General features: G+C 36.4%; 46 protein-coding genes and 1 riboswitch (1 of these 47 running past the window's edge). Of the genes, 35 read left to right on the top strand and 11 right to left on the bottom strand.

The annotated features are described in order from the left end of the window. Nucleotides 1-427 precede the first annotated feature (427 nt). On the top strand, nucleotides 428-1,849 hold the full coding sequence (locus AC2VNP_RS13865; RefSeq protein ID WP_486917898.1) for a hypothetical protein: 1,422 nt from the start codon (nucleotides 428-430) through the stop codon (nucleotides 1,847-1,849). A 392-nt stretch (nucleotides 1,850-2,241) separates the two neighbouring features. On the opposite strand, the gene AC2VNP_RS13860 is transcribed toward AC2VNP_RS13865, so the two are convergent. Beyond that, nucleotides 2,242-3,675 (bottom strand): carbon starvation CstA family protein, encoded by a 1,434-nt coding sequence (locus tag AC2VNP_RS13860; protein WP_486917897.1) that lies wholly within the window; start codon nucleotides 3,673-3,675, stop codon nucleotides 2,242-2,244. Nucleotides 3,676-4,155: 480 nt separating this feature from the next. On the opposite strand from AC2VNP_RS13860, the gene AC2VNP_RS13855 reads away from it, so the two are divergent. Both AC2VNP_RS13855 and AC2VNP_RS13850 read left to right on the top strand, forming a co-directional pair. After that, nucleotides 4,156-6,591, top strand: a complete 2,436-nt coding sequence (locus AC2VNP_RS13855; protein WP_486917896.1) for a S8 family peptidase — start codon at nucleotides 4,156-4,158, stop codon at nucleotides 6,589-6,591. A 90-nt stretch (nucleotides 6,592-6,681) separates the two neighbouring features. Continuing rightward, nucleotides 6,682-7,200: a DUF6933 domain-containing protein gene (locus AC2VNP_RS13850; protein WP_486917895.1), complete on the top strand. Its 519-nt coding sequence runs from the start codon at nucleotides 6,682-6,684 to the stop codon at nucleotides 7,198-7,200. A 59-nt stretch (nucleotides 7,201-7,259) separates the two neighbouring features. Here AC2VNP_RS13850 and AC2VNP_RS13845 read toward each other — a convergent pair whose 3' ends face one another. Continuing rightward, a complete protein-coding gene (locus tag AC2VNP_RS13845; protein ID WP_486917894.1) occupies nucleotides 7,260-7,415 on the bottom strand; it encodes an aspartyl-phosphate phosphatase Spo0E family protein in 156 nt (51 codons plus the stop codon). A 296-nt stretch (nucleotides 7,416-7,711) separates the two neighbouring features. Between AC2VNP_RS13845 and AC2VNP_RS13840 the strand changes: the two genes are divergently transcribed. The 7 genes from AC2VNP_RS13840 to AC2VNP_RS13810 all read left to right on the top strand — a co-directional run bounded on the left by AC2VNP_RS13840 (nucleotide 7,712) and on the right by AC2VNP_RS13810 (nucleotide 13,842). Continuing rightward, nucleotides 7,712-8,227, top strand: coding sequence for a hypothetical protein (locus tag AC2VNP_RS13840; protein ID WP_486917893.1), 516 nt, complete (start codon nucleotides 7,712-7,714; stop codon nucleotides 8,225-8,227). Beyond that, nucleotides 8,220-9,464: a glutathionylspermidine synthase family protein gene (locus tag AC2VNP_RS13835; protein ID WP_486917892.1), complete on the top strand. Its 1,245-nt coding sequence runs from the start codon at nucleotides 8,220-8,222 to the stop codon at nucleotides 9,462-9,464. The genes AC2VNP_RS13840 and AC2VNP_RS13835 overlap by 8 nt, the downstream gene beginning before the upstream one ends. After that, nucleotides 9,461-9,877 (top strand): DUF350 domain-containing protein, encoded by a 417-nt coding sequence (locus tag AC2VNP_RS13830; RefSeq protein ID WP_486917891.1) that lies wholly within the window; start codon nucleotides 9,461-9,463, stop codon nucleotides 9,875-9,877. Before AC2VNP_RS13835 ends, AC2VNP_RS13830 begins: the two co-directional genes overlap by 4 nt. 12 nt (nucleotides 9,878-9,889) lie before the next feature. Then, nucleotides 9,890-11,134 (top strand): glutathionylspermidine synthase family protein, encoded by a 1,245-nt coding sequence (locus tag AC2VNP_RS13825; protein ID WP_486917890.1) that lies wholly within the window; start codon nucleotides 9,890-9,892, stop codon nucleotides 11,132-11,134. Nucleotides 11,135-11,225: 91 nt separating this feature from the next. Then, nucleotides 11,226-12,245 (top strand): potassium channel family protein, encoded by a 1,020-nt coding sequence (locus AC2VNP_RS13820; RefSeq protein ID WP_486917889.1) that lies wholly within the window; start codon nucleotides 11,226-11,228, stop codon nucleotides 12,243-12,245. A gap of 249 nt (nucleotides 12,246-12,494) precedes the next feature. Next, entirely contained in the window at nucleotides 12,495-13,073 is a 579-nt protein-coding gene (locus AC2VNP_RS13815) for an RNA polymerase sigma factor (RefSeq protein ID WP_486917888.1), read from the top strand. Then, entirely contained in the window at nucleotides 13,051-13,842 is a 792-nt protein-coding gene (locus AC2VNP_RS13810) for a DUF4367 domain-containing protein (protein WP_486917887.1), read from the top strand. Before AC2VNP_RS13815 ends, AC2VNP_RS13810 begins: the two co-directional genes overlap by 23 nt. Nucleotides 13,843-13,948: 106 nt before the next feature. Here the strand turns inward: AC2VNP_RS13810 and AC2VNP_RS13805 are convergent, their stop codons facing one another. Beyond that, nucleotides 13,949-14,440, bottom strand: a complete 492-nt coding sequence (locus tag AC2VNP_RS13805) for a hypothetical protein (RefSeq protein WP_486917886.1) — start codon at nucleotides 14,438-14,440, stop codon at nucleotides 13,949-13,951. Between the two features lie 216 nt (nucleotides 14,441-14,656). Here AC2VNP_RS13805 and AC2VNP_RS13800 point away from each other — a divergent pair, with 216 nt between their 5' ends. The 7 genes from AC2VNP_RS13800 to AC2VNP_RS13770 all read left to right on the top strand — a co-directional run bounded on the left by AC2VNP_RS13800 (nucleotide 14,657) and on the right by AC2VNP_RS13770 (nucleotide 21,427). Beyond that, complete coding sequence (locus tag AC2VNP_RS13800; protein WP_486917885.1) at nucleotides 14,657-14,917, top strand: hypothetical protein; 261 nt, start codon at nucleotides 14,657-14,659, stop codon at nucleotides 14,915-14,917. 107 nt (nucleotides 14,918-15,024) lie between these two features. Then, nucleotides 15,025-15,831 carry a TrmB family transcriptional regulator gene (locus tag AC2VNP_RS13795; protein WP_486917884.1) on the top strand — a complete coding sequence of 269 codons (807 nt, stop codon included), beginning with the start codon at nucleotides 15,025-15,027 and terminating at the stop codon, nucleotides 15,829-15,831. 127 nt (nucleotides 15,832-15,958) lie between these two features. Next, nucleotides 15,959-16,729, top strand: a complete 771-nt coding sequence (locus AC2VNP_RS13790; protein ID WP_486917883.1) for a cyclase family protein — start codon at nucleotides 15,959-15,961, stop codon at nucleotides 16,727-16,729. Between the two features lie 15 nt (nucleotides 16,730-16,744). Then, nucleotides 16,745-18,724 carry a sodium:solute symporter family protein gene (locus AC2VNP_RS13785; protein WP_486917882.1) on the top strand — a complete coding sequence of 660 codons (1,980 nt, stop codon included), beginning with the start codon at nucleotides 16,745-16,747 and terminating at the stop codon, nucleotides 18,722-18,724. A gap of 15 nt (nucleotides 18,725-18,739) precedes the next feature. Further along, the gene (locus AC2VNP_RS13780; RefSeq protein ID WP_486917881.1) at nucleotides 18,740-19,648 is read left to right on the top strand and encodes a fumarylacetoacetate hydrolase family protein; all 909 of its coding nucleotides are present in this window, start codon (nucleotides 18,740-18,742) and stop codon (nucleotides 19,646-19,648) included. 124 nt (nucleotides 19,649-19,772) lie between these two features. After that, entirely contained in the window at nucleotides 19,773-20,030 is a 258-nt protein-coding gene (locus AC2VNP_RS13775; protein ID WP_486917880.1) for a hypothetical protein, read from the top strand. A 224-nt stretch (nucleotides 20,031-20,254) separates the two neighbouring features. Continuing rightward, entirely contained in the window at nucleotides 20,255-21,427 is a 1,173-nt protein-coding gene (locus AC2VNP_RS13770) for a cyclic nucleotide-binding domain-containing protein (protein WP_486917879.1), read from the top strand. Nucleotides 21,428-21,481: 54 nt separating this feature from the next. Here AC2VNP_RS13770 and AC2VNP_RS13765 read toward each other — a convergent pair whose 3' ends face one another. From AC2VNP_RS13765 to AC2VNP_RS13745, 5 genes are all read right to left on the bottom strand, one after another. Further along, entirely contained in the window at nucleotides 21,482-22,567 is a 1,086-nt protein-coding gene (locus AC2VNP_RS13765) for a GerAB/ArcD/ProY family transporter (protein ID WP_486917878.1), read from the bottom strand. Between the two features lie 15 nt (nucleotides 22,568-22,582). After that, nucleotides 22,583-23,755, bottom strand: coding sequence for a Ger(x)C family spore germination protein (locus AC2VNP_RS13760; RefSeq protein WP_486917877.1), 1,173 nt, complete (start codon nucleotides 23,753-23,755; stop codon nucleotides 22,583-22,585). Then, nucleotides 23,752-25,308 (bottom strand): spore germination protein, encoded by a 1,557-nt coding sequence (locus AC2VNP_RS13755; protein ID WP_486917876.1) that lies wholly within the window; start codon nucleotides 25,306-25,308, stop codon nucleotides 23,752-23,754. Before AC2VNP_RS13755 ends, AC2VNP_RS13760 begins: the two co-directional genes overlap by 4 nt. A gap of 209 nt (nucleotides 25,309-25,517) precedes the next feature. Beyond that, nucleotides 25,518-25,859 (bottom strand): hypothetical protein, encoded by a 342-nt coding sequence (locus AC2VNP_RS13750; RefSeq protein ID WP_486917875.1) that lies wholly within the window; start codon nucleotides 25,857-25,859, stop codon nucleotides 25,518-25,520. A 155-nt stretch (nucleotides 25,860-26,014) separates the two neighbouring features. Continuing rightward, complete coding sequence (locus AC2VNP_RS13745; RefSeq protein ID WP_486917874.1) at nucleotides 26,015-26,311, bottom strand: hypothetical protein; 297 nt, start codon at nucleotides 26,309-26,311, stop codon at nucleotides 26,015-26,017. 619 nt (nucleotides 26,312-26,930) lie between these two features. Between AC2VNP_RS13745 and AC2VNP_RS13740 the strand changes: the two genes are divergently transcribed. The 9 genes from AC2VNP_RS13740 to AC2VNP_RS13700 all read left to right on the top strand — a co-directional run bounded on the left by AC2VNP_RS13740 (nucleotide 26,931) and on the right by AC2VNP_RS13700 (nucleotide 37,907). Continuing rightward, nucleotides 26,931-29,705: a GTP-binding protein gene (locus AC2VNP_RS13740; protein ID WP_486917873.1), complete on the top strand. Its 2,775-nt coding sequence runs from the start codon at nucleotides 26,931-26,933 to the stop codon at nucleotides 29,703-29,705. Nucleotides 29,706-30,028: 323 nt separating this feature from the next. Continuing rightward, complete coding sequence (gene map, locus AC2VNP_RS13735; protein ID WP_486917872.1) at nucleotides 30,029-30,778, top strand: type I methionyl aminopeptidase; 750 nt, start codon at nucleotides 30,029-30,031, stop codon at nucleotides 30,776-30,778. 68 nt (nucleotides 30,779-30,846) lie between these two features. Further along, a riboswitch (cobalamin riboswitch) is annotated at nucleotides 30,847-31,059 on the top strand. A gap of 368 nt (nucleotides 31,060-31,427) precedes the next feature. After that, nucleotides 31,428-31,826 (top strand): (2Fe-2S) ferredoxin domain-containing protein, encoded by a 399-nt coding sequence (locus AC2VNP_RS13730; protein ID WP_486917871.1) that lies wholly within the window; start codon nucleotides 31,428-31,430, stop codon nucleotides 31,824-31,826. A gap of 115 nt (nucleotides 31,827-31,941) precedes the next feature. Then, complete coding sequence (locus AC2VNP_RS13725) at nucleotides 31,942-33,054, top strand: polysaccharide deacetylase family protein (protein ID WP_486917870.1); 1,113 nt, start codon at nucleotides 31,942-31,944, stop codon at nucleotides 33,052-33,054. Nucleotides 33,055-33,195: 141 nt separating this feature from the next. Next, a complete protein-coding gene (speD, locus tag AC2VNP_RS13720; RefSeq protein WP_486917869.1) occupies nucleotides 33,196-34,026 on the top strand; it encodes an adenosylmethionine decarboxylase in 831 nt (276 codons plus the stop codon). 231 nt (nucleotides 34,027-34,257) lie between these two features. Then, complete coding sequence (locus AC2VNP_RS13715) at nucleotides 34,258-34,503, top strand: hypothetical protein (RefSeq protein WP_486917868.1); 246 nt, start codon at nucleotides 34,258-34,260, stop codon at nucleotides 34,501-34,503. A 187-nt stretch (nucleotides 34,504-34,690) separates the two neighbouring features. Further along, the gene (locus AC2VNP_RS13710; protein WP_486917867.1) at nucleotides 34,691-35,605 is read left to right on the top strand and encodes a CBASS cGAMP-activated phospholipase; all 915 of its coding nucleotides are present in this window, start codon (nucleotides 34,691-34,693) and stop codon (nucleotides 35,603-35,605) included. A 559-nt stretch (nucleotides 35,606-36,164) separates the two neighbouring features. Further along, entirely contained in the window at nucleotides 36,165-37,541 is a 1,377-nt protein-coding gene (locus AC2VNP_RS13705; RefSeq protein WP_486917866.1) for an MFS transporter, read from the top strand. Nucleotides 37,542-37,721: 180 nt separating this feature from the next. Then, on the top strand, nucleotides 37,722-37,907 hold the full coding sequence (locus tag AC2VNP_RS13700; protein WP_486917865.1) for a hypothetical protein: 186 nt from the start codon (nucleotides 37,722-37,724) through the stop codon (nucleotides 37,905-37,907). 104 nt (nucleotides 37,908-38,011) lie between these two features. On the opposite strand, the gene AC2VNP_RS13695 is transcribed toward AC2VNP_RS13700, so the two are convergent. Next, nucleotides 38,012-38,599 carry a TetR/AcrR family transcriptional regulator gene (locus AC2VNP_RS13695; RefSeq protein WP_486917864.1) on the bottom strand — a complete coding sequence of 196 codons (588 nt, stop codon included), beginning with the start codon at nucleotides 38,597-38,599 and terminating at the stop codon, nucleotides 38,012-38,014. A 131-nt stretch (nucleotides 38,600-38,730) separates the two neighbouring features. Here AC2VNP_RS13695 and AC2VNP_RS13690 point away from each other — a divergent pair, with 131 nt between their 5' ends. After that, nucleotides 38,731-39,720, top strand: coding sequence for an NADPH:quinone oxidoreductase family protein (locus tag AC2VNP_RS13690; protein WP_486917863.1), 990 nt, complete (start codon nucleotides 38,731-38,733; stop codon nucleotides 39,718-39,720). Nucleotides 39,721-39,795: 75 nt separating this feature from the next. Here the strand turns inward: AC2VNP_RS13690 and AC2VNP_RS13685 are convergent, their stop codons facing one another. Continuing rightward, nucleotides 39,796-40,656, bottom strand: a complete 861-nt coding sequence (locus AC2VNP_RS13685; RefSeq protein ID WP_486917862.1) for a hypothetical protein — start codon at nucleotides 40,654-40,656, stop codon at nucleotides 39,796-39,798. Between the two features lie 147 nt (nucleotides 40,657-40,803). Here AC2VNP_RS13685 and AC2VNP_RS13680 point away from each other — a divergent pair, with 147 nt between their 5' ends. The 4 genes from AC2VNP_RS13680 to AC2VNP_RS13665 all read left to right on the top strand — a co-directional run bounded on the left by AC2VNP_RS13680 (nucleotide 40,804) and on the right by AC2VNP_RS13665 (nucleotide 46,295). Next, complete coding sequence (locus AC2VNP_RS13680) at nucleotides 40,804-41,721, top strand: DMT family transporter (protein ID WP_486917861.1); 918 nt, start codon at nucleotides 40,804-40,806, stop codon at nucleotides 41,719-41,721. A gap of 345 nt (nucleotides 41,722-42,066) precedes the next feature. Then, nucleotides 42,067-43,125, top strand: coding sequence for an SDR family oxidoreductase (locus AC2VNP_RS13675; protein ID WP_486917860.1), 1,059 nt, complete (start codon nucleotides 42,067-42,069; stop codon nucleotides 43,123-43,125). Between the two features lie 639 nt (nucleotides 43,126-43,764). Continuing rightward, the gene (locus AC2VNP_RS13670; protein WP_486917859.1) at nucleotides 43,765-45,399 is read left to right on the top strand and encodes a long-chain-fatty-acid--CoA ligase; all 1,635 of its coding nucleotides are present in this window, start codon (nucleotides 43,765-43,767) and stop codon (nucleotides 45,397-45,399) included. A gap of 116 nt (nucleotides 45,400-45,515) precedes the next feature. After that, nucleotides 45,516-46,295, top strand: coding sequence for an SDR family oxidoreductase (locus AC2VNP_RS13665; protein ID WP_486917858.1), 780 nt, complete (start codon nucleotides 45,516-45,518; stop codon nucleotides 46,293-46,295). A gap of 52 nt (nucleotides 46,296-46,347) precedes the next feature. On the opposite strand, the gene AC2VNP_RS13660 is transcribed toward AC2VNP_RS13665, so the two are convergent. Beyond that, nucleotides 46,348-47,154 (bottom strand): alpha/beta fold hydrolase, encoded by an 807-nt coding sequence (locus AC2VNP_RS13660; RefSeq protein WP_486917857.1) that lies wholly within the window; start codon nucleotides 47,152-47,154, stop codon nucleotides 46,348-46,350. Between the two features lie 368 nt (nucleotides 47,155-47,522). On the opposite strand from AC2VNP_RS13660, the gene AC2VNP_RS13655 reads away from it, so the two are divergent. The 4 genes in view from AC2VNP_RS13655 to AC2VNP_RS13640 are tightly spaced (at most 52 nt apart) and all read left to right on the top strand, a layout consistent with a single transcriptional unit that may run on beyond the window. Further along, on the top strand, nucleotides 47,523-47,957 hold the full coding sequence (locus AC2VNP_RS13655; protein ID WP_486917856.1) for a hypothetical protein: 435 nt from the start codon (nucleotides 47,523-47,525) through the stop codon (nucleotides 47,955-47,957). A 52-nt stretch (nucleotides 47,958-48,009) separates the two neighbouring features. After that, nucleotides 48,010-48,609 (top strand): hypothetical protein, encoded by a 600-nt coding sequence (locus tag AC2VNP_RS13650; RefSeq protein WP_486917855.1) that lies wholly within the window; start codon nucleotides 48,010-48,012, stop codon nucleotides 48,607-48,609. 30 nt (nucleotides 48,610-48,639) lie between these two features. After that, the gene (locus AC2VNP_RS13645) at nucleotides 48,640-49,218 is read left to right on the top strand and encodes a polyhydroxyalkanoate biosynthesis repressor PhaR (RefSeq protein ID WP_486917854.1); all 579 of its coding nucleotides are present in this window, start codon (nucleotides 48,640-48,642) and stop codon (nucleotides 49,216-49,218) included. Between the two features lie 22 nt (nucleotides 49,219-49,240). Continuing rightward, nucleotides 49,241-49,462, top strand: partial view of an alpha/beta fold hydrolase gene (locus AC2VNP_RS13640; protein WP_486917853.1) — the start only. It continues 870 nt past the right edge of the window; the window shows 222 of its 1,092 coding nt (coding positions 1-222); it begins with the start codon at nucleotides 49,241-49,243; its stop codon lies beyond the right edge, outside the window.

Genomic DNA, 49,462 nt, shown 5'->3' with positions numbered 1-49,462 from the left:
GAGCGCTAGAGGGAAAAACTAGGAGAAAACGCGAAGCAAAGAGCCGGATGGGTGAGCGATAGAGGAAAGAATTAGGAGAAAGCGTGAAGCAAAGAGCAAGATTGGTGAGCAATAGAGGGAAAAACTAGGAGAAAGCGTGAAGCAAAGAGCCGGATGGGTGCGCAGTAGAGGGGAAAATTAGGAGAAACCGTGAACCAAAGGATAGGATTGATGTGCGCTATATTTCTATCAATCTCTAAAAAAACTACTAATCTAGCAAAATTAGGGTAGCTAATAATGTTTCGTGCAAAAATAAAATAATTTTAATAATACAAACCTCCACGTGTATCCAATAGCGGTGAAATTTCATATATTATTTTAAAAATTAAACATGCATTCTTTATACAAGCAGTTGCAGCTAATACACCTAGAAGGGAGTAAAATGTTTATGGTAGAATTAACAGCTGCTCATTGGATGTACCTTTTTGGCACAACGGTTATTATATTGACGATGTTGTTTAGACAAAACGTAGTTGTTCCTGCGATCGTTGTAACTTTTTTAGTAGGGTGGATCTATACAGGTTCATTCGTTAGTGGGTTACAATCAATCTTCAATGCTAGTTTAACTGCCGCTGGAGAGCTCTTTAATATTTTTCTAATCATCGCGATTATGACGGCACTTCTCCACTCACTCAAGTCTATCGGTGCTGACCAACAAATGATAACCCCTTTTCAGCGCGTTATGAAAAATGGGCATATCTCGTTTTGGATCTTAGTATTCGTGACCTATTCCATTTCCTTATTCTTCTGGCCAACGCCTGCTGTACCGTTAGTTGGGGCCTTACTTATTCCTGTAGCTATTCGAGCAGGATTGCCGCCGATTGGAGCAGCGATCGCGATATCCTTAGCTGGTCAAGGGATGGCTTTATCCTCTGACTATGTTATCCAGATCGCCCCGATGTTAAGTGCAACGGCTGCTGGAGTAGAAGTGAGTGCGGTTGCCGACAAAGCTTTTCTATTATCGATTGTTACAGGGGTTGTTGCGATAACGCTTGCGTATTTATTTTTAAGAAAATCTATCTTAAGTCCATCTGATAAACATTTAATAAGTTGGGAAGCAATTAACTCATCGGTGGAAGATGAGGTAAAAGAAACGATAAAACAGAAGAAAGGGAAATCTAGTGTATTATTTGCAGTGCTCGTTCCTGTTTCGTTTCTCATCATTATCATCTACATGGTTTTGGCAAAATTTTCGAGCATAATTCCTTCCATTGAAGGCGGTTCGGGAGCAGCATTAATTGGTGGTACGGCTGCAGTTCTACTAATAGCCGCTACATTCTTTAAAAATGTGAAGCAAGCACTTGGAAATGTCAGTGACAATATTGTCAAAGGTTTTTTATTTGCCTTTAAAGCGATGGGGCCGGTTATTCCGATTGCAGGCTTTTTCTTTATCGGCAGCGGAGAATTATCAGCAAAAATTCTAGGTGTGGATAGTTCGCCATCATTTTTATTTGACCTTGTGCAAGCTGGGCAGCAACTCATTCCTGAAAGTGCATTTGTTGCAGGGTTCGGTATTCTCATTATAGGAATGATAACAGGTTTAGACGGTTCAGGGTTTTCAGGACTTCCTTTAGTTGGGGCGTTGTCAGGAGCATTAAGTCCGACTGTTGGAGTAGATGCGGCAACTTTAGCTTCGATCGGACAAATGGGGTCGATCTGGGTCGGCGGTGGAACATTAATTGCGTGGTCTTCACTTGTAGCCGTTGCTGGATTTGCTAAAGTTCCAGTGATGGAACTGGTTCGAAAGAGTTTTATACCTGTCGTGATAGGGTTGATCATTTCAACAACTTTAGGGTTAATATTCTTTTAATAATTATTTAAGGAGGTTGGCGTATGCCAGCCTTTATTGATTTGGAAGAAAGACTAAAAATGAGTTCCATGATACTAAGGACTTGTAAAAAGGACTAAGATTTAAAGTATGACCAGACGATCAATTTGGAACGATATGTAATAAATACAAATCGATTGGTGAGGACAATGAATCTAAAGAAATTATTTAGTGAAAATTGGGTGGTTTTTATTATCTTATTCTATGTGGTTTTTGTAGGTGGATTTGTGGGTGCATTAACACTGTTTGATATTTTCTTCCGGTAAAATATATTGGTAAATGGCTTATTGCATACTTAATATATAAAAAACGCTAGGAACTAAATCCTAGCGTTTACTGTATATCTAATCGTGAAGCTTCACCATAAAATCGTTTTAAGCCACATTTGATTTTTGTTCCAGGTTTGCCAGCTTGGTTTTTCTCATTTGTAAAATAAACCAAATAGCAACGATGGTTGTAACAACTAGACCAATGCCGACAGATACAGGATAAGGAAGACTAAATCCTTCTGGTGCGTAGAAGATGTACGTCCCAACAACACCTGTCATAAATAACGCAGGAATAGAGCAAATCCAGTGGAATTTCCCTTTTTGTAAGAGGTAAATAGCAGCTGTCCATAACATGACTGTAGCTACGACCTGGTTCGTCCAACCTACATATCTCCATAAGAAGGAGTAATCAATTTGTGTTAAATAAAAAGTAGGGATAATCACTGGGATAGCCAACAGTGATTGTTTCCACTTTGCGTCAAGCTTCCAGAAATTACGAAGTAAATCAACGAGCATCATTCGTGAAGATCGCAGTGCAGTATCACCAGTTGTAACAGGAAGAATAATTACCCCAATAATCGCAAGAATTCCCCCTAACGTTCCAAGCATCGACTTAGAGATGTGATCGACAACTCCGGCCGGACCACCTTCTGCAAGCATTGCTTGCAATCCACCTGTATTTCCAAAAAAGGTCATAGCTGCGGCAGCCCAAATCATCGCGATAATGGCTTCAACAATCATTGCCCCATAAAAAACTTTTCGCCCATCACTTTCTTTTTTCATCGTTCTAGCGATAATCGGACTTTGCGTCGAGTGGAAACCAGAAATCGCTCCACACGAAATCGTGATCATGATGAGAGGCCAAATCGGCAGCTCCTGTGGATGTAAATTTTCAAAAGTCAGATTAGGTATCGGTTGGTCTTGAAATAAGAGACCGATTCCAATGGCTAATGCCATGAAAATTAAGACCGCACCAAAGATCGGATAAATTCGTCCAATAATTTTATTAATAGGTAGTAAGGCAGCTACTAAAAAATAACCAAAGATTATGAAAATAGCGACCGTAAAACTAAGCGGTGTTACAGAAGATAATAATTGGGCTGGGCCTGCTGTAAAGGCAGCCGCTACTAAAATCATTAATATAATTGAAATGATGTTGATAATTGTTTGTGTAGTTGTCCCTAAATATCGACCAACAATCGAAGGATATTGGTCTCCACCATGTCGAACAGACATCATCCCAGCAAAATAATCGTGAACGGCACCTGCAAAAATAGCACCAACCACAATCCAAATAAAAGCAACTGGTCCATAAAGAGCTCCCATAATAGCCCCAAAGATTGGACCTAAACCTGCAATGTTCAATAGTTGAATTAAACTTCCTTTTGCCCAACTCATTGGCATGAAGTCGAGGCCGTCTTGCTTCGTGTAAGCAGGAGTTTTCCTATTGTCGTCGATCCCAAATACTTTTTCAACCATTTTAGAATAGAAAATGTAACCTAAAATAAGTAGTACGATAGATGCTAAAAACGTGATCATTTGTCTAATCTCCTTATATTACTATGTATGTATAATTTTATTACGTTATTTTACTAAAGTATTTATGGTGTGTAAACAATATTTAGAAAAATTATATTATTATTTATTTATGATGATTTCAGTATCTTGAGAAAGTTCGGTCGAGAAACGTAAAAAAGACAAAGTTCACTCCCTTGATAATCATTACTTATTACCTGGTTATTAAAACTGAAGATTACAAAATGTATGTAATAGTGTGAAAAGTAATATAAAAGTATGTAAGGAAATGAGGATAGTAGTAAATATCTACTCAAATCAAAGGGTGAACTTCGTCGAAACAAGAGGACCTTGGTACGGAAGGAAAACATTATTAGAAAGGAGTATTTACTACACTGTTCGAAATTTTCGAAATAATTAAATTCCTGTGTAGAGAGGAGGTTCGTGGAATAGAGCAAAACACTAGTTGTTTGAAATATAAAAAAGAGAGGATGTTTACAAAAGATGCACAAAAGAATATCTAAATCGGTCTTATGGCTACTGACATTAGCACTCATTTTATCGTCATTTAGTATGAGTGCCTTAGCAAACACAGGTAGTAAGCAGCAAGCAAAGGAACTAAAAATCGCTGAAATATTTGGCGATATTGAAATGGCTACGAATGCTCCTACAACGGTCATCGTTGAACTAAATGAACAGTCGATCGTTGAAGCTAAACATAAAGGTAAAAAACAAACAAAGCAAAAGTTAGCGACCGAAAGAGGAAAAGTCATTTCTGAACTCAAGAATAAGGTTGCTAACGCAGAAGTAAACCGTGAGTATGACCACGTATTTTCAGGATTTTCAGTAGAGCTTCCTGCAAACGAAATTCCACAATTATTAACAACACCAGGTGTTAAGGCAGTGTATCCGAATGTGGAGTACACAGTAGATACAGTTGGCGGCGAAGAAATTTCAGCTGAGGCATTTAGCCCGTTTATGATGGATAGCGCTCCATTTATTGGCTCAGATCTTGCCTGGGAAGCTGGTTACACAGGTGAAGGTGTGACTGTAGCGATTATCGATACAGGTACAGACTATACACATCCTGATTTAGCACATGCATTTGGCGACTATAAGGGATATGACTTCGTTGATAACAACGATGACCCGCAAGAAACACCTCCTGGTGACCCACGTGGGGGATCAACGAACCATGGTACACACGTTGCAGGGACAGTTGCTGCAAATGGATTTATTAAAGGGGTTGCACCAGACGCAACTTTATTAGCTTACCGTGTTCTTGGACCAGGTGGATCAGGAACAACAGAAAATGTTGTTGCTGGTATTGAACGAGCGGTTCAAGATGGTGCAGATATTATGAATCTATCATTAGGTAACACGCTAAACAACCCGGACTGGGCAACTTCGATTGCATTAGACTGGGCGATGGCTGAAGGCGTTGTTGCGGTAACATCAAACGGAAACAGCGGCCCAAACAACTGGACAGTTGGTTCTCCAGGAACTTCTCGTGATGCGATTTCTGTAGGGGCAACTCGTTTACCTTACAATGTATTTACTTCTGAAATATTTACTTCTGAAGGCGTAGAATATCCTTCTGCGAAAGTAATGGGCTTCCCAACTGAGGATGAATTATTGTCTTTAAATGAAGGTAAGTATAAGTTTGTCTATGTAGGTCTTGGATATCCTGCAGATTTTGAAGGCAAAGATCTTGAAGGAAAAATCGCCTTAATTAGTCGCGGGGAGTTTGCATTTGTTGATAAAGCGACGAATGCTAAAAACGCAGGTGCTGTAGGCGCAATTATTTTTAACAATGTTGAAGGAGAGCATCCAGATGTTCCGGGTATGGCAGTACCAACAATTAAAACGACATTAGCTGACGGACAAAAGTTACTTGCTGAACTAGAAGCAGGAAACAAGACGATTTCTTTTGACATTGAGTTTGCTTATGAAATTGATGAAACTGTTGCGGACTTCTCTTCTCGCGGACCTGTTATGGAAACTTGGATGATCAAGCCAGATGTTTCTGCGCCTGGTGTAAACATTACAAGTACAATTCCGACACATAACCCTGACAACCCACACGGTTATGGTGCATTCCAAGGAACATCAATGTCAGCACCACACGTAGCAGGTGCAGCAGCATTAATCTTACAAGCTAACCCGGCTTGGGGTGTTGATAATGTAAAAGCAGCGTTAATGAACACAGCAGAAGACATGATCAACCCAGCGACAGGGAAAGTCTATCCACATAACACACAAGGTGCTGGAAGTATTCGCGTGTTAGATGCAATCAATACTAAGACTCTAGTAGCTCCTGGCAGCCACTCTTTCGGTAAGTTTGTCAAAGACACAGGTAGACAAGTAGAGCGTCAAAGCTTTGAAATTCAAAATCTATCAAATGAAAGAAAATCTGTAAGCTTTGAAGTTGAATTTGCTGGTAACCCGGACGGCATTAAAGTGATGACGAGTAACAATTTAAATGTTCAACCTGGTAAAAGGCAACAAGTGAATTTCAACGTTCAAGTGGATACTTCTAACTTAGAGAAAGGTTATTATGAGGGGACAATTAAAGTAAGTGATGGCGAAAATACTATTAATGTTCCGACTATCCTATTCGTAAAAGAACCTGATTACCCTCGCGTAACCGGTGCTTTCATGGGTAAAGAAGATGATGGAAATTATTATGTTGGCTCCTATCTACCAGGTGGTGCAGAAGAATTGGAGTACGATTTGTATGTATTCAATGCTAATGGTACTATTGGTGCTTTCTTAGGAACAATAGGCGAATTTGCTAACGTTCCAGCCCCAATCCATGAATTTAACTGGGATGGTAACATTGATGGAGAACATCTTCCAAACGGGCAATATGTACTTGCAGTTTACGTTGAGCAAGGTGGAGTTACTGAGTATAGAGCATATCTAGTAACTAAAGACTAATAGAGCTCAAACGATCCTTATAGTTCATCTATAAGGATCGTTTTTTATCCCTGCAAATCTTTGCTATAATGGACACAAATAATAACAGAGGTGATAGATTTGCTCACCATCCAATGTACGAAAAAACTACAAGAGACTCTTAAGGCTCCGATCTCGGATATAATTGATTTGAATAACGAGCCACTATATTCATGGCATGCACATCTGTTTCTTTACAAGAGAAAGAAATGTATGTTAGTGATGAACAACGTTTCTCGTTATAACTTTCTATTGTTTGGCTTAAAAGCTAGTGATTTCAAGCAGCTTGATCAAATCGTTATGGAAGAAATGAAGCGTAATATGGTAGCTGATGGAATTGACGAACTTACGGTACAAAAATACATGAAAAATTGCCAGTCGGTTACTTATACGAAAACGAGTGAGCGAACCATAATTAGTCAAATAAATGAAATGATCAGCGTCGTCAAATACTGGATGGAAATCCGAGAACACGAAGGGAAGGAAATCAACATTGACGAGATTAATCGAAAACTTAATCGTTTTGTTATGCTGAGGCTCCCCAAATCCTATTCTGGAGAAACAATGATGGATGAATTACAATATTTGTAATCTCTCGCCAATTAACAGAAAAGCAACTCCACCTTTTTATAGAGGGGGAGTTGCCTATATTAATGATAATTTTTGCTTTTTTCCAGTGTGTTTAACAGCTGATCGAGTTCTTGACTGCTTTTAATAGTGATCTCAGAGGATAATCCATATTTTTTTCCGTAATTTACTAATTCATTTCGTTTAAGTTCAATCGTTTGCATTAGACTTGTAGGCATTTCTTCGTAGGCCCCCCCATATTCTTTTTCTTTCTCTCTAAAATAAAATTTAGTAAATATTTCGATAAATGGGTACTAAAATCCTATTAGAAATAAAAATATTTTAAAAAAACTTTTCTACATTTTTCCGCATCAAATGACCTATAAAAAATGACTATATCACTAGTTCGATCAGGTTTCTAAAAACTGATTTATTTATAAAACTATTTTTGCTCAAATGTTGGACTACTGATAGAATTTAATAGTTCTGAAACTTTTCTTATAGTGTTTCGTAAGTAGTACGGGAGGTGTAAATCATGAAAAAACCAAAAACGGATAAACTTCTTAAGGGAATTGTTGGAACAAGTGTCGCTCTTTTCGGTTTAGCGGGCTGTTCCACGAGTTCTCAAGAGGAATTATTTTCAGTTCCAGAGGATTCTCATACTCATAATCAGGCTGTAAATCCTGGCCCACCGCCATCTCCAGATGAAGCAGATTGCGATACGTGGACGTGGGATGCTGAAGGCGAAGTCTATCAATGTGTCCAAGAGGGGTCAGAGAATTATGGGCACTATTATTCAGGAGGCAGTTGGTTTCCGACAATAGCGGCATTTATGGCTGGGCAAGCGATCGGAAGAAATAGTTCCAATCAGTCGAATGTAAATAATACACAAAGACGTCAGGAACCAGCTGGGACAACGACGAATCAACAAGGGGTTAATCAAAACAATCAAACGACAACAGGTCAACAAACGAATCGTTCAAGCACAAATTCAGGTCAAGTAACCAATTCAAGATCTGGGATGGGTAGTGGTGGTAGTTTTGGTGGATAAACAATACAGTGAACGTAATGCCTTTTACAAGCAGATTCCGATGTTTTGGGATCGGTTATACGGAACGGAATACGCTTTGTACGATTGTCATTTCATTTCAACAGTTGAAGCGGCTGAAGTAAGAAGGGCGACGAATGATGCTTATTCAATTTATAAAAAACTTAATCTCCTTTTAAAGAATGCACCTGATGAAACTTTATTAGATTTAGGGTTTCCAGAGAGTGCGTTACCTTTTTTACGGATCGCACAAATTCCTTACGAAACAGTGATTGGTCGCTTTGATTTTGTAAAAACAATCGAAGGATTAAAGCTAATTGAATTCAATTCCGATACGCCTACGTTTATTCGTGAATTGTTTGAAGTGAACGGGCTCGTATGCAAACGATTCGGTGTAAGTAATCCCAATGAGAATGAGGAAGCTTATTTAGGAAAATCAATTCGAAATAGTATTTTTCATTGTGCACAATCAATTGGTGTCAAAGGGCATCCGTATGTTGTGTTTACTGCTCATGAAGATGATATTGAAGACCGTGAAACGATGAACTATTTAATGGCTGTTGCCCAAATTAAGGGCACTGTATTTATTCCCCTGCGAGATCTGCAAGTCGTAGAAGGCCAGGGCGTATTTGATCCAAATGGAAAGAAAATTGATATCGTCTATCGTCATACATATCCTTTAGAAGCACTATTAGAAGATAAGACGAGTGATGATTTTCCGATTGGTATTGAATTTATGAAATTAGTCGAGCAGAAAAAAGTCGGGATGTTAAATCCAGTGTCTGCGTTTTTAATGCAAAGTAAAGCCGTCATGGCAGTTATATGGGGAATGTTTGAACAACGTCATCCATTTTTTAGTGAAGAAGATTACGCTATCATTGAAAGATATTTTTTACCTACTTATTTAGATGAAGATCCGTTTTACGATACTGATGAGACTTACGTTTCCAAACCAGCCTTTGGACGTGAAGGCGATACGGTTGAAGTGCGACAAAATAATAATACAATCTATGCTCCAAAGCAAAAAACGTATGATCAATATGTAAAGGTGTTCCAAAAGTATGTTGATCTTCCGGAAACGGTGATCCAACCAGAAGAGGGATCTAAAAGCGCGCACTTATTAATCGGCAGTTTTATCATCAATGAAAAACCGAGTGCGTTTGGTTTTCGAGCAGGCGATAAAATTACAAATAACTTATCATATTTCTTACCTTGTGGTGTGAAAGGAGAAAGTGAATGAATTTAACCTATTATTTACAAACTTTTGATCATTTTTTAATCTACTTAGCAGCGTCATTAGTATTATTTTTGATTGGTACTTATATTTTTAAATTAATTACCCCATACTCTGAACGAGCACTTATTAAAGAAGGGAATATAGCCGTTTCTCTTAAACTATTAGGTAAGATGGCAGGTCTTGTCGTTGTTCTTCAATCGGCGATCCGGAGTTCGATCAATCTAGTGGATTTAGCGATTTGGGCCATTATTGCTATTATTGTGCAAATTGTGCTTCACTTAGTCATTGAGTATGTTCTTACTCGAAATACGAATTTGGCGAAAGAAGTGGAAAAAGGAAATGTTGCTGTTGGTCTTTTATTAGGTGGTGTTTCTATTCTAGTCGGTATGATTGTTGCTGCAGCTATAAGTTATTAAAGGAGGTCCTCAATGCTTCCATACCAATCATTAACAAAGCCGTTTCACCCGGAAACATATTTAAAATCCTGGGAAGCAGTAGAAAAGAAAGTAGCGGAAAAAGGCTTTACATGGGCAAGTTTATATGAAAATTATGAAGACAATCAATATATGAGTGACTCTTTATTACTTGTTCCAGAAAAGATGGTTCGCGAAATTGAAAATGCGTCAAGAGCGGCCCATGATATCTTTACGAAGACGTACGAGCAAATTGTAAAAAATCCACATACGATACATGAGTTAGGTTTGCCAATTATGCTGTGGGACTTATTTCAGAAGCTAGGTAAGACAAAATTTTCTTACTTTACGAGATATGATTTTATTGCGTCAGCTAGCGGTTTAAAAATAATCGAGGCTAATACCGATACACCCGTAGGCATAGTAGAATCAGCTATTGCACAAGAGGTTCTTTGTAATGAACATAAGAGTAATAATCCAAACGGACACATTAACCAAAAAGTGAAAAGTACATGGGAGCAAATCATTCGTGATTATGACATTCGCAGCAGCGACACGCTCTATTTTACGTGTGCGGATTGGCACGATGAAGATAAACAAACCGTGAAATATTTAATGAAATTGTATCCTCAGCAAGCGAAATATGTTCCGCTTGAACAAATTGTAGTAGATAAAGAGGGTGTGAAAACGCCTGATGGTGCTTCGATTGAATTTTTATATCGTCTCTATCCATTAGAATACTTTTTAGAAGAGCAAAGTGGTACGGGTGAACCAATTGGTGAACAATTTTTAGTTCATATTATCAATAATAAATTGAAGGTTATTAATCCGCCTGCTGCACTACTTATGCAATCAAAAGCGATATTAGCACTCATTACAGCCAAAAAAGATGAGTGGTATACGAGAATGGAACAGGCTGCGATCGAAAAATATTTTTTACCAACTTATTTTTCTGCTGATCCGTTAAGGGATACTTATGTTAAAAAACCAGTATTAGGTCGAGAAGGTGGAGGCATCCGTGTTGTTACGAACGGGAGAATTCTCGATGAGGATGTTGACTACTATCAAGATCAACAAGCGGTTTATCAACAATATTTCCCGATGCCCGATCAAACGATTGATACATGGGATGGTCCATATATTGGAAAGTTATTAATTGGTTCTCACGTTATGAACGGTGAACCAAGTGGGTTATTCTTCCGAGTTGGCGGCTTAATAACAGGTAACTTATCGATGTTTGTGCCGTACACAACGGCTTGATGTGAAATTCTAACTCATTCAATGAACGGGAAGAATTAGCTTCCCGTTTTCATTGGTTCATCGATTTTTATAAATGAAAGGGGGGATAGAGTTGCATTTTTTTCTGAAAATAAGTCTTGGCTTAATTAAAATGAGGAATTTAACGTTATTTATTACATCTCTAGTTTTTATTATTTTATGTAGCATTATTATGTACTTGTTGGAACCAAATACATTTGAAAGTGTTTTGAATACGTTTTATTTTGTGATGACGACTTTTTCAACGGTGGGATACGGCGATTATTCTCCTGTCACGATGGCTGGCAAAATGTTTGCGGTCTTTATGTATTTATTTGGTATTGGTTTGCTAGGGGTCGTAATTGGAAAAATCGTAGATGCATTCACGATCTTTAGGAGAAAAAGGGAGGAAGGGAAGTTGAGCTATATCAAAGAAGACCACGTTATTATTATTGGTTGGGGAAAGAAAACGGACTTTGCTGTTAAAGAAATTCTGGACTCTGATCAACAGGTAGAGGTCATTATTATAGACACTCTACAGCAGGCACCGATCGATGTTTCAAATAATCGTATCCATTATATACAAGGAGACCCTACTGAAGAAGAAACGTATGAAAAAGCAAATATTGAAAAGGCCCGTGCTGTTATTGTGTTTGCAGATGATACGATTCAAGATGGCTCATTGAAAGATGCGAAAACGCTATTAGTTGCGATTACTGTTGATCGCTTGGCACCAGATGTACATACTACAGTTGAAGTGTTAACCGAAAAACATATTTCCAACTTCTCTCATGTACGAGTAGATGAGTTTATATTATCGCAAGAAACAATATCTAGCTTAGCGGTTCGATCAGCGATGTATAAAGGGGTAAGTAAAGTTTATTCCCAATTAATCAGCAGGCAGCACGGTGAAGATTTGTACAAAGTGACGAAAAAGGAAAATTGGGTGACGTACAATGATGCGTTTCAGGAGTTACTTTCAAAGGGAGCAACATTGATTGCTGACCGGGATCAACTCAATATAAATAGAAGATTACAAGAGAAAATTCCAGACGAAGCGGTGTTATATATCATTTGTAACAAAGAAACTTACAAGGCGTTGTCAGAAAAGTAATAGCTTTTAAAATTTCGTCTTAGTAGGTCCAATCTAGGCAATTCTATAAAGTGTTCGGATAATTTATCATACAAAGAGTTCTCGAATTTCCTGTTTGGATCGAGAACTTTTTTGGGTGTTCTTCATAGATTTTATAAAGAATTTTTATACTTAACAAAATATGAAATGACATATCAATAAATACATAATTTGCTACAATTGGTATAGTTAGTAGAAAAAAGAGATATTATTTCCAAGATGGGAGAAACTATGAAAAAGTTCATTTTATCTTTTTTTAATAAAAAAGCAAATCATACGTTAGATTTGTCGACTCAAAAAGTCATTTATAATCAATATTATCCTTGTATTTATCGTACGGCTTATCGATATTGTGCCGATGAGAATATCGCTAAAGATATTGTTCAAGAAACATTTATTCGCGCTTTTAAATACATATCTACTTATGAGGAAAAGGAAAATACTAGCTTTGAAGCATGGCTAGTTACGATTGCTAGAAATGAAGCATTAAAATATTTAAAAAGCGTTAGCAAGCGTAACGAAATGCTGAAAGAAGAAATTGAATTAACTGAAGAGCATTCGTCAATTGAAACGGAGATCATGAATCGAATAACGATAGAAGAGTTACAAGAGATCATTTGTGACCTTCCAGAGATCTCAAGGGTCATCTTTTTACTACGGTATGTACATGATCTGTCTTACAAAGAGATTTCGGAGCGTCTTAACCTTCAAGAAAATACAGTCAGGCAACGAGCTTTTCGAGTAAGAAACTTTATTCAAAAAGGTATGAAAAATGAGGGGGATCAAGATGAACAGTCCAAAATGGGATAATGAAATTAAAAATGCAGCAAAAAAAGCATTGAATGATACGAATATTCCTCTACCTGATAAAGAAGAAATATGGGATTGCATTCAGATTAAACTAAAGAAAGAACAACAAGTCCAAATCAAAAAAAATAACATAAAGAAATACAGTGGTTTGTTTGCAGCAAGCATTTTATTAATTTTATTATTAGCAAGCCCAACTGGATCTTCCGCTTTTTCAAGTGTCGTACATGTCGTTAATCAATGGAAAGACAATGTCGTTCAGTTTGTCGTACAAACTGACCAAACGGATGAAGGAGCAGCACTAACTCCAGCCCCAGGTGAAGAGTTTGTATTGAATGAAAACGAACAAGAAGCCATTTTAACAGAGTCACAAATAAAAGAAGTGGACCTAGACACAGGGAAAGCGATGGTTAAATTTGATGCTTTATTTCCCATAGAAGATAAATTACTCGGCTCATACGAACTTGAGAAAGTGAGAGTATGGACGAATTCTCAAGAGACTAGTGCTGAGAAGATAGAATTAGCTTATTCTGATGGGGAATTTTGGTTTTCTATTTTACAAGAAAAAATACCAGAACACTTTAGCAGAAGTATTGAATATAATCTAGATCAGGCTGAAGTGAGTGAAGTGACGATCGGACATCTCCCAGGAACCGTAGTTGTGTCCAATAATATAACTAATCTAGAGTATATCTCAGGTAATAATTATATTACGATTTTTGGAACATTATCTCAAGAAGAAGCTACTAATGTTGCCAACCAATTAAAGTAACAGTGGGTGGATTATATTGAAATAATTAAGGCCCAGCCAATACCGTCAAAACGTCGTGGCTGGGCTTTGTTTTGCTGTTTTCTACTAATTGCAATTAGTTCATCTTTTAAAGTGGAACTAAAATATGTCTACTGTACCGTGTGACTAGTTCGGTGGTCCTGCCGGATCGAACATAGTGTAAAGTACGCGCACGGTAATAATAGCCTTTTGTTACAACATAACTTTGTGAGGCAGAAGTGAAATACCAATTATAATCGATAAAGGGACCTCTTGAACCAATTGTATTCCATTTAGATCCATCCCATCGTTGAATATCAAGAGTAATCCGTAACTCATCTACCGTTCTAGTCGTATACGTATCCCCGGAAATCCGAACCGTATTATTATTTCTGGAAATACTGCTATATGCATTACTAATAAGAGATGATGATGTACTAAAAGTAGCACTTAATTCCTCATTATCTTCATATTCAATTGGCGGTGGGGGAGTTAAAGCACCTGCCTCCAACTGGTCTTCCACCGCTATTGTACTTGTCGTCCAGGTGAAAACAGCAAAAGAAAATAAACAAAACAAAAAGCCCGTTCGAATTAGAAACATGAAATAATTCCTCCTTATTAAGTGATTCAATTTACTAATCTACTAAAACATTAACTTGTTACGAAAAATTTCAGAAATTATATTTGAGTTTAGAAAAAAAACATATGATTTTATTGCCGAACGCCAAAAAGTTTTTAATTTAGTGTAACAAAAGAGAGGCTTTAGCGATTAATTTTAATAGAGTTGATGTTTGTTTAATTAAAGGAGATGGTAGTAATGAAACTTATTATCGGTAATAACTTAAGTGATGCAATCATTGAAGTAGATACAATAATTAAAGGGAAAGTAAAGGGTGACATTCAGGTACTAAGTGGGGCAAAACTATTTTTGTACGCTGAACTGACAGGTGATCTGTACCTAAGAAAACATTCAACAGTCAGTATATATAATTCAATTGATGGTACGGTTTATAATGATGGTGGAATAGTGGAAGGTGAACAACGATTACTAAGAAAGGTCGATATATTAAGTAGTTAAATTAATTATAATAAGAAGCGTATGTTGAGGTTAAAAGAAGATATTTTTTCTAACATATTATTGACATCATACTACCCTAGTAGTAAAATACATTTTAGGTGAATATTATGAAAAATCAGAATATTATTAACTCATTAAAGAACAATGGTTTTACTGAATATGAAGCAAAGGTTTACCTATCCCTGTTAAAAAGTTATCCCGCTAATGGGAATATGATAGCTAAATCTTCTGGGGTACCAGGACCCAAAGTATACGAAACATTAAGGAAAATGCAAGAAAAAGGCTATGTCTTCCTACTAAAAAGTGGAGATAAATCAACAAGTAAGCGTTATTGTCCGTTACCTTATGAAGATTTGTTAGCATCATTTGAAAAAGAGTTTACCGAGAATTTAAATTTACTTCATACATCCTTTGAACAGATTTCGAATAGCAGTGACGAAGAATGGAGCGAATTGTTTCATATGGAAGGATATGAAACTTCGATTGAAGTAATTAAAAATGAAATTGACCAGTCGAGTCAGGAAATCATAATGAGTTGCTGGGCAAAAGAATTTGATGCGCTTTTTTCTCATTTAGCAGCTGCACAGAAACGTGGGGTAAAAGTTGTCACTATGATATTCGATCAAACCACAACCCCAATTCCTTGGTGTCACTTTTTTCATTATCCAAGTACAAAAGTTGATGACCGCCATTTCGGAGAATTAAGTATTGTTCTTGATGACAAAAAAGTAATTGTCTTCGAGGCCAAGTCAGCGAAGTCTAGTGGAGTTGTATCCAGTCATCAGTCAATGGTTAAAACAACACGAAATTATATTAGACATGATATTTATGTGAATAGAATAATGAATGATTTTGATCAGAATTTAAAGAAATTATACGGGGAACAACTAGAAAGGTTAATAGATGACTTTTAGCATTAATCTTAAAGGAGGTGATTAAGTTTAAGTATAGGCAAACCTATCAACTTAATTTCTTCGCAAGAAAAAAATGTAAGCGCTTTCTATCGAACTCTATTCAAAAAATAAACTTTAGGAGGAAAATATGAACAGAAATCAGTTGAAAATTATTGATCTCAGTATACCCTTGGATAGTGAAGCGAAGGAGCCGTTTCCACCGCAAATCTCTTATTCTGAACATAAGGAAGGGGCTGAACAGGCAGCACAACTTCTAGGGCTAAAGGCAGAAGATTTTCCGGACGGAGAGGCATGGGCAGTTGAGACCGTTACATTATCAACACATACGGGAACTCATGTCGATGCGCCTTGGCATTACGCTGCAAAAACAAATGGAGAACGATCAAGGACGATAGACGAATTACCTTTAGAGTGGTTTTACGGTAATGGAGTGTTGTTTGATTTCAGTACGAAGCCAGAAGGTTATGAAATTCAAATTTCAGATTTAGAAGAACAGTTAAATGAAATGAATTATGAATTAAAACCATACGATATCGTGCTTATTCGAACAGATGCAGATAAAAAGTACTATCAAGAAAACTACGCTAGTGTTCACGCAGGAGTGTCAGCGGATGCAACAAAGTGGTTAATGAGTAAAGGTATTAAAGTCATGGGTACAGACGGATGGGGATGGGATATCCCGTTATATTTACAAGCTAAGGATTATCTCCAAAACCCTAGAGAAGGAGTACTTTGGGCAGCTCATTTTGCAGGAAAGGAACAAGAATACTGTCAAATTGAGAAACTAGCTAATTTAGATCAATTGCCACAACGTTTTGGATTTAAGGTGGCTGTCTTTCCAGTAAAAATTAAAGGCGCAAGTGGAGGTTGGGCGAGACCAGTAGCAATTTTTGATTAAGAAGGGAGATAGAATATGAGTTTTAATATGATCTTTCTTTTGTATAGTGTTATTTTCATCATCATTCTGTTGTATGGTGGTTTCATTACGAAAAAATGGATCACAGGTTCGAATGATTATTTTATTGCAGGTCGAGAAGTAAGTTTGTTAATTAATGTTTTCGGGGTTGCTGCGATCGGATTTGCAGGAACGATGATTACGCTTATTCCAGGGCTGGCTCTCACAACTGGATTTTGGGGATCACTTGGGTTTGGACTTGTATATGCCATTGGGGGCTTAGCATTATATGGGATTATTTTTGCTCCCTACATTAGACGTTCAGGAGCTCATACGCTATCCGAATGGCTGGAAATGAGGTATGACGCTAAGACAAGAACCCTAATTACAGTGACAACTATTCTCGGACTGCTTGGTATTATGGCCAATAATGTTGTGTCCATGGCGATGGTTGCAACTGGTTTTACAGGTTGGCCGATTATTTGGACGTTATCGGTTATATTTTTTATGTTCCTCTTATTTACGTATATTGGGGGGTTTTGGGCTGTTACGTTAACAGATTTTATTCAAATGTGTATCGGCTTAATTGCTCTGCCAGTACTATTTATTACAGTCATCACTCAATTTGGAGGCACGAGTTTTATTAGCAGTAACTGGGCGGGTGATTTTAGTTATTGGACTAGTGGATTTGCTAATGCTCAAATGTCGATATTTTCTCTTAAGTATCCTAGTATTCTAACTTTTATTGTATTATTTGCATGCTTTTTAGTATGGGGAAATAACTACTATTGGTTGCGTGTTTCTTCAACTAGAAGTGAAAGAACGGCAAAACTTTCTTTTGTATATGGGGCATTACTGTTATTTATTCCAACTCTCATTTTAGCTTTTATCGGACTGTTTGCAGGCAGTATGTTTGCAGATCAATTTGCACCAAATGGAACCGCTAATCCAATGTCAGCGTTTGGTGTTGTCTTAACAGTCATTCCAGTAGGTATTGCAGCCCTCGCATTAACAGGAGCCTTAGCAGCTTCAATTTCCACATCAACCACAGCATTAATCGGAGCATCTAGTACAGCTGTTCGAGATTTCTATCAGCGGTACTTTAAACCTAATGCCACTTCAAAACAACTAACGACCCCATCTAAAATAATTACTCTGATTTTAGGTTTACTCGTGTGGTTACTCTGTTTTTATCCAGGAGGACCACTATACTTATTTGCATTCTCCACTGCTTGGCTTGGACCACCTTCAATATTAGTATTTTTAGGTATCTGGTGGAAGCGTACATCCATTCAAGGGGCTTTTTGGGGAGCAATTTTAGGAATATTTGTATTGATTTTATTTACTGTATTAGATTTGGCAGGTATCTTTAACATTGCTCAATATACTCATATTGGCGTAGTAGGGTTAGTAGTTACATTAACCGCCACTATATTAATTAGTTTAGTGACAAAACCTAATTATTATGGTGCAAAGGATTGGAAGGAAAAAAGTGTAATGGACCCTATTGAAGTAAATGAAGATGAAAGATCAGTCTTAAAACTCATCCACTTTGGTTACAATACGATGGCTGAAGTGAGTGATATGCTTGGAGTTGATTCTTCTGTTAGTAATAAGATCGTTGAGAGTCTAGATCAAAAAAGATTGATTACTAGACAAAAATATACAGGCCCTGGATTTTACACGTTTGAACTAGGAAAAGATGCAAAGAAATACCTTACGTTAACAAATGAGCAAAAAAGAATGAGTGAAGACAAGGTATCGTTTGAAGATATTTTATTCTTACAAAAGTTAAATGAAGGAAGCGACGTGTTGCAAAAATATTTAGAACAAAAAGAATATGATTCTTTAAAGGCTTCTGTCGTTTTGGCAAAACTCATAAAACAAAATCATGTAAAAGAATTTGGTGTTTGGAGACGGAAAGTTACCATTACTGAGACAGGTAAACGTCTCGTCAATAAATATCCACCAACTACCATTCAACATTCTAGTATATAAAGGAGAGTGCTTTTAATGAAGCTTGTAACATATAGACATCCTAATGGTGACCTTAGATCAGGTTGGATTATAGGTAATGGTGTGGCAGACATGCAAGAGGTGAGTAAAGACCAATTACCAAATAGCTTACTAGAATTTATAAAGCATAACGAGGAGTATTTACCGTTAGCAAACGAGATTAATAGGCACCTCATAGAACCATCGTATACTTTTGACGAAGTTGAACTAATAACACCAATACCAGTTCCTCCAAGTGTAAGAGACTTTATGGCATTTGAAGAACATGTAGTAAATGCTACCAAGAGAAGTAAAATAAAAATATCCGAAGCATGGTATGAAATTCCTGCCTTTTACTTTACGAATCACTTAGTTTTAAAGGGTCCTGAAGAAGATGTAGAAAGGCCTCCAACTTGTAGAATGCTTGATTATGAATTGGAAATTGCATGTATAATCGGTAAAAATGGCAGAGATATTAAAGCGGAAGAAGCTGATGACTATATTTTCGGTTATACGATATTAAATGATTGGTCAGCAAGAGATTTGCAAATGAAAGAAATGCAAATTGGTTTAGGTCCAGCTAAGGGAAAAGACTTTGCTACATCGATAGGGCCATATATTATAACAAAAGACGAATTAGAGCCATACCGTCACGGAGATAAATTTAACCTCCGTATGACCGCAAAAGTAAACGGGAAGCTTTTGTCAGAAGGAAATGCTCAAACCATGTATTATACTTTTGGCCAAATGATTGAGAGAGCATCTGCTGGAGTTCCGCTTCATTGTGGAGAGGTTTTTGGTTCTGGAACAGTCGGTTCGGGCTGTATTCTTGAATTAGGGAATGAAGTCCATAGATGGTTAGAACCTGGGGATGAAGTAGAGCTAGAGATTGAACAATTAGGTACTTTAAAAAATAAAATCATCTAATCACTACTGAGCTATCCCGTATTTATTCGGGATAGCTTTTAACATTAGTAGAAATGCCTCAACATTAAACAAGAAATACATATCTAATCAAAAAATTGGAAAGCTATAACAAAGGAGGAGGGATATGATGGAAAGAGAATTAACTTATGTTGAGAAATTGCAAAATTTACATATTTTAATGGAAACAAGACAAATGTTACAAAACAAATTAACTGAGCTAGACCCAGCAAATGACACTTACGATATCGTTATGGATGACTTAAGAAAGATTGAGCAAGAAATTAAAGCCTATACTGGTGATTTGCCTGTAGATCAGATTGATCAATCAATGTCACATTCCTTATTTAATCCAGCAGTCATTGAAGAATTAGACGAACTGTAAGATTTCCCTCAATTTAGGCTCATAAAATGAAGAATAGATTGTTTCTATGTACCTTTTTGAAAACAATCTATTTTTTTAGTATATTATTCCCAATCCTAGTTTCTAAAATCCTTCTACATTACTAAATATTGCTGTCCCGTACCTACTATATTTGCCCCATTGCATCTACTATAATTAAAGGTATGACTAAAATAACATCTCTGTGAAACTAGGAGCGGGTTACCATGAGTAGTAAAACTCTTAATGTGTATCATGAAATAAAAAATAATCCGTTTGGAGCGGAGTTTACTGATGATGAGGTTAACATTATCACTCAACATTCAAAAGTAATGATGACAGAAAAAGACGAATATATCGTGCGTGAAGGAGATCCTGAACCATCTTTATATATCATCAAAACTGGCAGTGTTGGCTTATATAAAGAAAAGAGGGCACGCGAACAGTTAGTATCCGTCTTAAATGATGGTGATTTTGTTGGGGGTCTAGCAGAGGTTGGTGGTCATGGTTCAACCACTGCATTTAGGACGAGACAACCTTCCTTGTTAATTAAAATTAACGTTACAAATCTATTAAATAATCCTAACTATAAAAGTCTGCAAGTAAAGATATTACGAAAGATGGTGAAGCAGCTTTCATTAGAAGTACAGCATAAGAATGAAATGATGCTAGAAAAAGAAGAAAGACAACGTAAGGAGTTGAAATCATACAAAGCTCTCGGGTTACTTGCTACGAATCTATTAGTCGTTCTATCGATTTATACACTTATGCTTATGTCGCTTACCCACTTTGTTGATTATCACGGAGTTTCTACTTTTGTTGATGTTGCATTATTAATCGGGTTTGCGTTTGTTATGTATACGATCTTAAAGAAAAGTGGATATCCGTTAAAGTCCTTCGGTTTATCGCTGGACAAATGGAACGTTCATGTAAAAGACGCTATTCTTCTTACGTTGCCTGTCTTATTCTTTTTCCTGGTTTTGAAATGGGGCCTTATTACTTTTATACCGGCATTTGCTAATATTGCATTGTTTAATCCAACTGCAGCGTTTTCTGAAATAGGCTTTAGTTTTTCTATCTATTTAATAACCATTATCGTTTACATTCTATTTTCTGTCGTTCAAGAATTTATTGCCAGAGCTGGTCTGCAATCCGCATTTTATCGATTTCTACCAGGTTCAAAAGGAAATCATTTGAAATCAATTATTCTATCGAATTTACTTTTTGCCATGGCTCATTCGCATATTGGTACATTATTTGCACTCGCAGCTTTTATTCCAGGCATATTCTGGGGGTGGATGTTTGCCAAGCAAAAGTCATTCGTCGGTGTTTGTGTCTCGCATATGCTAATAGGAATATGGGTTATTTTTATATTAGGATTTACGGAATTTATCGGTTAAGTGAAGCAAGAAGGGAGATCTCGGTAACAAGATCTCCCTTTTTATCATCACTGACTAGTTCATTGACTCTGTTTCGGTATGAGTCGTACTGCTTGTAAACTTGGCTCTAACTAAATAAACGATTGGCAGTAAAACGATTACACTGGTTAATGTGTAATACACAAGCATCATATCTAACATGATTTTATCTTTGTAAAAGTAAAGTGAAAGAAAATAAACCAACAGAACAGAACCAAGAATAGAAAGTTTTGGTGCTTTTTCTATAAGAGCAGGCGACACACACTTTAATAAAGCAACTACATAGTAGCCTGTTCGAATAAAACAACCAAAGGTCATAAGAGACAAACCGTAAACATCAAAACGGTCAATAAACCCTAATGAAACCATTCGGACAGAACTTAAGGCAGGATGCGTAAGAGCTTGGGACTGTTCTAGTCCAAAAACAGTAATTGTTCCAGCACCGGTACTAACGACAAGTAAGACATTGATGAAAACGGAAATGAGGAGAATATATAACATCGTTTTTGATTCTTTTTTGCGAAAATTAAACACAGCTAGACTAAAAACTTCTGCCCACATAGCGGTTATAATAAATACACCCCAAAAAACAGGTGTAAATCCATATTCTAAAATAGGAAGAAGATGTTGCCAAGTTCGTTGCCCGCCTAGCATTAGCGAAATCGTGTGTCCGCTTATCATAATGATAATGGTTAAAACCCCTGCACACCAAGCAATCACCTTAATGCCTTTCATCACACTATAAAAAATAAGCGCAATAAACAAAATCCCAAAAAACCAAGAGGGAGTTTCTTCAAAAAAGCCAACATGTAACATTTCCGATAATCCGCTAACTGTTAAGCTTGCTAGAAATAGAAAGTAGATAAACCAAATGAACAGAAGGACAGGACCAAGGATGGTTCCAAACAATTTCACGGTTCTTTCAAAAAAGGATAGCTTCGGCTCAATGTTCATCAGTTTCCATGTTAAATATGCAAATAAAAAGCCTATGGGTGCGGACATGATCGCAGCAACCCATACATCCCTGCCCGATATATCCCAAAGCATGGGGAGGAGCAGGACATGGGCCATAATCGGTAAGCTCATAAATAAGAAAAAAAATACAGCTCGTCGTTGTAGCATAAGTTATGATCACCTTCAATTCTTAATCCAAGGAAGCTGAAATCGCTTGGGTGGACCTTGGTTTGGTTCTCTGTTGGTGTTTTCTATCAAATTAAAGTTCTCAATATTGGTCTCGACTGTAATATTAACTTTTGCTGTACTAAAAGCAGTATCCCAATCGTCTTGTACTTGTTTCCAATAGGTTGGTAGTTGACGACGCACTTGTGTGCCAAATCCGAGTACGTCTGTAACAGGTTCTTCTCTCATTTTTACTAGTAGTTTTTCCATTCTTGCTTGAAGTTCATCTGAGTACGCTTTTTCTATTTTTTCAAACATGTGTCCGTCCAATTCCATACTCGAATGCCATTCATTGATATTTGCGATTGTGTTTACGGAAACATCTATGATCAGCTCATTATTTTGAAGCGTTGGTTTAATTGAAGTTTCGGCTCGTAACCGCTCTAAAGCAAACCAGTCATCACCATTAGGAACTTGCATAGTAAATGTATCATTGCCTGCTTCATTCCGATAATACCGAAGAGCATCCGCCAAAATGTCATTAATATCTTTTACATAAATTCCCTCTTTTAAAATGGCTGTCCCGTCCAAATCAATATGCGGTTCTTTTTGAGCTTCGTCGGTATGTTTTTTTAATCTAATCACATAAGCACAACGGCCAGGTTCATAACTCATTTCCATAAACTCTTTAAGAGAAGGTGTTATAGCTCTTTGATGACTATCCTCAGCCGCTTCTATCCCATTGGCTAAACTAATCCCTGAAAGAGGGTCTACTGGAGAAGGTAACGCTAGTAAAGTTGCTGGTTGGTCAGCGATAAATAAATAACTGGTCAGCCTAAACATTTGGTCACGATAAATGATATCGAGGCCAGGAAATATCCCCTCTTTAGCGATTTCGGTACTAACTACAAAAGTCCGGGCATGAGATAAATAAATTCTTCTATGAACTCCTTTAATTGCTGAACGTAGTGATTGGTGGGCGGATAGACCCTCAGAGGCAATCATGATATGGGCATCAGTTGCCCCTTGATCCAATTTTGTAGGTTGTAGAAATTGGAGCTTTGGCGTAAATAGATTTCCCTCTTTTTCGATCGCGACTGCAGCAACGAAGGCAGATTCACCAAGTTCTTTAGAACTCCAGCAGCCCGTAAGTAAACTACAGATTATTAAACTTATGAGAGCTCTTTTCATAGTTGCTCATCCTCAGGTTCAAATCGATATTTTTTCGGATCCTTTTGTAACGGGATAGACTTGGCCCGTGTATCTTGATAAAAATTAGGATGCAAACGAACAAATACATCACGCCAATCATTAAATACCGCTGGTGAAATCGGCGAGAGGTAAGGGATACCAGCAGATTTAATACTACTTAAATGAACGAGTAGAACGAGATTGGCTATTATTAACCCATACAAGCCAATAATTGAAGCCGGTACAATAAATAAGAATCGTAAAATGGCTGAACTATCACTCAATGGAGTAACAACAAATGAGGTAATCCCCGTAATCCCGATAATGATTATCGTTGGTGTTCCTACTACTCCTGCTTGAACCGCTGCATCCCCTAAAATTAAGGCACCAACAATTGACATTGCTTGCCCGATTGCTTGGGGCATTCGAACTCCAGCTTCACGAAGTATCTCAAAGACAATTAACATCATGACGAGCTCCATAACAAGTGGAAAAGGGACGCCTTCTCTTGCGGCTGCAATACTAGCAAGGAGTTCTGTTGGAATCATTTCTTTATGAAAGTTTTGTGTGGCAACATATAAAGCTGGAAAGTTAATAGAAATACCAAAAGATAGAAAACGAATAATTCGTACTAAAGAGCTATAGTATTGCCTAGAATAATAATCTTCAGCAGTTTGGAAAGCCTCTACAAATAAATAGGGAATGGTTAAAGCAATCGGTGTGCCGTCTACAAGTATTCCAATACGACCTTCTAAAATTTTTGCTGCTAGCTTATCAGGCTTTTCGGTATTACCGATAGTAGGAAATATAGAACTAGGATCATCTTCAATGAATTCTTCAATATAGCCGGATTCAAGTATCGTGTCATGCTCTATTTTGTTTATTCGCTTTTTTATTTCTTTTACCAAACGAGGAGAAGCCAAGTCGTGTATGTACACGAGGCATACTTTTGTATTCGTAGCTGCTCCTACAGTAATCACTTCAAATCGAAGGTTAGGATTGACAATTTTTCGGCGTATAAGAGTTAAACTGACGCCTAACGATTCATTAAACCCTTCACGAGGACCGCGTACAGTTGCTTCTGTTTCAGGTTCGTCAATTGACCGCATTTCCCACGCTGAAATGGCTAATTTAATCGCCTCAGTTTGACCTTCTAATAGAAAAATGCTATTCCCTGAGAGAAGTTCTTTAATTAATACATTTAAGTCTTTTACCCTGCTAATAGGCAATAATTGTAACGCTGTTTGTTCAAGTTTATCGAGTGTTTCAATCTCTTCGTCAGTTTGAAGTAAAGGAGTTAAAAAAAACTCATTAAGTAAATTTTCGTCTACAATTCCATCAATAAATAAAATGGCACCTTTTAATTTAGTTTCTCGTATGATGACTTCACGAATTACTAAGTCGGGAGCATTGCCTAAAGTAGATTTTATATATTGGACATTTTTATAGAGGCTTTTTTCAATTGGCTTTTTTTCTAGCTGTACATTAGAGGATTTCGGTTCAACGTTTTTTTGTGACCTCCTGACTTTCTTGAGAAAGGAAACAAGACCCATGTTGATTCCACCTTTATCATTCAGTCTACATTAATACAAAACGTAGGTTACCTCACTTGTTATAGGTTTATCCATTTTATAGTAAATTTCTTTTAATATAAAAATGTTTAAATACGAAGAAGCGGATGACGATAATGTCATCCGCTTCTTCTATATTGTAAGAACATTCACCAAACTTATTGATTTTGTATCCCTCATCACCAATTCATTTATGCTAAACCATTAATGGAGTCTTTAATCATACTAATAGCGTCTTTAATAGTAACTGTAAGCTCATGTATACCTTCATTAATCGAATGTAATACATTATTTTGTTCATTCATTGTTTCTGTCTGTTCCTGGATCATTTGATTAGTTGTTCCAATTTCATCGATAAGAGAAGAGAAACCGAAAAACAAAACACCGATTCCGAGCAGGGCAACTAGCAGCCAGAGCCACCCTTGGTTGTACCAAGGTTTTCCATTTTTTTCTTTTTGTGGTGATGAATGATGCTCGTTTGGCAAATGATTGTCTTCTTGATTATGGCTCTGGTTTTTTGATTGACGATCCATATTTGTCCCTCCGTTTCAAGACCAGTTTGGTCATAGTACCCAACGATCCTTGTCGTTAATAGATACGGGTGGGGGGAGTCATGAAAAGTTGCTAGTCAATCAGCAGGGCGGTACCTACTGATTGGTTGTAGACAGTTTATCATTTTATTGAAGAATTAAGCTTCGTCTTCCATTGCGTCGTCTTCTTCAGTTTCAAACTCAAATGAATCTTCTTCTTCACCCATATCTAAATCAGACTCTAAGTCATCTGACTCGTCTTCAAAGCCGCCAAAGTCTTCTGTACCTTCATCCATTGCAGGCTCTTCATCAAATCCACCCATGTCGCCTTCTGTTTCTGTTCCATAGTCCGCTTCATCAGTCATTGTTGGATCATCTAAATCTTGATCTCCACAAGCTGCTAAAACTCCTACGGCAAGAATAGTTGATGCTGCTGTTAAAAATAGCTTTTTCATTTGAAAAAACCTCCTCATGGAATTTGAATTTCTGTTTACAATTGCTATCTTACGCAGGTTGAATTGCTTTGTATAGTGAAACCATGACTTTAACATTTCTCTTATAGACTTTTACATTCTTTGCGATGTTCCTAGATTAGTTTTTTAAAAGTGTTTGTTATTTTTAAGAGATTACTATAGAAATGGACACAGTCGCATTGAACACAGTTTAGCGGACTCAGGGGCCCTTATTTATGTCGAAAACACTGTTTTCTAAGGTTTAACGGACTCAGAAGCTCTTATTCTATAGAAAAGTGGTTAACTGCACTACAATCGTGGGAAATAGAGGCCTCTCAGTCCGCTAAGAACGGTAAACTAGTATATTTTGACGAAATAAGGGCCTCTCAGTCCATAAAAAAAATCTCACTAATGCTTCTATTACAAAATCTCTCCTGCACTAACTGAACCTTATTTTGCGGTTATTTTACATATGTTGACGCGGAATTGAAACATAACTGAAACCTTTGTAATTAAAACATTTGCTACTATTTATGGAAGATACTTAGTTTAATGTGATATGAAATTAGGGAAGAGGGCTCTAAGCTCTTTTGACTAAAAAATCATATTTGGGGGAATAGACATGACCAGAGAAAATCAACTGATCCAAAAAACGTATTATGAAAGCTTAATTATTATAGAAGAAGTAACAGAAAATCCAGTTCAATTCCTAGGACATTTATTTATAGATGAACAACGAAAGGAAGAGGTAGACCTTTCGTATATTCGTTATTCCCAAGGAGAAGTATATTTTCATCATAAAGATTTTGAAGCAGCAATCTTTAAATGGGAAAAGGTACATAATGATTTAGAGCAATGGGCAAGGAAAAACATGGCTGATGCTTACTATGAATTAGGTCAATTACAAACTGCCATTGATTTATATCAATCGGTTAATAGTGAAAGCTTAACGCTAAATTCGGAAGTGGCATTAAAGTTATTTACAATTTATAACGAACAAGGTCAATTGGATTTTGCTGCAGACGTTATTAAAGGAGCTGTTTCTGTCAATCCAGACTATCCAAATGTTACAAAAGTTGCTCGAACTTTTTTCGAAAAGTATCGTGATTGGAGCAGTGCCATTGAACTTGCTGTCGATGAAGCGATCCGTACGCAGGAGATTGAGTGGTTCGATATTTTGAGGGGTTATGTAGAAGAAGGGCTGACGAAACAAATCCCACCTCATTATTTCTCAAAACTGCTTGAGGTTTTATATGATGTAAATGAAGAATGTTTTGAAAAGCTAGTCGTTGCTTTCTGGAATAGTTACCAAGGCGATGAGTTTTATTTTCCTTGGCTTACTGAAATTGATCGTTTATTTCTTCATCTTGAATTCACAACTTCATATATGTGGCATGAAGTGTCAGCTAAGTATCAAGACACTTATTTTGAATTAATAAACGGTAAATATTATCTGGACGAAATTACAGGAATCGTTCCAAACTTACTTACGAACTGGTTACAACTAGCTGACGCTTCGGATTCTTTATTCGCAGCAACAGCTGTAATGGCGTGGAATGAAATTTTCGAAGAGGTGCTATCTCCGACAATCATTGAAAAAGCAGAGTATGTTCTACAGCAGACGCAAATTCCTGTGACTCAAATCGAGCGTAGTTCTGAGTTGTTTGAAGAAGTAGTAAAGTGGGGGAAAACACATGACTTAAACGTTGATCATCGTTTGAAGTGGGCGGTTGGAAGAATACTAGATATTCAAACCAACAACCTTCTAGTCGCTGGTATGACAGGGAATGGCAAGGCGTCTGTTATTCATTCCCTTATAGGTGGAAATATAGGAACAACTCCTCCTTCGACTGTTATTTTATATAGTAATGATGAAGAGATAGACATCAGTGAGGTGACCGAAACAGCCATTCATACGGTTTCAAGTCTCGTTGATTTTGCTGAGATGAAGCAAGAAGAGGATATGTCAACCTCAGAAACATCTCTCGTACAATTTAAAATGCCCAACAAATTCCTTTTAGAAAATAAATTAAATTTAATCGATTTTCCTGATTTTGATCGTAGTACATTTGAAGCCATTAAAAATAATAAAAAAGAACAGAATAAATTTTTGCATTTAGCTGATGGATTGTTGTTTGTTCTAACAGCTACGACTCTTTTTACGGAAAGGGAGCGGGATCTCTTGTTGAAAATACAGGAGAATGTTCCGCATTTACCAGTTCACTTTTTACTAAAAACGGATGCAATTTATCATGAACAAGAAGTAACGAAGATGGTAGAAGAAATCCGTACAAGGTTGTCTGAAGATTTTCCGAAAGCAAAGGTTTTCCCATTTTCAAAACACAATAAAAGCAGCAAACAAGTGGAAGAATTGACCGAGTTTATTCAACAAGCTCTTAACCAAAAAATGCGAACTTCACAACGAAATCAACGCTTACTATTTTACATTCGAGAAGCGCTTACTTATTTACTCAAGAGAAGAGTAGAAACGGAAAACGAAATGACCGAGGCCATTTTATGGAAAGAAGACATGGTTTCTAAGTTAAATGCAGCTGTTCACCAACTAAGTGACTTAGAAAAAGAAAAAATGAAAGTCATTCAAGATTCCTACCATACGATTAAGGAAGATATTAAGTTAGATCTTAAGATGACAATCCCTAAATTATTAAGAGATTGTTCAGCCCTTATTAAGGAAGAAAGTGATTTCCGAAAAATTCATATCGAGCTTAATCAAGAAATGAATGAAAGAATTCAGAACTATATCCAACATACGATTTTACCGAGATTTTCGAAAGCCATTCAAGGCTGGATTGAAATGGCTACCGAGGAATTTCACTTGAGTCAGGACTACTTGGAGGAAATGACCGAAGGCTTTAATAGGATGTATGGGGGACAGCGGTTGAAGCTAAATTGTGATTTTAAAGTGCTCGATGATTGGAGTCGTGATGCTAACCGGTTATCAAACGGGGTTCAATTAGAAATAATGAATATACTAAACCGTTCGACTCCGTCTCAGTTAGTATTGAAAAGTGCTGGAAAGCTTTTTGGAACACTTCGTCCAAATAAAACGATGTTATGTAATATGTATAAGAAGCTTATTGAGAATGAGGACTATGAAAAGATTGCAAACACGGTAACTAACCAGTTTATTTTACAATTTGAATTATTTGAAAAAGGGCTAAACCGTGATATTACAATGTTCTATAGTGAACCTTTCAATGTCATCCATGAGGTCATTGAAGAAGAACAACAAGATATTCAACAGAAAAAAAATACGTTAGAACGATTAAAAGCTAATCCAGAACAATATCTGGACCCTATCACTCTGTTTAAAGTAAGATTACTACAATACGAATGGATGCAAAAAGATCATTCTAAGAGCCCGCTACTCACCTAAGTAAACAATAAAGTTATGTAAATTATATTAATGAGGGTAAAGATTTATCCGGAGTTGCCACATGGCAACTCTGGTTTTTGCTTTGCTTAAAAAAGTTAATGTGAGTGACCAACGACAATAGGTCATCTTTTTTGACTAAAACATTACTTTATATAAAATTTTAAGCAGTCTCTAATTTAATCGCATAATTATAGTATAGGTAATCTTATGTTTTAATTCACATCATAAGTGGAAAACTAAATTATTGTAGGTTATAAATGAGTTTTTAACGTGTAGTTACGTGTGAAAGTTATATTTTATTTGATTTGTAAAGGAATGATCCTATGATTACATTGAAGTCTGAAAGAGAAATCAATCAAATGTTAGAAGCCGGCAAGTTGTTAGCGGCTTGTCATAAGGAAATTGCGAAGCTGATCCAACCCGGAATAACGACAATGGAGATTGATCAGTTTGTGGAAAATTTTTTAAAGAAAAATGACGCAACGCCTGAACAAAAAGGTTATAAAGGTTACCCCTACGCGACCTGTGCCTCAATAAACGATGAAATTTGCCATGGGTTTCCTCGAAAAACACCGTTAAAAGATGGAGAAATCGTTACGATTGATATGGTCATTAATTTAAACGGTGGATTAGCCGATTCAGCATGGACTTATGCAGTAGGAAATGTTTCGGATCAAACGAAAAAGTTAATGGATGTAACGAAGACCTCATTATATAAAGGAATTGAGCAAGCATTAGACGGTAATAGACTCGGCGATATTGGTCATGCTATTCAAACGTATGCTGAGGCAGAAGGGTTTTCGGTGGTTAGAGACTTTACAGGACATGGGATTGGTCCGACAATACATGAAGCTCCACAAATTCCACACTTCGGTTCACCGGGCAGAGGACCACGCCTAAAAGAAGGAATGGTCATAACGATTGAACCGATGATTAACGAAGGTACTTGGTATAGTCAAATGGACGATAACGGATGGACGGCAAGGACAGTGGACGGAAAATGGTCTGCTCAATATGAACATACATTAGCGATTACAAAAACAGGACCGAAATTACTAACATCACAAGAATAAACAAGTATTGACAATTTACCGTATTATGACTACTATAAATTCAAGTCATCGATTAATAGACTTCATCAACTTCATAAATGAAAATAGGTGCTAGATAAAAGCAAGACTGCTTTTACAAGCTTAATAGGGAAGTTCGGTTTAATGCCGGCACGGACCCGCCACTGTGTTGGGTATCAGTAGTTAGTACTACTGAAACTTTCAGATAGTCCACTGGGAAATACCTGGGAAGGAATGGAAGGAATACCCTAAGTCAGGAGACCTACCTATTTTAACATCACTGTTTGACCTACGGGGTTGTTAGGGAAGTGGTTAGAATGCGGAACAATTGTCTATATTTATTGACGTATTTTTTATCGGCTAATGTTCCACTAGTAATTTCTCGGATTATGATAAGCATCTCTGACCTCTTTTTAGGGCAGAGCTGCTTTTTTGTTTGATTACTTTTAGAAATTACATAGACATCTCACCTGTAACCTTTCCTGAAGGAAGATTAACGATGATCGTTCTTTTATAAAAAAGGCTGTTGTTAATTTGTTATTGAAGCTAGTTATGGACAACATGAATGAAAATGATAGTTTCATAGTATTTTTTTTGAAAATTTAAGCTGAATATTAACAATTAACAGCGCTAAAAAACTGGGGGTTACAGAATGGCGACATGGGATTTATCGGAGACAAAACAACATCTATTGATATGTAATGGTAGTAGTTGTAATAAGGCTGGAGCTGAGGATTTAACACAAGCAGTAAGGAGAGAGATTTCCGAACGTAATCTTGACGACGTGATCCATACGACACGAACGAAATGTAATGGGCGATGTCAGGATAAGTGTGTGTTAATTTCCTACCCACAAGGTATCTGGTATAAGGATTTAGCTCCACATGATGCACCTGATCTTATTAATTCCTTAGTAAATGATGCAAGAATGACAGATAAAATCAGCCATTGCTTTGATGGAAATGGATTTAGAAGGCACAATGATGTTCCTGTAGGAGAATTTAAAGACCGAGAACGTGTTAAAAAAGTATCTAAAAGTATTATAAAATAAATTTTTTTGAGTGGTGGTTTTTCATCAACTCCACAGTTTTTATTAAATAAATAAGCAGTAAATTGGTAAATATAACATCGTCTAATCTGAATTTAATAAGCTAGGGGAGACATAAATGCAATCAGAGATGGTGTTGTATCGTAAAAGGGCAAAGAAAGTGGATTTGCAAATATTTTGTATAATATTAATGGCGATTTTCATTAGTACATCTTTTTCAACTCAAACATATGCACAAGAATCAAGATTACCAGAAGCACCTATTTTTATTGACAATCTGCCTGTAAAAACAAAGTACATTATGAGAGATGGTCAGTTGATGGTACCGTCCTTGTTCTTAAAACATACTGGGGTAAGGGTTGATTGGAATGAGGAGTATGGTTCTGTTGTTTTTAGCTATGGAGATATTCGCTTTGCGCTACCGGTTGGACAAAACTATTCAGATGATTTTGTCAGAGCGACAGGCCAATGGAAACGTCAACCGTTATCGACGCGAACGATAGAATTCGCTGGCGATATATTTGTGCCATTACTAGATGTTACCCGGAAATTTGGAATGAGAGCAACCTATAATCTACAACTCGAACGGACTTTCATTACGACGAATATTCGTTCAGCCCCTAATTTTATTTATCGTGGAGGTCCAGCAAGAAAACTAGTGGCTTTAACTTTTGATGATGGACCGGATGGATATTATACTCCTAAAATTTTAGACATCCTCAAAAGTAAACAAGTACCAGCTACTTTTTTTGTAATGGGTAAGCAAGTAGAAGCATTTCCAGATGTGATGGAACGAATCGTCAATGAAGGACATGGTATTGCCAATCATACGTGGAGCCATCCTGTACTCCCACGGCAAATGACGAGTAGAGTAATTGAAGAAATAAGAAAGACTCAAAATATAATGGAGAGAACGGTCGGCAGAAAACCAGATTTATTTCGTCCGCCATTTGGAGCAATAACCAAATCCGATGCACTTATTCTACATGAAATGGGCTTTCGAACGATTATGTGGTCTGTTGATACGCTTGATTGGAGCGGGTTATCAGGGGATGAAATCTTAGAAATAGTCCAGCGGGATATTTCACCGGGCGGGATAGTATTGCAGCATAACTTCCAAACAGATGCCCGTCTTCTTGATGGAACGGTAGAAGCGTTACCGATGATTATCGATGACTTAAGAACTAAAGGGTATCGATTTGTTACTGTTCAGACTTTATTATCACAGTAAATAAAATTGTGGTTGATATAGATAGTAAAGAATGGGTAACCTAAGAAAAACTAGTATAAATTCATCAAGTACCGGGGTATTGTACGTTAGACTTTCAAGATCCATCACAAGATTTAATAAACGTTAAGGGGGAACGGATTGATGTCACTTACTCCAGAAGAACGTATCCAACTACATGGATTTAACAACCTGACAAAATCACTAAGTTTCAATATGTATGATATTTGTTACACAAAAACAAAAGAAGAACGGGAAGCTTATATTGATTACATTGATGAGCAATATAACGCCGACCGTCTAACGAAAATATTGAAAAATGTTGCTGATATTATTGGGGCACATGTATTAAATGTTGCAAAGCAGGATTATGTACCTCAAGGAGCAAGTGTGACAATATTAGTTTCTGAAGGGCCGGTTGTCGAAGTGCCAACGGAATCGTCATTTGATGAGTCCCCAGGACCACTTCCAGAGGCAGTTGTAATGGGGCTTGATAAGAGCCATATTACAGTCCACACATATCCTGAGTTTCATCCAACTGAGGGAATTAGTACATTTAGAGCTGATATTGATGTTCAAACTTGTGGAGAAATTTCACCACTGAAAGCACTAAATTATTTAATCCATTCTCTTGAAACAGATATTATGACAATGGACTATCGGGTTCGTGGTTTTACAAGAGATATTGATGGAAATAAATTATTTATTGATCATGATATCAACTCTATTCAAAATTACATACCCGATGATGTGAAGCGTCTGTATGATATGATTGATGTAAATGTTTATCAAGAAAATCTTTTCCATACGAAATGTCGGCTTAAAGAATTTGACATTAATAATTATTTATTTGGATACACAAAAGAAAAATTAGACAAAAAAGATGTAGAAGAAATAACGGATAAACTAAAACTTGAAATGGATGAAATTTTTTATGGTAAAAATATTCACTTAGGTACACAGATTAGGGATTAATTTATTTGAGCAGAAAGAAGCTGATAAAGGCTTCTTTTTTGCTTTGTATAAGAACACTCTTAAAACATAAGTGAGTGAAAAGTGTATATACTCTTGAATTTCCTTAATTTTATTGATCAATTAAAACTATTTGAATATATATATTCATAATAGGTGCTGGAAAAATTTGTGTATAAAAACTATAAATATAGGAATGATAATGGGGAGAATAAGGAAAAGGAGATTCCCTTTATGAAAATTGAATTAGGAACTGAATATGAGATTACAGAAAAAAGGCAAGGCCATTTTAATTCAGCGAAGTCACTAACTGTCATTCGGCAAAATCGCAATATCGTTCAATTTACATTAGAAAATGGTAAAGGCCATGGTTCGATGCCTGTTGACCACTTATTATATCTTTTAAAGAAGAAGGACCTTTCACCGATACAGAATAAACGTCATTTATTAAGTAAAGATACTGAAGAGAAGATCGGATAATAATTGTATACAGCAGAAATGTTCTATATCCTTAGAACATTTTTTGTTTTTTTACAGCTAAATAATTCGTAATAACAAATTAAAGAATGATTATTAAAATGTTACCTTGTGTAAGGTTATCTCCTTTTGTTTTGTTTCAACTTAGGGGATAATAAGGGACAATATATAAAAAGCTTAGGTGAATAGAATGAAAATGTTATGTATTGATGGGGGCGGCATTCGCGGTGTATTCGCGCTTGCTATTTTACAAGCGGTTGAAGAAGAGTTTGATTGTGTGGTTGGGGATCTGTTTGATGCAGTTGCTGGGACAAGTACAGGAGCGATCATAGCTGCTTCCATTTCCTTGAAGAAAGAAATGAAAGACGTACTTGATGATTATAAAAAGTATGGTAAGAAAATTTTTGTTCGGCAAACGAAGGTCGGAATATTTAGAAGTGTATACAGTGATGAGTATCTAAGACAGTTCTTGCAAGAGGGCTTTGGGGAAGTTTCTTTAGAAGAAGTCGAAAGGCCGCTGCTAATACCAGCGGTGGATTTAACCCACGGCAAGCCCTTTGTCCATCGGTCGAACTATGGACACCCTGAAACTAGTGATTTAACAGTGAAACTATGGGATGCTGTCCAGTCATCTTGTTCAGCGCCTGTTTATTTTCCACCTAATAAAGTAAAAGATAAATATTTATCCATCGATGGAGGACTGTGGGCCAATAATCCGTCTTTAGTTTGTGTAACTGAGGCGATGGACTTTTTTCAAAAAGGGTTAAATGATATTAGAATAATGTCTCTTGGTACAGGACAGCAAAATATTGATTTTACAGAAGACGACAATATGGATTGGGGCATAAAGGAATGGTTACCCTTCCATTTACCATCAATGAAAGTGACCCCTAAGTTATTGGATTTAGCTTTGCATCTATCATCCGAATCAGTTTCTTATCACTGTCAGCATCTCTTAGGTGATCATTATCTTCGTATTAACAGTGAATTAGGTAAGGAAATCCCTTTTGATGAGGTCAAATATATCGATGAACTCAGTGATTTAGGAAAAAAGGTATTTAATGAAAAAAAGGATTCTATAACTCAATTCCTAAACGAGAAGTAGAAGTTAAGAACGAGATGACCCAAAATAAGGGTATCTCGTTTTTCTTTTAGTTAATTTAGGCTGTTTTATCTGAAGCGATTTCCTTTAAGATAGTTAATACTTTATAGAAAACTGAGAATATTGCAAATAACTACAAAAACTATTAGTCAAAATTCGACCTATTTTCACAAAGATTTTGTACACTCGGACTTTACTTGGCATATAAAACAAAAGGGATTCTCTCTCTTATCTAAATTAATCGACAAAATATCTAAAAGAATCTCATAAGGTTTGTCGAGCGAAAAATATGTACAAAATCGTCGATTAAATTAATAATCTAAAATAACAAAGAAATTACGTCTAGGGTAGTTATATCATTAACTAACCGGTTGGTATTCGTGGGGTGATAATAGCAGAATATGGCTTTTGAAAAAATCGATTGTTTTGTAAGGTTTTGTTTTAGAAAAAACATGAAATGAAAGCCCTTACAAAACTAAACCAGTGGTATTACTACTAATTTTATTCAAACTTACGACGAAAAAAACCAAATTTTATTGCAGTAGCGAAAGGGGACTCGTTCATGTTAGCAAAAAAACTAAATGATCATGCTGTTTTACAAAAGCCAGTTGAAGTTGAAAAACCTAGAAAAAAAGAAATGTGGGCCTATGCTTTAGGTAGTTTTGGAATTTTCTCAGTCTGGACATTGATTGGAGCCTTCCTAACATTTTACTATACAGATGTTGCAGGATTGGCTGCTGGTGCAGTAGGAACACTTATGTTAATCGCACGTCTCTTTGATGGTGTTACGGATTTAGGTATGGGGTCTGTTGTTGACCGCACTAAATCTAAGCATGGAAAAGCACGTCCCTGGTTGCTGTGGATGTCTTTGCCGTTAGCGATTACTACTGTCTTACTGTTTTCTGTACCGGACATTAGCAGTAATGGTAAGGTTGTATATGCATACATTACGTACATACTATTTATTTTATTGTATACAGCTGTTTCTATTCCTTATAAAACATTGCTTGGAGTCATGACGCAACACCAGCATAGTCGTTCGTTATCAAATATTTATTCTGCCATCTTTATTATGGTTGGTACGATGATTGTTATGACTTTAACTCAACCGCTAGCAGCTTCAATAGGCTGGACTACTTTAGCTGCATTATACGGTTTTGTTACTGTTCTATGCTTGTTAATTACGTTCCGCTTCGTAAAGGAAAGAGCAGTTTCCACATCAATTCACCAGGAAGAGAGACTAGGTGTTAAAAAATCATTGAAATCTTTATTTAGTAACAAATATTGGATCATTGTAACGGCATTTTGTGTTACGTTCTATGCCACTATTGGGTTAACACAAGGTGCTGGTTTATATTATGCAGCATGGGTTTTAGGTGATATTAACCTGTTCCCAATTATTGGACTTGCTTTATCCGGCCCAATGATTATTGGTTTGTTTTTTATCGGACCGTTAGTTGCTAAAATTGGAAAGAGAAATGTAGCGATGCTTGGGGCTGCTGTATTTATTGTTGGACAAATAGTAAAAGGAATAGATCCGACAAACTTAACAACTTTCTTAATTGGAACAGTTATAGCAGGTTTAGGAGCAATGCCGGCAATTGCATTAGTATTTGCAATGATTAACGATACGATTGAATATGGTGAATACAAAACTGGCTTGAGAACAGAAGGACTTGTCAATAGTGGGGCTAGCTTTGGAATTAAGATTGGAACTGGCATTGGACTCGCTTTAATTGGTTGGCTATTAGGTATTGGAGGATATTTAGGCGGGGCAGCTGAGCAACCTGCTTTAGCTATTCATATGATTTTAGCATTAAATATTTATATTCCATTAGCTTTAGCTGTGGTTCAAATCATCTTATTGCTTATGTTTAAAATTGACAAAGAGTATCCAACGATCTTAGCTGAACTTCAAAGACGTAAATCTGTTAACTAATATAATGATTTGAGGCTGACTTAAATGTTGGCCTCTTTTTTGTGAAGAAAAAAGTAGGAGGAAAAGGGGAAATACAAAATAGGTAGTAATATTTACATTATAAATCAGCAATAGTGGTTGATTTTTAAATCATAAAAAAGATATTACTGACAAAAAATAAGCTGAGAAGGAGGGGTGAACATGCCACATAGAAAACATAGAGGTCGACCTTTAGACCTTGTTTTAAGTGATGATGTAGTAGACCATGAGTTTGCAGAAGAGCTTGCAGACAGCGGTGAAAGAAATATCGCAGTTGAAAATCAACAAAAAAATCGGCAGTTGAATAATACAAAAAAGAAAGCAAACGGTGGTTCCAAAGATATATAATCACATCAGAATATATAGGGTGCTAAGCCATTCGGCATTTGCACCCTGAGCTATATTGTAATGGATAAATGTATCAATCTCTCCGACCACAAACCCTTTTATTATCATCTAAGAAAACGAACAATCGTTTCTAAGCAACTTTTCTTATAAAGTTCATGAAGATCATCTTGATTACACATTAACCATTGGATTAAACAACCATCAATAGTTGCTCTTATCATTTTAGCAGATTGGTTGAGGTCAAGTTCTTTTGAAAAGACACCCTCCTCTTGCCCGACAGCAATGATTTCTCTTCCTAATCCCCAACAATTTTCATAAAACTGAAGGTTGATTTGCTGATATCTTTCATTTCGACTCGCTTGAGCAATGAAATCTAGGTACACTTTATAAAACGTACGATTTTTTTCAGGACTAATAAAAACTGAATGTATGTATGCTTCTAATTTTTTTTTAGCAGTCGGTTGGTCATTAATCGCTTGGCATTCATTTTTATAAATTTGTCTTGTTACCCAGTCTAGCAAAGAAAGAAAAACATCTTCTTTATTGTGAAAATAGTAATTTGTAACCCCCTTACTTACTCCCGCATAATCAGCAATATCTTGTAAGGTTACTGCTTCAAATCCTTTATCTGCAACGGCGTGAAATGCTGCTTTTAAAATTTGTTCACGTCGTTCTATTGCCCTTTTCTTCATAGGAATTCCCACCTTATTTGTATCGCTTTTCTATAGTATACTATAAAATTAATTTCATGAATATTTTGACCAGTCAGAATAATTATTGTTATAATTATCTTGTAAAGATTACTTTTGGGAGGGATACTAAGGTGAATAAAGTATTTAAAGCGCTAGTTGTCAATAAAACAGAGGACGATTTTTCACTTGATTTTAAAAATGTCTCTACCGGTGAATTGCCTAAGGGCGAAGTGTTAATCGAAGTTCAATATTCAAGTGTAAACTATAAAGATGGTCTTGCAAGTATTCCTAAAGGCAAGATTGTTCAATCTTACCCGTTTATTCCAGGAATCGATTTAGCGGGAACTGTCGTATCTTCGATTGATCCACGATATAAAGAAGGAGACGAGGTCATCGCTACGAGCTACGAAATTGGTGTTTCACATTTTGGAGGATATAGTCAATATGCAAGTATTCCTGGGGATTGGATAGTTCCTCTACCAAAAGGATTAACATTAAAAGAAGCGATGATCTATGGAACAGCTGGTTTCACAGCCGCTTTGTCTGTTCAACGCTTAGAAGAAAACGGGTTGACTCCTGAAAAGGGAAAAGTACTTGTTACGGGTGCAACTGGAGGAGTTGGAAGTATTGCCGTAGCTATTCTACATAAACGGGGCTATGAAGTCGTAGCTAGTACAGGCAAGGCAGGAGAGCATGACTATTTACATACACTAGGAGCAAATGAGGTTATCACTCGTGGAGATGTAGTTCCTGAAAAAATCCGTCCCCTTGATCAGCAATATTGGGCAGGTGCAATTGATCCTGTAGGAGGAACCACATTAGCTGCCCTCCTCAGTCGAATGAACTACGGTGGATCTGTAGCGGTAAGCGGGTTAACTGGAGGAATTGACGTTGCGACCACCGTCTTTCCATTCATTTTACGAGGAGTTAATTTGTTAGGAATCGACTCAGTGTATTGTCCAATGGAGGTTAGAAGGGTAATATGGGAACGTATGGCAAACGAATATAAACCTGAAAGCTTGGAACAGATTGCTGTTGAAAGTGAATTTAACGATTTGCCACAACACTTAAGTTCTATTTTAAAAGGCCAAGTTCGTGGTAGAGTAGTTGTTAAGATATAGGTTTTCGCCCGTGAAAGGGAAAAGGGTTCATAGAATGAACCCTTTTCGTTATATTATTTTAAGTACAAAGCTTTTCTAATAGGTTAACAGTATTCTATTCTTTAATTTGATCTTAATAAGGCTTTGTTCTGTTTTCGCAGGGAAGGGAAGCGTATTCAATTCTTTTTTCACAAAAATATGTGTGGTAATTCGTTTGTAGTGATGGGTATATTCATACAATAGGGATTCTAGATATTGTTCAATATAAATATCTGACTCAATGATTTTAATAAGCAGCGTTTCCTTATCTGTTTTTGAAATCTTTCCTAGCTGTTTTTTGAAGTTACGTAAAAAACGACTAAAGCACATGAGCTTTTCATAAGTTAGTCGTTTTGAGTCATTTTCTGGCAAGACAGCTAAGTAATATAATTTCTCTTTTAAGTCTACAGCCAATTCAAGTTTTTCAATTTTATTAAGGATGAGTAGTCGATTTAAATAACACAACTTACGAAACCGATCCGGGATGTTAGGGTGAAATAAACATTCACTCACTTCTTGAGTTGTGAGTCCTGTTTCTTTAGCGAGTGTTTCTGCTGTAATATGTTTTCTTAGTTGAACAAACAGTGCGTGCTTATCAAGAGGTCCTAGTGTAGAGTAGCGTAATAGATAACGAATTATGATCAAGAGACGCTCTTTTCTAGTGATGGATGTATTGATGATGACACAAGGAAGCAGTATGTTTTTTTCGGTATCATTAAAGGTTTCTTTAATAGCATAATAATCTTGGTAGTTACCAATGAGTAGGTAGTTATCGTTTGACTGCTTTTCAACAAAAAGAGGAATGTACAGTACGGTTTTATAATTCATGTATTGCTTAATGTTGTTTATTACACTCTTACACCGTTGTATTTCAAAAGCAGGAGTTATCTTTGCAAGTGGGATCTTCATCATTTCCATATACTTCACCCCCTTAAATAGAACGTATGAAAAGGGTTTTTTGTCTTATTCCTCTTGCTTTCTAAGCACATAAAAGTCAAATTAAAAAATATGTGAGGAAACAACTAATGAAAACAAACTTAAAATACATAAAAGGTTGTGCTTATCGTGAAGAAATATCAAGTGTGGCTCATGCTTATTCTGGCGACCTTATTTTGGGCAGGTAATTTTGTCTTTGGTAGTTATGTAGTAAACGAGATGGATCCAATATGGATGACGTTTTCAAGATGGGTTTTAGCATTATTTCTTTTATTCCCGATTGCTTACTTTGTAGAAAAGCCGAATTGGAAGCTTATCAAAAAAGATTGGCCTTTTCTCATAATGATCGGAGTCCTTGGAATAATTGGCTACAATTTAATTTTGTACTCTGCCTTAGAGTTTACCTCATCAACGAATGCATCGTTAGTAGCAGCGATGAACCCAGCCGTTATCGTTGTAGCCTCTGTGATACTATTAAAAGAAAAATTGTCAAAACTTCAGCTTCTCGGGTTTTTCATCTCTTTAGTTGGAGTGGTTGTTATTTTAACGCAAGGCGAGATTAGTCGAATAGTATATCTCGACTTTAATAAAGGTGATTTATTTATGATTGGAGCGATAATCGTTTGGACTTTTTATTCCATTATAGGAAAACGCCTAACGTTACCGCCTATTTCTGCAACGGCAGTTTCAACATTATTTGCAATGACACTCTTAGCGCCTTTTGCGTTTTCACAAGGATTTCCGATACCAGACCTAAGCCCACTTGCATTAACAGGAATTGTTTATTTTGTGCTGTTTCCATCGGTTGGTTCTTTTATTTTTTGGAACATCGCTGTCCGACAAATTGGTGCGAGTCAGTCTGGAATATTTTTAAACCTTATCCCAGTCTTCACAGCAATCATCAGTATGATCTTAGGTGAGATGATAACATTCGTTCAAGTTTTAGGTGGATTGTTTGTATTTCTAGGTGTATACTTAACAACTGGGTTATTAGACAAGAAGTTGTCTGCTAAAAGGGAAAAGACGGATTTAAGAAAATCGGGTTAAGAGCATAAAAATGAGCAGGTTGCTTTTGGCTAAAGAAACATAAGTTTCAGATATAAAAATATTCAAAAACACACCACTTGCATAAATGTTCGATTCACAGAAGTGTCCTGTATATAGGACACTTTTTGAACTCTGTTTTAATTCGATTTATATTTCTTACAGTTCGAGGTATCACCATAAGGATTAGTATATTATACGTTAGACTATTAGTAGTTGGTGACTCCATTTTATCCACTTGCTATAGTGTTAACGTTGTATTTTCACAAAATTGAAAGATTTTTGGGCGATATGGTGGCTAGTTTTTGTTATACTTGACCGAGAGTTTTACCGGAAAGGGGCAACGAGATGAATATATTTATGACCGGAGGTACAGGCTTTTTAGGTACGCAACTCATTTTACAGTTATTACAGTCAAAACATAAAGTATATGTGTTGGCACGATCCAAAAAGAAGAGCCAGACTTTACTTAATAAAATCCCTAGTGATTTACATTCTCAGATTGAGGTTATTGAAGGAGACCTTTCAAATAAAGAGTTATCCATTTCTAAAGAGGATCAAAACAAATTATTGAATAACATTGATGTTTTCTACCATATCGCTGCACTATTATCATTTGATTTTAAAAAACAGGATGAACTTCATCAAATAAACTATATTGGGACCAAAAATACTTTAGAGTTTGCTAGAGATATGGGAGTCAAATCCTATTATTATGTGAGTACAGCTTATACTTTAGGAGAAAAAGAGCATGCTGTCGAAACATTACATGATTTGAGTGGAAAATTTAATAATGCGTACGAAGAAACCAAATGTAAAGCTGAGCATTTAGTAATGGACTATGGTCAAAGAATGAAGGTTGCTATTTTTAGACCAGCGATTATCGTAGGCGACTCGAAAACAGGACAAACGGACTCAGCGTTTGGTTTATATGGCTTTTTGAAGGGACTTGAGATCTTTAAGAAGCGTATTACTAGAGTTGGAAATGATCAGGTGAAAACGTTTAATATTATTGGTAACCCTTTTGGCAGTCAAAACTTTGTACCTGTTGACTATGTATGTCATGTTTTATTAGCTGGTTTGTCGAATGCACAAAATCAGACAATTTATCACATTACAAATCCTAGTCCCCCTGTAAATAGTAAGGGGCTGGAGTTAATTCAACAGTTACTAAATTTACCTGAAATTCAATTTAGTAACCAAGAAGATATCGTGCTATCTAAGGAAGAAAGGGTATTGAACGATTTCATCTCAAGCTTCGCAGTGTATTTCAACCGTAATATTTATTTCGACATTTCGAACACGAAACAACTATTAAATGAAACGAATAACGAAGTATTGAACATGGATGAGAAAATGTTTAAAACGATAATTCTTGGGTATAAAAAAGAAGTAGTTTTGATGTAAAAACGGATAAATATAAGCAAAAATGATTGAATAGAAAATGTCAGTAAACCTTTTAATAGATAATCTGATACAGTAAAAATTATAGTATTGCAATAGCTGACTCTTCTTTAAGGGTCAGTTTTTTATTTTCCTTCATAGTCTAGCATGGAAAACAACTCTTACTTAAAATTTAAAAATTCTACAACTATAGTGTAATAGAGGTAGTTCTAAAGCATTATGTGTTTGTATTGCACAATACCATACGACTCTGTTATAAAAGATAAAAAATTAATTCATGCATTCATCTTTTCTAGTTAAAAACAAGTAAATAATGAGTAGAAGACTAATTTTTCTGAAATTTCCTTAAAATTCGTACGTCAAAATTCGATACACTTCTCCATCGGAATTCAACGAAAACATCTTTGATATGACAAGGATTAACAGACATTAAACAACTTTTATTAACAAACTAATCGACAACAATTGCCATCGAATGACTTTATTTGTCGACAAACAATTATTTACAAACTTGTTATTAAACTTAATAATTCTAAGTGTAAAGCTATTACTATAATTTTCGTGTGAGGGGTAATAAGTTACCATTTACTAACTGACCGGTTGGTATTGACGAAAATTGACATTATTATAAGGGGGATTAACATGACAGTGTACAGTGAAAAGCCATGGTTAAAACATTTCGATGAAAAAATTGGAGAAAACGCAAACATCCCAAACATTTCTCTTACTGATGTCTTATTGAACTCAGTAAAGGAGTTCGGTCCTAAAACGGCCATTACGTTTTATAATAAAACATTTAGTTTTAATGAAGTATATGGTATCTCTGAAAAATACGCAGCGTCATTACATAGTATTGGGTTTAATAAAGGTGATCGATTAGCGATCATGTTACCAAATACACCTCATTATATTTTTTCATTATTTACTGCATCTCGTCTTGGAGGGATTGGTGTTCAAGTCAATCCAATGTATGTTGAAAGAGAAATTGAGCATGTGTTAAAAGACTCAGGTGCGGAATATATGATCGTTTTAGATCTTCTATATCCTCGCGTTAAACAAGTACAGGCAAACACGAACCTTAAACATATTATCGTAGTGAGCTTACAACAGCAAACGACAACACTTGCAGAAGGCGATTATTACTTCGATGACTTTTTACAGCTGCAGGCAGAGACTCCTCCTCAAGTTCAAGTAAATCCAGCAGAAGATGTTGCAATGCTTCAATACACTGGTGGTACAACAGGAGTCTCAAAAGGGGTTATGTTAACTCACCGTAATTTAATTTCAAACCTTGAACAAATCTATGACTTTATGTTTAGAGCAATTGACATCCCTGATAATCCGAAAATTATGAGTGTTCTTCCAATGTTCCATATTTATGGATTGACGTGTAACGTATTCCTAGGCTTTAAAGCAGGATGCAATCAAATCATCTTACCACGCTTTGACGTACAAGAAGTAGTTGAAACTGTCAAGCGTGAAAAGCCGTTCCAATTCTCAGGAGTACCTACAATGTATGTTGCATTAAACAGTCATCCAAACCTAGAGGATTATGGGTTTGATCAAGTACCTTATTTCAATAGCGGCGGATCTGCAATGCCGATTGAACAACTTCACTTATTTGAAAAACGTACAGGTTGTAACCTATGCGAAGGGTTTGGTTTATCTGAAGCGTCACCAACGACACATTTCAACCCGCCTTTCCGCGAAAGAGTTGTTGGAAGTATTGGTATTCCTCTTCCTAGTGTTGAAGCTAAAATTATTCAAGAAACAGAAGATGGAATCGTTGAAGTTCCAGTAGGAGAAGTTGGTGAGTTAGTAATTAAAGGTCCACAAGTTATGAAAGGATACTGGGGACGTCCAGACGCTACGGATGAGGTATTAAGAGATGGTTGGTTATTCACTGGTGATATGGCACGTATGGACGAAGAGGGTTACTTCTATATTGTAGACCGTAAGAAAGATATGATCATTGCAAGCGGTTACAATGTTTATCCACGTGAAATTGAAGAAGTGCTATACCAGCACGAAGCAGTACAAGAAGTAATCGTAGTTGGGGTACCAGATGCCTACCGTGGAGAAACGGTAAAAGCATTTGTTACTTTAAAAGATGGAAAAACAGCCACAGAAGAAGATATTATTCTATTTACAAAATCACTGTTAGCTCCTTATAAAGTACCAAAGTTTGTTGAGATCCGCGATGAACTTCCAAAAACAGCAGTAGGTAAACTATTAAGACGCGCTCTTCGTGATGAGGAAGCAGCTAAAACTCATTAATTTAATCTATAACAAAGGCGCCAAGTACTTTTAATCTGCTAAAGCAAAGTGTCTTAGACCAACAAGTATTGGCGCCTAAATTATACTAATACTCGAAGCAAATGGAGGAACAAGAAATGGAAATTAAAGAATTATTCGATCTAACTAATAAAACAGCAATTATAACTGGTGGGGGAAGAGGTTTAGGAGAACAAATTGCTAATGCCTATGCTGAAGCAGGTGCAAATATCGTTGTTTGTTCTCGTAAGCTTGAAGCGTGTCAGGAAGTTAGCGAGAAGTTAAAAGCAAAGGGAGTAAAAGCCATTGCATTACAATGTGATGTTACGAAACAGGAAGATATTGATGCTGTTGTCGAAACAACACTAAAAGAGTTCGGAAGTATCGATATTTTAGTTAATAATAGTGGAGCTTCTTGGGGTGCGCCTGCACTAGAAATGCCTGTTGAAGCTTGGGATAAAGTAATGGATGTTAATGTAAAAGCAATATTCATGTTCTCTCAAAAAGTAGGAAAAGTAATGGCGGATCAGGGGTCTGGAAAAATCATTAATATTGCCTCAATCGCAGGTACTGGCGGCCAAAACCCTGATGTGATGGATGCGATTGGTTATGCGACAAGTAAGGGTGCTGTAATTACGTTTACAAAAGATCTTGCCGTAAAGCTTGCTCGTTACAACATTCACGTTAATGCAATTGCACCAGGATTCTTCCCTACGAAAATGGCAAAAGGAGTACTTGATGAAGCGGGTGAAAAATTACTTGCTCATACACCTGCAGGGCGTTTCGGTTCAGATTATGATATGAAAGGTGCAGCATTGTTCTTAGCATCTAAGGCATCTGATTATGTGTATGGTCATACACTAGTTGTTGATGGAGGGGCTAGCGCAGCTGTCATCTAAAAGATAAAAAGTGCCCTGTCATATTTTGTCATGGCACTTTTTATCTACAATCTTATTTTTGGGAACCTAAAAATTCTCGCAATTTATTATGCACCAGGTCAGGGGCTTCGGAAGTATAGATATGCCCAGCCCCGGGAATGGTGATAAGTTCAGCGTTAGGTATTTTATTAGCTAAATTTTGGCCGTTTGGATAAGGAACGAGTACGTCGGCATCACCGTGAATAATGAGGGTTGGACACTTTATTTGATGGAGTTCTTCATCTGTATTGTGCCCTAGACATGCTTGCAATTGTAACATATACCCTTTCGCAGATGTTGGGATTTCAATTCGTTTTTTAATATCTTCAGCGATAATGTCACGGTTTGTCTCAATAAAAGATGAACTGTAAATTATAGAAGCTGCTTCCCAAGCCATTTCCTCAGGAGTAGCTTGAGAGTTAGCTCGAGCCATCATTTGCATAGATACTTCCATCGACGGTTGAACATGGTTTGGACCACCAGCTGTTGTACAACCTAAAACGAGTGACTTTACACGTTCAGGGTAGAGCAGGGTTAAACGCTGGGCGATCATGCCTCCCATCGAAATACCATAAACATGAGCAGATTCAACTTCGGCTGCATCCAAAACTGCGCGAGCATCCTCAGCCATCAATTCAATCGAATAGGGGGAAGTTGGTGTTTCGCTCTTACCGCAGCCGCGGTTATCAAAAATGATAACTTTATAGTGTTTTGCTAACTCAGGTAGTGTCCGAAACCAAGATAAGGAATTATGAGAGAGTCCCATAATTAATAGTAAAGGTTCACCTTTTCCATGGACTTCGAAATAGATTTCAGCACCATTCGAATTTGTAGTTGGCATTACAATATACCTCCTCTTGAAAAATATGGATATTTTATTTAATATTATATGAAAATTATAGGAATACAAGTACTTTTTATTTAGTACTATCGTGGACTTTATCTTTTTTAGTAATAGAATAACAGCGGAAAATCTATATTTATATAATTTATTATGGTAAATCGTTATTTTCAGTTCTTCTGACATAATAGGTATATAGTGTCTATGAGCTAATTTACAGCTCTTAAGGCTAGTATATTAAAATAAAATAATATTTTTTAGAAAAATTTTAATTTTTTGGAAAAATATAATTGATAAATTAGAAAATTAGTTATATTATAAGGTTAACATACCAACCGGTTAGTAGTAGATAGGTGAGGCAGAAGAGAATGACTGACAACAATTTCGATCTATACGAACATTACAAGCAACTAGAAGAAGAATGGAACAACGATCTCATCTCTACATTAAATTGTCCCGAATATGTTCAATTGTCTGGGAAAATGCTAGAAGCACATCTTGATTGTGTACTGGACAAGAGAAAGAACGCGGAAAAATGGTTAAAAACAATGAACGTTCCAACAAAAAATGAGCTTGCGATGATGGCCAACATCATAATAAGGCTGGAGCATAAAACGGATGATTTAGAAGAACGATTGTTCAGTTTACTTCAATCCAATAAAAAGCAAAATCAAATGCTGAAGGAATTGTTTTTTGAACTGAGAAAGACGAAGACACTTCTTGAGAAAGAAGTAAAACTTCTACAACCAAAAACAAAGCTAGAATTACTCCAAGATGAATTAAAAGACTTACTAGCAAACTAATCGTTGCGGTAATTCCTAATAAAAATGAAAGACATATAAGGAGGAATAACAAATGGAACAAGAAAAAGAAGCTGTAGAAGTAGAAGTAGAAGTAGAAGAAAAAGTAACAAGTTTAGACTTACTTTGGAAACAATCATTACAAGAATTGGATGCTTGGAATGAAAGAGCGAGCCTTCGCGAAGAAGCACTACTTCGCAACACAAAGCGCATCATTGAAAATATGAAAAGAAATCAAAGTAACGCTAAAGAATTACTAGACCAGCTAGTAAAAGAGCAACGCGAGTGGGAAAAAACGGCTCGTGAAGAACTGTTAACATCAACGACGTCATTACAATATTTATTTCCAATTAAGTCTTATGAAGAGATCAATAAAGTTATGGATAACTTCCAAAGTAAAACAACAGAACTATCTAAGTTACAGCTGCGACCTTTCGCTAACGGCGAACACTTAGATTACTATGTAAAATCGGTGGAACAGTATATCGAGTTCAGAAAGAAAAGCCGCATTCAATTTCTTGACAACTTAAAGTCAACGTTAAATATCATTCATGAAAATCAAAGAGGAATGATTAACCTTTTCTCAAAACAATTGAAAAACGTTTTATTTCCTTTTAATAAGTACATCGAACGTTCTAGCGAAGTGAAATCCTAATACTAAAAATAAAGAAGGGCGGAGAGGAATATGTCATCAAACAGATCATATGATCCATACGATACTTTTAAAAAATTTAGCGACAGATGGGAAAAACAAATCAACGATATGATTCATTTATGGACGAATAATTCAGAGTTCGTTCGTTATGCTAAAGTGAATTCAGACGCACATTCTAGATACTTAGAACTTTTACGTAGAAACCAAGAAATGTTAGCTACTCAATTAAATATCCCGACAAAAACGGACTTAGCGAACGTTTCAAAGTTGGCACTTCAAACGGAAGAAAAACTAGATCTATTAGAAGAACAAATTTGGAGTTTGTCAGACTCATTCAACAATACAAATCAAGAGATTGAAAGTGTAGTAGAAATCTCTCGTGAAGTTGTAAAGGTGACAAAGCAGCTTAAAACAGAACTAACTAAAACGAAGAAAGAAGTTACTGAAACAAAAGAACTTAAAGCTGAGTTAGAAGAGCTAAAAGCAGAGCTCGCTCAATTAAGCGATATTAAAGAAGAACTTACTTCCCTAAAAGGGCTGTTACAAGATAAAAATCAAAATAACGAACAAAAATTAGAACCAGTACTTGTTGGAGAAAACGAAAAGTAATCATTGAAATGGAGGAGCCCAAGTGACAACTAAAACACGAGAAAAAAACACTGTTCCCTTCCCAACTTTTGATATGGCAAAAGAATGGAAGCGGTGGAGTCGTTTCATGAACATTATGAGTGAAATGGAGTCTGATCCAAAAGTAGGTCATACCCCTAGACAAGCGGTATGGAAGAAGAATAAATCTACATTATGGTATTATCCAGCGGTTGAAAAGAAATATGATGTTCCTTTATTCTTTGTA

This window comes from Alkalihalobacterium sp. TH-98, assembly GCF_057473385.1.
This window is presented reverse-complemented; position numbering and strand designations above follow the sequence as displayed.

Bases quoted from the DNA above. Each gene is read 5' to 3' on its own strand.
- AC2VNP_RS13750 (WP_486917875.1), bottom strand. From the start codon at position 25,859: ATGGATCGTCAATCAAAAAACCAGAGCCATAATCAAGAAGACAATCAT.
- AC2VNP_RS13860 (WP_486917897.1), bottom strand. From the start codon at position 3,675: ATGATCACGTTTTTAGCATCTATCGTACTACTTATTTTAGGTTACATT.
- AC2VNP_RS13710 (WP_486917867.1), top strand. From the start codon at position 34,691: ATGAAAATGTTATGTATTGATGGGGGCGGCATTCGCGGTGTATTCGCG.
- AC2VNP_RS13730 (WP_486917871.1), top strand. From the start codon at position 31,428: ATGGCGACATGGGATTTATCGGAGACAAAACAACATCTATTGATATGT.
- AC2VNP_RS13785 (WP_486917882.1), top strand. From the start codon at position 16,745: ATGAGTTTTAATATGATCTTTCTTTTGTATAGTGTTATTTTCATCATC.
- AC2VNP_RS13675 (WP_486917860.1), top strand. From the start codon at position 42,067: ATGAATATATTTATGACCGGAGGTACAGGCTTTTTAGGTACGCAACTC.
- AC2VNP_RS13715 (WP_486917868.1), top strand. From the start codon at position 34,258: ATGAAAATTGAATTAGGAACTGAATATGAGATTACAGAAAAAAGGCAA.
- AC2VNP_RS13865 (WP_486917898.1), top strand. From the start codon at position 428: ATGGTAGAATTAACAGCTGCTCATTGGATGTACCTTTTTGGCACAACG.
- AC2VNP_RS13745 (WP_486917874.1), bottom strand. From the start codon at position 26,311: ATGAAAAAGCTATTTTTAACAGCAGCATCAACTATTCTTGCCGTAGGA.
- AC2VNP_RS13810 (WP_486917887.1), top strand. From the start codon at position 13,051: ATGAACAGTCCAAAATGGGATAATGAAATTAAAAATGCAGCAAAAAAA.
- AC2VNP_RS13725 (WP_486917870.1), top strand. From the start codon at position 31,942: ATGCAATCAGAGATGGTGTTGTATCGTAAAAGGGCAAAGAAAGTGGAT.
- AC2VNP_RS13740 (WP_486917873.1), top strand. From the start codon at position 26,931: ATGACCAGAGAAAATCAACTGATCCAAAAAACGTATTATGAAAGCTTA.
- AC2VNP_RS13695 (WP_486917864.1), bottom strand. From the start codon at position 38,599: ATGAAGAAAAGGGCAATAGAACGACGTGAACAAATTTTAAAAGCAGCA.
- AC2VNP_RS13780 (WP_486917881.1), top strand. From the start codon at position 18,740: ATGAAGCTTGTAACATATAGACATCCTAATGGTGACCTTAGATCAGGT.
- AC2VNP_RS13805 (WP_486917886.1), bottom strand. From the start codon at position 14,440: ATGTTTCTAATTCGAACGGGCTTTTTGTTTTGTTTATTTTCTTTTGCT.
- AC2VNP_RS13775 (WP_486917880.1), top strand. From the start codon at position 19,773: ATGATGGAAAGAGAATTAACTTATGTTGAGAAATTGCAAAATTTACAT.
- AC2VNP_RS13650 (WP_486917855.1), top strand. From the start codon at position 48,010: ATGGAACAAGAAAAAGAAGCTGTAGAAGTAGAAGTAGAAGTAGAAGAA.
- AC2VNP_RS13790 (WP_486917883.1), top strand. From the start codon at position 15,959: ATGAACAGAAATCAGTTGAAAATTATTGATCTCAGTATACCCTTGGAT.
- AC2VNP_RS13840 (WP_486917893.1), top strand. From the start codon at position 7,712: ATGAAAAAACCAAAAACGGATAAACTTCTTAAGGGAATTGTTGGAACA.
- AC2VNP_RS13765 (WP_486917878.1), bottom strand. From the start codon at position 22,567: ATGCTACAACGACGAGCTGTATTTTTTTTCTTATTTATGAGCTTACCG.
- AC2VNP_RS13855 (WP_486917896.1), top strand. From the start codon at position 4,156: ATGCACAAAAGAATATCTAAATCGGTCTTATGGCTACTGACATTAGCA.
- AC2VNP_RS13770 (WP_486917879.1), top strand. From the start codon at position 20,255: ATGAGTAGTAAAACTCTTAATGTGTATCATGAAATAAAAAATAATCCG.
- AC2VNP_RS13830 (WP_486917891.1), top strand. From the start codon at position 9,461: ATGAATTTAACCTATTATTTACAAACTTTTGATCATTTTTTAATCTAC.
- AC2VNP_RS13665 (WP_486917858.1), top strand. From the start codon at position 45,516: ATGGAAATTAAAGAATTATTCGATCTAACTAATAAAACAGCAATTATA.
- AC2VNP_RS13825 (WP_486917890.1), top strand. From the start codon at position 9,890: ATGCTTCCATACCAATCATTAACAAAGCCGTTTCACCCGGAAACATAT.
- AC2VNP_RS13800 (WP_486917885.1), top strand. From the start codon at position 14,657: ATGAAACTTATTATCGGTAATAACTTAAGTGATGCAATCATTGAAGTA.
- speD (WP_486917869.1), top strand. From the start codon at position 33,196: ATGTCACTTACTCCAGAAGAACGTATCCAACTACATGGATTTAACAAC.
- AC2VNP_RS13660 (WP_486917857.1), bottom strand. From the start codon at position 47,154: ATGCCAACTACAAATTCGAATGGTGCTGAAATCTATTTCGAAGTCCAT.
- AC2VNP_RS13795 (WP_486917884.1), top strand. From the start codon at position 15,025: ATGAAAAATCAGAATATTATTAACTCATTAAAGAACAATGGTTTTACT.
- AC2VNP_RS13760 (WP_486917877.1), bottom strand. From the start codon at position 23,755: ATGAAAAGAGCTCTCATAAGTTTAATAATCTGTAGTTTACTTACGGGC.
- map (WP_486917872.1), top strand. From the start codon at position 30,029: ATGATTACATTGAAGTCTGAAAGAGAAATCAATCAAATGTTAGAAGCC.
- AC2VNP_RS13815 (WP_486917888.1), top strand. From the start codon at position 12,495: ATGAAAAAGTTCATTTTATCTTTTTTTAATAAAAAAGCAAATCATACG.
- AC2VNP_RS13705 (WP_486917866.1), top strand. From the start codon at position 36,165: ATGTTAGCAAAAAAACTAAATGATCATGCTGTTTTACAAAAGCCAGTT.
- AC2VNP_RS13645 (WP_486917854.1), top strand. From the start codon at position 48,640: ATGTCATCAAACAGATCATATGATCCATACGATACTTTTAAAAAATTT.
- AC2VNP_RS13670 (WP_486917859.1), top strand. From the start codon at position 43,765: ATGACAGTGTACAGTGAAAAGCCATGGTTAAAACATTTCGATGAAAAA.
- AC2VNP_RS13685 (WP_486917862.1), bottom strand. From the start codon at position 40,656: ATGGAAATGATGAAGATCCCACTTGCAAAGATAACTCCTGCTTTTGAA.
- AC2VNP_RS13655 (WP_486917856.1), top strand. From the start codon at position 47,523: ATGACTGACAACAATTTCGATCTATACGAACATTACAAGCAACTAGAA.
- AC2VNP_RS13700 (WP_486917865.1), top strand. From the start codon at position 37,722: ATGCCACATAGAAAACATAGAGGTCGACCTTTAGACCTTGTTTTAAGT.
- AC2VNP_RS13845 (WP_486917894.1), bottom strand. From the start codon at position 7,415: ATGCCTACAAGTCTAATGCAAACGATTGAACTTAAACGAAATGAATTA.
- AC2VNP_RS13755 (WP_486917876.1), bottom strand. From the start codon at position 25,308: ATGGGTCTTGTTTCCTTTCTCAAGAAAGTCAGGAGGTCACAAAAAAAC.